A 43,381-nucleotide genomic window follows, 5' to 3' on the forward strand; every position below is an offset into this window, starting at 1 on the left:
GCGCCCCCCCGCCCGCCCCCGCCGCGCCCGCGCGCCCCCGCCGGGGGGGGGCGGGGGGGGCGCGGGGCGCGCGCGCCCCCCCGCCGGGCCCCCCCCCCCCCCCGGCCGGTGCGTAGCGCTTCGGCGGGGTTCTACGCTCGTGGGGTGAGCAGCGAGAGAACCACCCCGGCCGAGCAGGGCCCCGGGGCCGTGGCGGAGCCGTCCGCCGTGGCCGAACCGCTCCAGTACGACGAGGGTTACGGCCCGAAGATCGGCGTCGGGCCGCACCTGGAGCCGTGGCCGGAGGGCGACTGGTACGACCCGGAGTTGCTCTCCGGGGGCGACCGGCGCAACGTCGTCGACCGCTACCGCTACTGGACGCGGGAGGCGATCGTCGCGGACCTCGACACCCGGCGCCATGACTTCCATGTCGCCGTCGAGAACTGGGGCCACGACTTCAACATCGGCTCCGTGGTGCGGACCGCCAACGCCTTCCTGGCCAAGGAGGTCCACATCGTCGGGCAGCGGCGCTGGAACCGCCGCGGCGCGATGGTGACCGACCGCTACCAGCACGTCCGTCACCACCCGGGCACCGAGGAGCTGACCGCCTGGGCCGCCGCCGAGGGGCTGCCGATCATCGGGATCGACAACCTCCCGGGTGCGGTGCCCCTGGAGACCACCGCGCTGCCGCGCCGCTGCGTCCTGCTCTTCGGCCAGGAGGGCCCGGGGCTGACGGAGGAGGCACGGCGTCACGCCTCGGTGGTCTGCTCGATCGCACAGTTCGGCTCGACGCGGTCGATCAACGCGGGCGCCGCCGCGGCCATCGCCATGCATGCCTGGATCGGCCGTCACGCCGTCATCGAGCCGCCCGCCGCACCCTGACGGCGCCGCGGGCGCCCCGGCCGGAAGCGATCGGCGCCTCCGGCCGGGGCGTCGGCGCGCGGGCCACGGACGGGTGGCCCGGACCGGCGTGACGTTTCACGTGAAACGTCACCGACGGCCCGCCCCCGCCCGCCATGTTTCACGCCGGTCGCCGTACCTCCACCGTCCGGAAGCGGTTGGCGACGAACGCGCCGTCGCACAGGGCCGCGTTGGCGGACGGGTTGCCGCCGGAGCCGTGGAAGTCGGAGAACGCCGCGGTCTGGTTCACATAGACCCCACCGGTCAGATTGAGCGACAGCTGGGCGCACTCCTCCAGGCAGACGTCCTGCACCTGCTGCTCCACCTCGGGTGAGGTGGTGTACGCGCCGACCGTCATGGCGCCTTGCTCCCGGACCGTGGTCCGCAGCAGCGCCACCGCGTCGTCCGCCGAGTCGACGGCCACCGCGAACGAGACGGGGCCGAAGCACTCCGTCCGATAGACCGCCTCAGACTCCGGCTTCGCGCCGTCCAGCTTGATGATCGCCGGGGTGCGTACCGTCGCCCCGGGGAACTCCGGATGCGCCACCGACCGGGAGGCCAGCGCCACCTCGCCCAGCTCGGCGGCGCCGTCGAGACGTGCCTTGACCTGCGGGTTCACCAGCGCCCCGAGCAGGGCGTTGGCACGGGCGTCGTCCCCGAGCAGCCCGCTGACCGCGCCCGCCAGATCCGTGACCACCTCGTCGTACGACTTGGGCCCGGCGTCCGTGGTGATGCCGCCGCGGGGGATCAGGAGGTTCTGCGGGGTGGTGCACATCTGGCCGCTGTAGAGGGACAGGGAGAAGGCGAGGTTGCCGAGCATGCCCTTGTAGTCGTCGGTCGACTCGATGACGACGGTGTTGACCCCGGCCTTTTCGGTGTACACCTGCGCCTGGCGGGCGTTGGTCTCCAGCCAGTCGCCGAAGGCGGTCGAGCCGGTGTAGTCGATGATCCGGACTTCCGGCCGGACGGCCAGCGTCTTGGCCAGGCCCTCGCCGGGGCGGTCCACCGCCAGGCACACCAGGTCGGCGGGGAGCCCGGCCTCGCTGAGCACCTCGCGGGCCACCTGCACCGTCAGGGCCAGCGGGAGCACGGCCCGCGGGTGCGGCTTGACCAGTACCGGGTTGCCGGTCGCCAGGGAGGCGAAGAGGCCGGGGTAGCCGTTCCAGGTGGGGAAGGTGTTGCAGCCGATCACCAGGGCCACGCCGCGCGGCACGGCGGTGAACGACTTGGTCAGCTCCAGCGGGTCGCGCTTGCCCTGCGGCTTCGACCAGGGCGCCTGCTCCGGGACGCGCGCCTGCTCGGCGTACGCGTACGCCACCGCCTCCAGGCCGCGGTCCTGGGCGTGCGGCCCGCCGGCCTGGAACGCCATCATGAACGCCTGCCCGCTGGTGTGCATCACGGCCTGGGCGAACTCATGGGTGCGGGCGCTGATCCGGGACAGGATCTCCAGGCAGACGGCCGCCCGCGTCTCGGGACCCGCGTCCCGCCAGACCGGCAGCGCCGCGCGCATCGCGGGCAGCAGCACATCAGGGTCGGGGTGCGGGTACGTGATGCCCAACTCCGGCCCGTACGGGGAGACTTCCTCGCCGACCCAGTCGTCGGTCCCGGGCTGGTCGAGGGCGAAGCGGGTGCCGCGCAGCGCCTCGAAGGCGGCGAGGCCGTCCGGCGCCGCCGTCTCGCCGTACGCCTTGGGGTGCTCGGGGTGGGGCGACCAGTAGGCGCGGGTGCGGATCGTCTCCAGCGCCGTATCGAGCGTCGGGCGGTGCTTCTCGGTCAACTGCGCGGGGGTCATGTCGGCGGCCATCGAAGACCAACTCCTCGTCGAACCGGGCGAAGGGTGAACAGGAAAGCGGAGCGCAAAGGCTGGGCGGACGGGGTAACGGAGTTAGAGTAACCGAACGATCGGTCGGGGCAAGGGGATCCGGTGAGCCTGTGGAAAACTCGGCCGGGAAGTGCCGGGCGGTGTACGGCGCGCGGCGTCCGCCCGTACGGGGAAGTTGTCGGGCGGGCGGCCGGCGCTCGCCCACGTGGGGCCGGTCCGGGGCGCCCGGCGCAAATTCCGCGAGACCTCGGCCACCTGCGGAAACGGCCGGTCGGTGCCGTCCGGTTTCCGAGGTGCCGTGCGCGGGCGGCGGAAGGGGTGTTGTAATCATGACCATGGCCAAGCGCGACACCTACACGCCCGATTCGCTGCTCGCGGTCGCCGTCGAGGTGTTCATCGAGCGCGGGTACGACGGCACGTCCATGGAGCACCTCTCCCGGGCGGCGGGCATCTCCAAGTCCTCGATCTACCACCACGTACGCAGCAAGGAAGAGCTGCTGCGGCGGGCGATAAGCCGTGCGCTGGACGGCCTCTTCGGCGTCCTGGAGGAGCCGGGCGCGACCGGTGGCCGGGCGATCGAGCGCCTGGAGTACGTCACCCGCCGCGTGGCCGAGGTGCTGTTGGACGAGCTGCCCTATGTGACGCTGCTGCTGCGGGTGCGGGGCAACACCGACACCGAGCGGTGGGCCATGGAGCGTCGCCGCGAGTTCGACCACCGGGTCGCCGAGCTGCTGAAGGAGGCCGCCGCCGACGGTGATCTCCGCCCTGACGTCGACATCCCGCTGGCGACCCGGCTGCTCTTCGGCATGATCAACTCGATCGTCGAGTGGTACCGCCCCGGACGCGGCGCCGGCCGGGACGAGGTCGCCGAAGCCGTTGTCCGTACGGCCTTCGCGGGGCTGCGGACGTCCTGACGAGGGCGGGCCGCGGGACGTCCGCTCACTGGGGCTGCGGGCCCAGACCCGTCTCCTCGAAGACCAGCAGGGTGCGGGTGCTCAGCACCTCCGGCATCGCCTGGATACGGGTCAGCACCAGCTCCCGCAGCTCGCGGTTGTCCTTGGTGTGCACCAGCAGCAGCACATCGAAATCGCCGCTGACCAGCGCGATGTGCGAGGCGCCGGGCAGCGCGGTGAGCTGTTCGCGCACGGTGCGCCAGGAGTTCTGGACGATCTTCAGCGTGATGTAGGCGGACGCGCCCTGACCTGCCCGTTCCTGGTCGACGCGGGCGCTGAAGCCGCGTATCACGCCGTCGTCGATCAGCCGGTTGATGCGTGCGTACGCATTGGCGCGCGAGACATGGACGCGCTCGGCGACCGACCGTATCGAGGCGCGTCCGTCGGTCTGCAGCATGTGCAGGATCGACCGGTCGATGGTGTCCAGCGGGCGGGCCGGAGGCGCCGCCGGGGCGGGCGGACGGGGCGGTCCCGGCGCTCCCGACGGCGCTGCGCCGGGATGGGCCATCTGTTCGTCCGGCATATGGTCCCGCCTTCCCTTCATGGACGCCCTGCCTTCATCTGAAGCTGTGGAGAACCGTTTGTCCACAGGCTGGGCCCGCCTGTAGCCAAAATGCATCGGCGACCGAACAATCGGTAGGGAAGGACTGGGTGCCCCGACCCGTTTCATCCTGCCCATCCGGCGTCCGCCCCCATCCCACGAGGCGCTTCGCGCCACCCCTTCGATTCGAGGAGGTGCTCGTCATGACGGTCCTTGAGCAGCCCGGTAGCAGCAGGCGCAAGGGCGGCCTGCCCGGCCCGCCGCCCGCCTGGCACCCCCGCGTCGACCCGGCGCCACTCCTGCCCGATGCGGAACCCCACCGGGTGCTCGGCACGGACGCCGCCCGGCAGCTCGACGCCGCGCTCCTGAAGCGGCTCTACGTCCAGCTCGTCCGGGGCCGCCGGTACAACACCCAGGCCACCGCCCTCACCCGCCAGGGGCGCCTCGCGGTCTACCCGTCGTCCACCGGACAGGAGGCGTGCCAGGTGGCGGCGGCGCTCGCCCTCCAGGAACGGGACTGGCTCTTCCCCAGCTACCGCGACACCCTCGCCGCCGTCGCCCGCGGCCTGGATCCGGTCGAGGCGCTGACCCTGCTGCGCGGCGACTGGCACACGGGCTACGACCCCCGCGTCTGCCGCATCGCCCCCCTGTGCACCCCGCTCGCCACCCAGCTCCCGCACGCCGTCGGGCTGGCCCACGCCGCGCGCCTTCGCGGCGACGACGTGGTCGCGCTCGCCCTGGTGGGCGACGGCGGCACCAGCGAGGGCGATTTCCACGAGGCGCTGAACTTCGCCGCCGTTTGGCAGGCGCCGGTCGTCTTCCTGGTGCAGAACAACGGCTTCGCGATCTCCGTCCCGCTCGCCAAGCAGACCGCCGCGCCGTCGCTGGCCCACAAGGCCGTCGGATACGGCATGCCGGGCCGCCTGGTGGACGGCAACGACGCCCCGGCGGTGCACGGCGTGCTCACCGAGGCCGTGCGCCGGGCCCGGGAGGGCGGCGGCCCCACCCTCGTCGAGGCCGTCACCTACCGCGTCGACGCACACACCAACGCCGACGACGCCACCCGTTACCGCACCGCCGACGAGGTCGAGGCGTGGCGGGCGTACGACCCGATAGCCCTGATGGAGCGCGAGCTGACCGCCCGGGGCCTGCTCACCGACGACTTCACCGCCGCGACACGGGACGGCGCCGAGGAGATGGCGGCCGACCTGCGCGAGCGGATGCACCAGGACCCGGCGCTCGACCCGGACGACCTGTTCACCCACGTTTATGCCGAGCGGACCACCCAACTCCGGCAGCAGTCCGACCAGTTGCGCGCCGAACTGGCTGCCGAAGCCGCCACCGACGAGCCCGCCCAGGAGGCCCGGCCATGACCCCGACCGCCGCCACCGCGCGCAAGCCCGCCACCATGGCGCAGGCGCTCACCCGCGCGTTGCGCGACGCCCTGACCGAGGACCCGGCCGTCCACGTGATGGGCGAGGACGTCGGCGCCCTGGGCGGCGTCTTCCGCGTCACCGACGGACTGGCCGCCGAATTCGGCGACGACCGCTGTACGGACACACCGCTCGCCGAGGCGGGCATCCTCGGCACCGCGGTCGGCATGGCCATGTACGGCCTGCGGCCGGTCGTCGAGATGCAGTTCGACGCCTTCGCCTACCCGGCGTTCGAGCAGCTGGTGAGCCATGTCGCCAAGATGCGCAACCGCACCCGCGGCGCCCTCCCGATGCCGCTGACGATCCGTATCCCGTACGGCGGCGGCATCGGCGGCGTCGAGCACCACAGTGACGCCTCCGAGGCGTACTACCTGGCGACTCCGGGGCTCCAGGTGGTCACGCCCGCCACGGTCGAGGACGCGTACGGGCTGCTGCGCGCGGCCATCGCCTCCGACGACCCGGTCGTCTTCCTCGAACCGAAGCGCCTCTACTGGTCCAAGGCCGACTGGTCGCCCGAGGCGCCCGGTGAGGTGCCGCCCCTGGGGCGCGCCGCGGTGCGCCGCCGGGGCGCGGACGCCACGCTGATCACGTACGGGCCGTCGCTGCCGGTCTGCCTGGAGGCGGCGGAGGCGGCGCGCGCCGAGGGGTGGGATCTGGAGGTCGTCGATCTGCGGTCGCTGATGCCGTTCGACGACGAGACGGTCTGCGCGTCGGTGCGGCGCACCGGGCGGGCGGTCGTCGTCCATGAGTCGAGCGGTTTCGCCGGTCCGGGAGGGGAGATCGCGGCGCGGATCACGGAGCGCTGTTTCCACCATCTGGAGGCGCCGGTCCTGCGGGTGGCAGGATTCGACATTCCCTATCCGCCACCGATGCTGGAGAGGCATCATCTCCCTGGAGTGGACCGCATTCTCGACACCGTCGCCCGCCTCCAGTGGGAGTCGGACTGGACCGAAGGGAGGGGCGAGTGATGGCTGTGGTCCGTGAATTCACCCTGCCCGACCTGGGGGAGGGCCTCACCGAGGCCACCATCGTGCAGTGGATGGTCGAGATCGGCGAGGTGGTCTCGGTCGATCAGCCGGTCGTCGAGGTCGAGACGGCCAAGGCGATGGTCGAGGTGCCCTGCCCGTACGGCGGTGTGGTCACCGCGCGCTTCGGGGAGGAGGGCACCGATCTCCCGGTCGGGGCGCCGCTGATCACCGTTGCCGTCGGCGCATCCACGTCGGCGGAGGCGCCCGCGGACCTGTCTCCGGACACCGCTGCGGAGGCAGTGCCCGCGCCGTCGGAGGAGGCCGTTCCTGCGGAGTCCGGTGAGGGCTCGGGGAACGTCCTGGTCGGCTACGGCACGAGCGCCGCGGCGGCGCGTCGGCGGCGCGTCCGGCCTGGTGGCGGCGGTGGCGCCGCCGGGAACGGCGCGGCGGCGCACGGTCCCGGCGCCCGGCCGGATACCGCCGCACCCGAGGAATCCGGAGAGCCCGAGGAGCCCGGGGCGAGCCGTACGGTGGCGGTCATCTCCCCGCTGGTACGCCGGATGGCCCGGGAACACGGTCTGGATCTGGCCACGCTGCACGGCACCGGGCGGCACGGGCTCATCCTGCGGACGGACGTCGAACGCGCGGTCCGGGAGCGGCAGGCCACGGCCGCCGCGGCCACCGGTCCCGCCACCGGAGCGGTGACGGCCACCGGCCGGTCCCGGGCCGAGGGCGAGCGGATACCGCTGCGGGGGATGCGCGGGGCGGCGGCCGAGAAGTTCACCCGCAGCCGCCGGGAGATCCCGGACGCCACCTGCTGGGTCGACGCCGATGCCACCGAACTCCTCGCCGCCCGGCGGGCGATGAATGCCCCGGGTGCCCCCAAGGTGTCGCTGCTGGCGCTGCTCGCCCGTATCTGCACGGCGGCGCTCGCGCGCTTCCCGGAGCTGAACGCCACGATCGACACCGAGACCCAGGAGATCGTCCGGCTCCCCGAGGTCCATCTGGGCTTCGCCGCGCAGACCGACCGCGGCTTGGTGGTGCCGGTGGTGCGGGACGCCCACATCCGTACGGTCGAGGGCCTGTCCGCGGAGATCGCCCGGCTCACGGACAGCGCACGCTCCGGCGGACTGTCGCTCGCCGACCTGACACGCGGCACCTTCACCCTCAACAACTACGGCGTCTTCGGCGTGGACGGCTCCACCCCGATCATCAACCACCCCGAGGCCGCGATGCTCGGAGTGGGCCGGATAGCCCCCAAACCCTGGGTCCACAACGGCGAGTTGGCGGTACGCCAGGTCGTCCAGCTGTCCTTCACCTTCGACCACCGGGTGTGCGACGGCGGAACGTCCGGCGGCTTCCTGCGCTATGTCGCGGACTGTGTGGAGCAGCCGGCGGTGCTGTTGCGGGGGTTGTGAGACCGCGCTCCGGGGCCGGGTGGTGTGATCCGGCCCCGGGGTGGCGATCCGGGGGCGTCCTCCGGTGCCGGGCGGTGAGGCGGGGACGCCTGGTTCCGGGGTGCTGAGCTGGGCGGGGTGTATCCGGTCGTCTCAGGTGCGGCCTGTGGGTGGCGTGTTCCGGTGCATGCCCGGTGCGGCCGGTGGGCGGTGGGCGGTGTGAGCGTCGTCAACCCGGCGATACTCAGGGAGTGAGTGATACGCGACGGCCGCCCGGGGCCACCGGGGCACGCGAGGCCATCCCCGTCCATGACGCCCTCGTCCTGGCCGGGGGCGCGGCCCGTCGGCTCGGTGGGGCGGACAAGCCTGCGCTCTCCGTCGGCGGCCGCTCGCTGCTCGACCGGGTGCTCGCCGCCTGCCCCGACGCGGCGATGACCGTCGTCGTCGGCCCCACGCGCCCGACCGACCGCACGGTGGTGCACGCCCGGGAGGACCCACCGGGCGGCGGTCCGCTGGCCGCCCTGGACGCGGGCCTGCGGCACACCACCGCTCCGACGGTGCTGGTCCTCGCCGCCGATCTGCCCTTTCTGACCGCGTCGACGGTGCGCGCGCTGTTGGCGGCGGCGGCCGGTGCACCCGCCGACGGCGCCGCCCGTGTGGACGGCGCGGTCCTGCGGGACGCCGGGGGCCGCGATCAGCCGCTGGTGGCGGCGTACCGACGCGCCCCGCTGTACCGGGAGTTGACGGCGCTGCGCGCGGCGCACGGCACACTCTCCGGTCTGCCGCTGCGCGCGGTGACGGCCGCCCTGGCGCTGGAGCGCGTCGAGGACGTGACGGCCGCGGCGTCCTTCGACTGCGACAGCTGGGAGGACGTCGGCGCGGCCCGGGCCCGGATCAGGGAGCATGGAGGCGTGTTGGACGAATGGATCACCGCGGTCAAGGCCGAACTGGGCATCGAACTGGACGTCGACACCACGACGCTGTTGGACCTCGCCCGTGACGCGGCGCACGGGGTGGCCCGCCCGGCGGCGCCGTTGACGACGTTCCTGATCGGGTACGCGGCGGGCCGTCAGGAAGGCGGTGGCGACGTGGCGGAGGCGTCCCGAAGGATCGCCGCGCTGGCCGAGCGCTGGGTGGCGGAGAACGCTTCCGACGATGGCGCTTCCGGCGGTAGCGCCTCCGGCGACGCGGGGCGGCCCGAGCCGAAGTCCGCCCCATGACCGAGGGCGATTTTGACGACGCCTTCGCTGACGCCCTCGCGGTGGCCAACGGCGATCGGGACGCGTGGGCGGAGGAACCCGGCCCGGCCGGGGCGGCAGGCTCCGGTGAAGGCCCGGCGGTGACGGTGGCGTCGGCGGCGGGCGGGGACGAGCCGGTCGCGGCCCCGGCTCCGAAGCGGGCCCGGTCCATGGACACTTCCCGGGCTTCGAGGCAGGCCCGGGAGACGGACAGGTCCCTGACTCCTGGCTCTGACGCGGCCGGGCCCCCGAGCCCGAGCCCGGACCCGATCCTGCCGTCGGCCCCGGCCCCGGCCCCGGCCCCGGCCCCGGCCCCGGCACCCGCCGCGCCGGCGACTCAGGCCCCGGCCCCGGACCTGGATCTTCTCGCCCGGCTGGTGGGAGAACCCGGTGCGGTGCGGCGTGCTGCGGCGGAGCGGGAGACGGTCGGAGCGCATGGCTCCGGAGACCCCGTTCCGGCGGAATGCGGGGTCGCGGCTTCCCGCGCGGCCTCCAGGGCGACGGTCGCCGCGACCGCCGGTCCTGGCGGCGCCGGTCCCTTGGACTCCTGGGCGGCGGTCCTCGGCCCGATGGCGCTTGGCACGGTGGGGACCGGCCGGGCGGGGAGCGGGGGTTCCGGCGCGTCCGATTCTGGGGCGACGGGGCGCAGTGGCTTCGGTACGTCGCCTGACGGCGTGGCACCGGGCGGCGCCGCGTCCTCGGCGGCGGGAAGTGGCCTGGCCTCCAGTGGTGTGGGCCCCGGCGCCGGGACATCGGGCTCCGGTCCTGCCCGCGACGCGCGTACCGACCCCGACGACGGTCCCATGGGCCCCGCCGAGCACGCGCACCCCCGGACCGAGCGGCACAGGCACCCCTCCGGCCCCGCCGGGAACGTGTGCTCCGGGAACGCCGCCAGGGACGCGCGTCCGGAGGACCACACAGACGGTCCCACCCCTTGGCCGCTCGCCCGGAAGCGAGCCGCACGGGCGGCCGACGGCCCCCGGCCTCCGGAACCCTCCGAGCCGGGGGACGCGCTGGGGCGGACGTTGGCGGAGCCGCTCACCGCGCTGACCGATCTGCCCCCGTTCGACACCTCGGCCATGGACGGCTGGGCCGTCTCCGGTCCCGGCCCCTGGGACCTCGACCGCGCTACGGGAGACGACCGCGGGATCCTTGCCGGGCACGCCGCCACGACGCTGGCGGACGGGCATGCCGTCGCCATCGCCACCGGGGCGCGGGTACCGGACGGTGCCACCGCGGTGCTGCGCAGTGAGCACGGTGAGGTCCACGACCGGGGTGACGGTCGGGCCCGGCTCGCCGCGCCGCGTGCGGTGCGGCTCGGCCAGGACATCCGCCCCCGCGGCCAGGAATGCGGCCGCGGCGAACCGCTGCTGCCGACCGGTGTGCCGGTGACGCCCGCCGTTCTCGGGCTGGCCGCGGCCGCCGGGTACGACCGGCTGACGACCTACCCCCGGCCCCGCGTCGAGGTGCTGGTCCTGGGCGATGAACTGCTCCGGCACGGGCTGCCACGGGAAGGCCGCATCCGGGACGCTCTCGGGCCGATGCTCGGGCCCTGGCTGCGGGCGCTGGGCGCCGACGTCAGCGCGCCATGGCCGCTCGGTGACGACGCCGACGCCCTCCACACGGCGATCACCGGCTCCACTGCCGATGTCGTCCTCACCACCGGCGGTACCGCGTCGGGCCCCGTCGACCACGTCCACCCGGCCCTGCGCCGCATCGGCGCCGAGGTGCTGGTCGACGGCGTGGCGGTACGTCCGGGCCATCCCATGCTGCTGGCCAGGATCGCCCCGGACCGGTATCTCGTGGGGCTGCCCGGCAATCCGCTCGCCGCGGTCTCCGGTCTGCTGACCCTGGCCCAGCCGCTGCTGCGAACCCTCGCCGCCCGCCCGCCCGCGGCGCCCTCCCGCACCCCGCTGGGCGCGGCGGTGGACGGGCACCCGCACGACACCCGGCTCGTTCCGGTCGCCTACCGCGACGACCCGCGCCACGGCCGCACCGCGACGCCGCTGCCGTTCCACGGGCCGGCCATGCTGCGCGGTATCGCCGCCGCCGACGCGCTGGCCGTCGTCCCGCCGGGCGGCGCCGACCGCGGCGACCTGGTCGACGTGCTGGAGCTGCCCTGGTCCCCGGGCAGCGCGGCGCGTGACCCGGAGGGCGCCGGACCGCCATACGGACCCGGCGCACACCCCGGCGGCGGCCGTCCCGTACGCTCCACCTTTTCCGCACCCCCGACCGGAGGCGCCGCGTGAAGCTCCCCTCCTACGACGCCGCGGCGCGTGAGGTCCCCGAGGAGAACTCCCACCGGGTCCTGCTGCCACGCCGGACACCCGTGGAGCCGATACGACAGGTCGCCAGACGGCTCCTGATGGCACTGCTCGTTCTCATCGCGACGGTCTTCATCGTCTGGATAGACCGCGACGAGTACCACGACAGCGCCAACGGCACGGTCGACTTCCTCGACTGCGTCTACTACGCCACCGTCACGCTCTCCACCACCGGTTACGGCGACATCGTCCCGTACGGCGACAGCGCACGGCTGCTGAACATCGTGCTGATCACGCCGCTGCGGGTGCTCTTTCTGATCATCCTGGTCGGCACCACACTGGAGGTGCTGACGGAACGCACCCGTGAGCAGTGGCAACTGAAACGCTGGAGAAAAACCTTGCGTGACCACACCGTCGTCGTCGGATTCGGCACCAAGGGCCGGTCCGCCGTCCAGACCCTCTGCGCCACCGGCCTGACCCGTGAGCGCATCGTCATCGTCGACCCGAGCCCGAAGGTGATCGACTCCGCCGTCGCCGAGGGGTTCGTGGGCGTGGTCGGCGACGCCACCCGTAGCGATGTGTTGGTCCGTGCGGAGATCCAGCGCGCACTCCAGGTGGTCATCGCCACCCAGCGCGACGACACCGCCGTGCTGGTCGCGCTGACCGCGCGGCAACTGAACAAGAAGGCCAACATCGTCGCCGCGGTCCGGGAGGAGGAGAACGCCCCGTTGCTGCGGCAGTCCGGCGCCGACTCCGTGATCACCTCGGCCAGCGCCGCCGGCCGGCTGCTGGGCCTCTCCGTCCACAGTCCCAGCGCCGGAACGGTCATGGAGGACCTCATCCAGCAGGGCAGCGGCCTCGACCTGGTCGAGCGCCCGGTCGTGAAGTCCGAGGTCGGCAAGTCCGTGCGGGAGACCGATGACCTGGTCGTCTCCGTGCTGCGCGGCCATCGGCTCCTCGGATACGACGACCCGGCGGCCAGCCCGCTGCAGGCCGCCGACCGGCTGATCACGATCGTTCGCGCCGCTGCCGCCGAGGAAGGCGAGCTGCCGGGCAAGTCCCGCGCACCCATGCCGCCGCTGCCGGGCTCCGGTGTCTCCTCGATGCGCCGCGCCGACGACTGACCGCGCACCCTCCGGCCGCCCCCCCGGCCCGTGATCCGGCTCGTTTCACGTGAAACGAGCCGTTTCACGTGAAACACGGTGGGCCGGAGGGCTTGTCAACTCTCTTACCGCTCGGCCTGTTTCACGTGAAACAGGCCGAGCGGTTCGTCGTGCGGCACTCCTTCGGGGGGCCGTACGGGCGTCGGCGGCGCGCGCACCGTCGCTGCGGGCATCTCCGGCGAGTAGCCTCGCGGCCATGCGAGCGATCACCATTCCCGAACCCGGTGGCCCCGACGCCCTTGTCTGGGCCGAGGTGCCCGATCCGCAGCCCGCCGAGGGCGAGGTCCTGATCGACGTCGCGGCGAGCGCCGTCAACCGCGCCGATCTGTTGCAGCGACAGGGCTTCTACGACCCGCCGCCCGGCTCCTCGCCGTATCCCGGGCTGGAGTGCGCGGGCCGGATCACGGCTCTCGGCCCGGGGGTGCACGGCTGGGCGGTCGGCGACGAGGTGTGCGCGCTGCTGGCCGGTGGCGGTTACGCGGAGAAGGTGGCGGTCCCGGCCGGTCAGGTGCTGCCGCTGCCGGACGGCCTCGATCTGGTGACGGCCGCCGCACTGCCCGAGGTCGCCTGCACCGTGTGGTCGAACGTCTTCATGATCGCCCACCTGCGTCCCGGCGAGACGCTGCTGGTGCACGGCGGATCCAGCGGGATCGGCACCATGGCGATCCAACTCGCCAAGGCGGTCGGCGCCCGCGTCGCGGTCACCGCGGGCAGCGCCGAAAAGCTGGCGCGCTGTGCGGAGTTGGGGGCCGATGTGCTCATCGACTACCACCAGCAGGACTTCGTGGCGGAGGTGCGCGAGGCCACCGACGGCAAGGGCGCCGATGTCATCCTCGACATCGTCGGCGCGAAGTATCTGGAGCGGAACGTGAAGGCGCTGGCCGTCAATGGCCGCCTCGCCATCATCGGTATGCAGGGCGGGGTGAAGGCGGAGCTGAACATCGGCGCCCTGCTGGCCAAGCGCGCCGCGATCACCGCTGCGGGACTGCGTGCCCGCCCGTTGCAGGAGAAGGCCGCGATCGTGGCGGCGGTACGCGAACACGTCTGGCCGCTGATCGGCAACGGTCAGGTCCGCCCGGTCGTCGACCGCACCCTCCCGATGGCGGATGCTGCCGAGGCCCACCGTGTGGTCGACGCGAGCAGCCACGTCGGCAAGGTCATCCTGACGGTCTGAGGGCTACGGAGACGGGCGGCGGCGAGGCCGGCGCCGCGCCGAGGCCCCGGCGCGGATGTCGAAGCCGGGCGCCGGGCGCCGGGTGGCCGGATGCCAGGGCGAGCGCCCCGCCCGCCCTCCGGCCGCCGCGATCTGGCCACCGCCCGGCCGCCAATCTGCTGCCGCCCCGCGCGCCCTCCGGCCGCCACCTGACCGCCGCCCGCTCGTTCTCCGGCCGCCGCTCCCCCCGCCCCTCGGCCGCGGCCACCCGGCTGCCACCACCCGGCCCACCCCCTCGCCGCTCACCTCCCCCGCATAGCCCGCCCGAGATGCCGGAATGGTGGCGCCATGTGACGCTGAGTAGGTCACATGGCGGCTCGGCACGGGAGGGGCACATCCGTGGCTCGGTTCCCTACGCGTATCCCCACCGGCCTGCTGCTGGTCACGGTGGCGCTGCCCTTCTCCCTGGCGCTCGGCACGGCGACGGCCCATGCGGCCGCACCCGCACCCCTGGGGCAGGGAGCGCTTCGTACGGCCCGGGCTCTCGCGCCCGAGGCGTCCGACATCCGGGACCCGCGGCTCTCCGACCACCGGCACCGTTGGGGCGAGGGTTCCGGCCCGCTCGGCCTCACCGGCGCCTTCGGGATCGCCGGTATCGGGGACCTCGCATCGGACTTCGCCGATCTGCCGGGCAGCAACATGCTGCCCGGCGGGGGGCTCCGGCCACACCATCCCGCCAGGAGCACGGTCGGCCCGCCACGGCCGCATGTACCGCCGCGTAAGCCGCACCGGCCATCCGCCCCCGTCGCGCCCACCCCGCCCCCGCCCGCCCCCGCGCCGGCCGCCGCCCCCCACCCCCCGGTCCCGCACGCCTCTCATGCGGCCGCACCGCACCGCGCCCCGGAAGTCCGTCCGGCCAAGGCCGCCGCCCCGTCCCGCGAGGCCGCACCGTCACACCGCCACACCGCGCACCGGCACCCCGCCGCCTCGCCGCACCGCCCGAAGCGGGTGCCCGCCGCCGTACCGCAGGTGGTCCCGGCGGAGGAGACGCTCGCGCCGGGGAACCGGACGGCCCGGGAGGCGGACGACCAGCAGGCGCCGGACCCCCAGGCCGAATCGCCGGCCAACGACAGCTCGTACCCCTTCGCCGGGACGGGCACCCACGCCGAGCGGGTGCTCCCGATGGGCGCGGGCATGACGCTCACCGGTCTGGGGCTGGCCTTCCTCGCCCTCCGGCTGCGGCGCGGCTGACCCGGCGGCCCGGCCCGTACGCCGTTTCACGTGAAACGCCATCGGCGGCCCGCCTCCGGCCACCGGCCCGCCTCCGAAGGAGCCACCGGGCCCAGCCGCCAGCCCGCCCGCGCCCCGTCGCAGCCCGATGGGGTCACCGCCTCCGGCGTACCCGTGTACGAGAGAATGGCGGTATGGATATGCCGATGAACGAACGGTCGCAGGAGAACCAGCACGTCCTGGTAGTCGGCCCGGACGGCATGGCGCTGGGCAGCGCCGCCTCCGGCGGCGGGGGCGACGGGGAGTCCCGGGAGACGCCGGTGACGGACATGGTCGAGCAGCCCGCCAAGGTCATGCGGATCGGCAGCATGATCAAGCAGCTGCTGGAAGAGGTGAAGGCCGCGCCGCTCGACGAGGCCAGCCGGGTCCGCCTCAAGGAGATCCACGCCAGCTCGGTGAAGGAGCTGGAGGACGGGCTCGCACCCGAGCTGGTCGAGGAGCTGGAGCGGCTGTCCCTGCCGTTCACCGACGAGTCGGTGCCCACCGAAGCGGAACTCCGCATCGCACAGGCCCAGTTGGTCGGCTGGCTGGAAGGGCTGTTCCACGGCATCCAGACCGCGCTGTTCGCCCAGCAGATGTCCGCCCGCGCCCAGCTGGAGACGATGCGGCGCGCGCTGCCGCCCGGCGCCTCCGCCGAGGAGGGCGATGAGCCCGGCCACGGCGGCGCACGCTCCGGCCCCTACCTCTGAGCGGCCCCTACCTCTGAGCGGCGGCGCCGCAGGGGCCGAGGAACCACGAAGGGCCGGGCACACACTCCGTGTGCCCGGCCCTCGGCGTCTGTGCAGCCGGTGGATCAGTCGCTGCGGCCCGTCGAGACCGTGATCTCCAGCGGCTGACCGCCGTCCGGGTCCCAGGAGCTGAAGCCGCTCGGCTCCTGCTTGGTGACGGTGTTCTTCCCCCAGAGAACCTCGTTCACCTCCTTGACGGTGTACTTCCAGCCCGCCGCGTCCATGCACTCCTTCACCGAGCCCAGGTTCCGGAACAGGAAGGAGGGGACGTAGATCTTTTGCTTCTCGCCGTAGGGGTGCGAGGGGTTGGTGCACAGGCTGGACAGGACCGTCGCGGACTTGTCCTCGGGCCGGGTGCTGACCTTCGGCGACGTGGGCTCGGGGGCGGAGTACGCAGACGTCGAATCGTCGCTCGTGGAGCCCTTGCTGTTGCTGTTGTCGTTGCCGGCGCTCAGACCGATGGCGATCGCGATGGCGGTCACCACCACCACACCCATGATCGTCGCGACGACGACCACCGGGGTGTTGTTCTTGCGCGGCGGCGGTCCGCCGTTCGCCGGGGGCATCGTCGGTGCCACCGGCGGCGGAGTGAACGGTGCCGGGGCAGGCGCCGGGGTCGGGTACCCGCCCGCGTTGTACGGCGCGGGGCCGGGTGCCGGGGCCGGGAAGGCGTTGTTCACCGGCGGCGGCGTCGCCGGGCCGTACCCGGCGTTCTGCGTCGGCTGGTACGGCTGCTGCACATGCGGCGGCGCGGGGGTGTGCGGGGTGCCGGTCGCGGACGGGAAGACCGCGGAGGAGACGGACGAGCCGCTGGTGCGCGCCCGGGGGCCCTCGCTGATGATCAGCGGCGAACCGCCGGACTGCGCGGACCCGGCGATCCGCAGACACTCGTCCTGCATCGCTTCGGCGGTCGGGAACCGCTCATTGGGGTTCTTCTTCAGCGCCCGGGCGACCAGCGCGTCGACCGCCGGGGGCACCGACCGGTTGATGCTCGACGGGAGCGGCGGCTCCTCCTGCACATGCGCGTACGCGATGGCGAGCGGGGAGTCCGCGTCGAACGGCAGCTGCCCGGTGAGCAGCTCGAAGAGCATGATGCCGACGGAGTAGAGGTCGGAGCGGGCGTCCACGCTGCGGCCCAGCGCCTGCTCCGGCGAGAGGTACTGCGGGGTGCCGACGACCATGCCGGTCTGTGTCATCGATGTCACACCGGACTGCATGGCGCGGGCGATGCCGAAGTCCATGACCTTGACGACGTTGCGCTTGGTCAGCATGACGTTGCCCGGCTTGATGTCCCGGTGGACCAGACCCATCTCATGGCTCACCTCCAGCGCGGCGAGCACATCGGCTGTGATCTTCAGCGCCTTCTGGGTCGGCATCGCGCCATGCTGGGCCATGTCGTCGTCCAGCTCCGAGCGGAGCGGCTGACCGGAGACGTACTCCATGACGATGTACGGCACCATGGCGCCGTCGAGCTCGTCCTCACCGGAGTCGAAGACCGAGACGATGTTGGTGTGCGCCAGCTTCGCGACGGACTGCGCCTCGCGCCGGAAGCGTTCGCGAAATGCCTGCTCACGGCCGAGTTCGCTGTGCAGGGTCTTGATCGCGACCTCGCGGTCGAGGACGCTGTCGTAGGCGAGGTGGACGGCCGCCATGCCGCCCTCGCCGAGAAGGTCACGAAGCTGGTAACGTCCCCCGCCGACCGCACGGCCCTCGTATGGGCCCTGAGCGCCGTCCTGGCTCATCGTTCCGCTTCCCCCTCGGCACAGTGCCCGCACGTATGGCGATCAAATCTGGTGATTCGCAGCCAAGTCTGCCCCAGGGCAGTGACACGTCAAGCTGTGTGCCCGTTCCGTGACGGTTGTGCCCGATGCCACACGGGCGGCCTGATGTGGTCCGCCGATGGTCAACTTGCGACGCGGGGCGGCCGGAAGGTTTGATGACCGGTCCGCTCGGACCGGCGGACGTTCCCGAGCCTGTAGCGTGCTCCGGAGGGGCGGTGCGATCAGCGCGTCCGTCCCGGCGAGGACCGAGACCTTACCGCTCAGGCGGATCGATTTCGACGGCGAGGACCGATGGCACCGACGCAGGGCCCCCAGGGCCCGTCCGACCCTGACGCCACCGGCTCCCACGCCTCCGACGCACCGGAGATGTGGGGCAACGGCGGACTGGTCGGCGACGGCCGCTACCGCCTCACCCACCGCCTGGGCCGCGGCGGCATGGCGGAGGTGTTCGCCGCCGAGGACGTACGGCTGGGCCGCACCGTCGCCGTGAAGCTGCTCCGCGCCGACCTCGCCGAGGACCCGGTGTCCAAGGCCCGCTTCACCCGCGAGGCACAGTCCGTCGCCGGGCTGAACCACCACGCCGTCGTCGCCGTGTACGACTCCGGCGAGGATTACGTCGGCGGCAGCACCGTGCCGTACATCGTGATGGAGCTGGTCGAGGGCCGCACCATCCGTGACCTGCTGCTGAACGCCGACGCACCGCCGCCGGACCAGGGGCTGATCATCGTCTCGGGCGTGCTGGAGGCGCTGGCCTACAGCCATCAGCACGGCATCGTGCACCGCGACATCAAGCCCGCGAACGTGATCATCACCCACAGCGGCGCCGTCAAGGTCATGGACTTCGGCATCGCCCGCGCGCTGCACGGTGCCCAGTCGACGATGACCCAGACCGGCATGGTCATGGGCACCCCGCAGTACCTCTCCCCGGAGCAGGCGCTCGGCAAGACCGTCGACACCCGCTCCGACCTCTACGCCACCGGCTGCCTGCTCTACGAACTGCTGGCGCTGCGGCCGCCGTTCACCGGTGAGACGCCGCTGTCGGTGGTCTACCAGCACGTCCAGGACATGCCGGTGCCGCCGTCGCAGGTCGCCGATGTGCCGCCGGAGCTGGACGGCCTCGTCATGCGCTCCCTGGCCAAGGACCCGGACGACCGGTTCCAGAGCGCCGAGGAGATGCGCGGTCTGGTCCAGTACTCGCTGCAGATGCTGCACGAGCAGGGCGGCCACACCGGCACCTGGAGCACCGGCCCGGTCGCCGCGCACGAGGGCGGTGGCACGCCCGCGATGGGCGTCGCCGCGACCACCGCGATGCCGTACGCGGGCGGCGGGCAGACCACGGCGAACCCGATCCTGCCGCCCGGTATGCACGCCGACGACGGTGCGTTCGAGGGCGGTCACCGGCCCGCGCGGCGCAGCCGCGGCAAGGTCTGGCTGATCGCCGCGCTCGCGCTGATCGCCATCGCGGTGGGCGTGGCCTTCGCGGTGCAGAGCAGCGGTGGCGGCGGCGGTTCCTCGCCCGAGCCCACCAAGTCGCCCACGTCCTCCTCCTCGACCAAGGACGAGCAAACCCAAGAGCCCAGCGACGAGCCGACGGACGGGACCACCGAGCCCGGCGGCATCGGCGGCTACACCCCGCCGACCCAGGACGCCGCGCCGCCGTCCCAGGCGCCCACCACGCCGGAGTCCCCGGCCGCCCCGACCCGGACCCCGCAGACGCCGCCGCCGAGCTCGACGACCGGCGGCAGCAACAGCAACGGCGGCGCCGCCAACGGCGGTACGGGCACGGGCGGCACGGACACCGGCGGTACCGACACCGGGGGCACCGACACGGGCGGTACGGGCACGGGCGGCACGGACACCAGCGGTGGTTCGGACACCGGCGGCACGGACGCGGGCACGGCGGCCGGCGCCACCCCCTGACCGCACCGGAGGCCCGTACCTCCCCGCACGGCTGCACGGCCCCGGACGGCGACTGCCCGTCCGGGGCCGTCGTTCATCCCGTGAACGCGTCCCGGACCGCCTGGTACTCGCGGGTCCACCACACCGCCAGCGCGGACGCGGCGGGGAACTGCGGGTCGGTGCGCCGGTCGCCGAGGCGGTAGCGCCAGGTCAGCATCCAGAAGTCGTTCAGCCGCTCCCACCACACCCGGTGGACGGCCGCGGCCAGCTCCCCGGCGTCCGCGCCGCGGGCGCCGCGGTAGGCGCCCGCGTACGCCGCCACCTTCGCCAGGTCCAGCGTGCCGCAGGGCCGGACGAAGAAGATCGCGGCGGCGCGGACCGCCTCCTCCGCACGCGGCTGGACGCCCAGCCGGTCCCAGTCGACGATCGCGGCGGGCGCGGCGCCCCGGTAGAGGACGTTGAGCGGGTGGAAGTCGCCGTGCACCCAGCCGACGGCCGCGGCGCCGGGGTCGGCGGGGCGGCGGTGGGCGTGGCGTTCCAGGAGCGCCCGGCGCTCCCGCAGCCGGTGCTCGGCCAGCTCGTCGAAGCTGGTGCGCGGGTGGGTCACCCGGGCCAGCGCCAGCAACTCGTCGATGACGTCGAAGGTCTGCGCGGGCTCGGCGCTGGGCTGGGCGTGCGGGGCGGGGCCCGGCCGCCGCTGGGCGGGCATGACCCGTTCCAGCGCGGTGTGGACGAGGCCGAGCAGCGCGCCGAGGCGGCGGGACTGGGCGAGGGTGAGCGCGGTGCCGCCGAGGTGTTCGCCGTCGACCCAGGGGTGCAGGGCGTAGCAGCGGCCGTCGAGCACGGTGACGGTGCGGCCGTCGGCGCGGGCGAGGGGCGGGGCGAGCGGCAGGCCGAGCGCGGCGAGCCGGAGGGTGGCGCGGTGCTGGCGGGAGATGGAGCCGCGGTCCCCGTCGAGATGGTGCTTGAGGAAGTATCTGCCGTCGGTGGTGACCAGCGTGTATCCGCGGTTGAGCAGGCCCTCGGCGACCGGCACGCAGGAGAGCGGCTCCCCGGCGTCGGCGTAGTGGGCGAGTAAGGAGCCGAGCGTGCGGCCGTCAGGGGCGGCCGCCGTCCGGACTACAGATGAGCGCAGCACGCGCCAGATGTTAGATCACTGGCCAGGGGCCCAGGGGGCGGTTCTGAATTCCGGTACATCGGTCAGGTGGTGCAAGGCGATGAATTCCGGCTCAATCCGCAGGAAAACCGGGTCGAACGGAACACCGTCGGCCAGCCGTGGCGTACGCCCGAAACGCTGCCGTTCGGCGTCGGTCGGCTCGGCGAGCCGCGCGGTTCCGGTCAGATGCACCGACCAGGCGTCGGCGGCCCCACTGTGCAGGGTGTCCGCCTCGTACGCGACGACCGCACCGTCCATGGCGCGGTGGTATCCGTAGCCGCTGTGCAGGCGCACGATCAGCCGGTGGCCGGTGACCAGATGCCGGGAGATTGCGGTGAAGGGCAGCGCACGCAGGCTCGACGACACCCGCCCGTAGGGGGTGCGGTCGAGCAGTTCCGTCGCGCGGGGATCGTCGCAGGGCATGGCTCCCAGCCTGCCGCCGGGCGGGCCGCCGCCGACAGGGGCAGCGGCCCTCAGCCCGCCGGGACGTTGGTCCCGCCGGGCCGGTGCGGCGGTGGCCGTCAGCGGCGTTCGGCCTGGCGCCGGGCGACATACGCGGCGGCCTGGGAGCGGCGTTCCATGCCGAGCTTGGACAGCAGGCTGGAGACGTAGTTCTTGATGGTCTTCTCGGCGAGGTGGAGGCGTTCGCCGATGGCGCGGTTGGTCAGTCCCTCGCCGATCAGGTCGAGGATCCGGCGCTCCTGGTCGGTGAGGGAGGCCAGCTTGTCGTCGTTTTTGGTGCCGCCGCCCCGCAGCCGCTCCAGGACCCGCGCGGTGGCCACCGGGTCGAGGAGGGATTTCCCGGCGGCGACGTCGCGTACGGCGGCGAGGAGTTCGTTGCCCCGGATGGCCTTGAGGACATAACCGGCCGCACCGGCCATGATCGCATCGAAAAGGGCCTCGTCGTCCGCGAACGACGTCAGCATCAGGCAGTTGGTCCCCTCGTTCTGCGAACGGATCTCGCGGCAGACCTCGACGCCGCTGCCGTCCGGTAGCCGGACATCGAGCACCGCGACGTCCGGTCGGGTGGCCGGGATCCTGACCAGGGCGTCTGCGGCGGTGCCGGCCTCGCCGATGACCTCGATGTCCGGTTCACCTGCCAGCATTTCGTGGACGCCGCGCCGCACCACTTCATGATCATCGAGCAGGAATACCGTGATTTTTCCATCCTCGTGCACGGCCTCAGTCTCACACACCGACCCTTCCCGTGCTCCAGGTCACCGATATAACGTGCCGGTGTCCCGGCGGCCTGCAACGCTGTGACCAGGAGTTGTTCCCAGTTTTCGCGATTTACTTGGAAACCCAAGCAAAATCGCAGGTCAGGGCTGTTTCCGCTTAGGCTTTGACAATGGGTAACGTGCGATGAGCAGGCCACCTTCCGGGACGCTTTGTTCCACCCGGATCCGGCCGCGTTCGCACCCACCCCGTGCGCCGTATCGGATACCGGGTGAGCCGCAATACGGCCACCGGCGGACCCCGGGGGCCGGACAGACGGAGGAGCAGCACGTGACCGTGGAAGGCACTGCCCAGCGGAAAAACACCCGCAGCGGCAGCAAGCGCACCACCGCCAAAAAGGCGTCACCGGCCAAGAACAAGGCCACGCGCCCGGCGGAGCAGGACGAGCTCGTACAACTGCTGACCCCCGAGGGGAAGCGGGTCGAGCACCCGGAGTACGCGATCGACCTGTCGCCCGAGGAACTGCGCGGTCTCTACCGCGACATGGTGCTGACGCGGAAGTTCGACGCCGAGGCCACCACGCTGCAGCGCCAGGGCGAACTGGGCCTGTGGGCCTCGCTGCTCGGCCAGGAGGCGGCCCAGATCGGCTCCGGACGGGCCCTGCGTGATGACGACTACGTCTTCCCGACCTACCGCGAGCACGGCGTCGCCTGGTGCCGCGGGGTCGATCCGACGAATCTGCTGGGCATGTTCCGCGGCGTGAATCACGGCGGCTGGGACCCGAACAGCAACAACTTCCACCTCTACACCATCGTCATCGGTTCGCAGACGCTGCACGCGACCGGATATGCGATGGGGGTGCAGAAGGACGGCGCGGATTCCGCGGTTCTCGCCTATTTCGGTGACGGCGCCTCCAGCCAGGGAGACGTCGCCGAGTCGTTCACCTTCTCCGCGGTCTACAACGCCCCGGTGGTCTTCTTCTGCCAGAACAACCAATGGGCGATTTCCGAGCCGACGGAGCGGCAGACCCGCGTTCCGCTCTATCAGCGTGCCCGCGGCTTCGGATTCCCCGGCGTCCGCGTCGACGGCAACGACGTGCTGGCCTGTCTGGCCGTGACCCGGGCGGCGCTGGAGCGGGCGCGCACCGGCCAGGGCCCGATGCTGGTCGAGGCGTTCACCTACCGGATGGGCGCGCACACCACCTCCGACGACCCGACGAAGTACCGCGCCGACGAGGAGACCCGCGCCTGGGAGGCGAAGGACCCGATCCTGCGGCTGCGCCGGTATCTGGAGGCAGAGGGGTTCGTCGACGACGCCTACCTCGCCGCCATCGAGGAGGAGAGCGAGGCGCTGGGCAAGCGGGTGCGGGACGTCGTCCGGGCGATGCCCGACCCCGACACCATGGCGATCTTCGAGAACGTCTATGCGGACGGGCATGCGCTCGTCGACGAGGAGCGCGCGCAGTTCGCCGCGTACCAGGCGTCGTTCGCCGACGCCGATGTTGCCGCGGAGGAGAACTGACCATGGCCGTCCACGAGAAGATCACCATCGCCAAGGCGATCAACGCGTCACTGCGTGCCTCCATGGAGGCCGACCCCAAGGTCCTCGTCATGGGCGAGGACGTCGGCAAGCTCGGCGGCGTCTTCCGCGTCACCGACGGGCTGCAGAAGGACTTCGGCGAGGACCGGGTGATCGACACCCCGCTCGCCGAGTCCGGCATCGTCGGCACCGCGATCGGCCTGGCGCTGCGCGGCTACCGCCCGGTCGTGGAGATCCAGTTCGACGGGTTCGTCTTCCCCGCCTACGACCAGATCGTCACCCAGCTCGCGAAGATGCACGCCCGGGCGCTGGGCAAGGTCAAGGTGCCCGTCGTCATCCGCATCCCGTACGCGGGGGGCATCGGCGCGGTCGAGCACCACTCGGAGTCCCCGGAGGCGCTGTTCGCGCACGTCGCGGGCCTGAAGTGCGTGACGCCGTCGAACGCCTCGGACGCCTACTGGATGCTCCAGCAGGCCATCTCCGGGGACGACCCGGTCATCTACTTCGAGCCCAAGCGCCGCTACCACGACAAGTCGCGTCTGGACACCGAGGCGATCCCGGACCCGCTGCACACCGCCCGGATCGCCCGCAGCGGTTCGGACCTCACGCTCGCGGCGTACGGCCCGATGGTGAAGGTCTGCCAGGACGTCGCCAACGTCGCGGCGGAGGAGGGCAAGTCGATCGAGGTCGTCGACCTGCGGTCGCTCTCCCCCATCGACTTCGACACCGTCCAGGCGTCGGTGGAGCGGACCGGCAGACTGGTCCTGGTGCACGAGGCGCCGGTCTTCCTCGGCGTGGGCGCCGAGATCGCCGCCCGGATCACCGAGCGCTGCTTCTACCACCTGGAGGCTCCGGTGCTGCGGGTCGGCGGTTTCCACGCGCCGTACCCGCCGTCCCGGCTGGAGGACGAATATCTGCCGGGCCTGGACCGGGTGCTGGACACCGTCGACCGCGCGCTGGCGTACTGAGGGGGAGAGGAGAGCCGTGACCATGACTGCAACCGCCGCCTCGGCGCAGCGTTTCCGCGAGTTCAAGATGCCCGACGTGGGCGAGGGCCTCACCGAGGCCGAGATCCTCAAGTGGTACGTCCGGCCCGGTGACACCGTCACCGACGGTCAGGTCGTCTGTGAGGTCGAGACCGCCAAGGCGGCGGTCGAACTGCCCATCCCCTACGACGGGGTGGTGCATACGCTCAACTTCGACGAGGGCACCACCGTCGACGTCGGCACCGTCATCATCTCCGTGGACACCGACCCGGGAGCCGGTCCCGCGGCGTCGGCCGAGGCCGCGCCGGCCGCCGAGCCGGAGCCCGCCGAGGCCGAGGAGCCGCAGGGCCGCCAGGCGGTGCTCGTCGGCTACGGCGCCGCCCCGGCGTCGACGAAGCGGCGGCCGCGCAAGGCGCAGGCCCGGCCCGCGGCGCAGCCGGTGACCGCGGGGCTCCAGGCGGAGCTGAACGGGCGGGCCGCGGTGCCCGCACCGGCCGTCGCCCCTGCTCCGGCTGCCCCCGCGCCCGCCGTGCCCGCACCGGTCGCTCCGGGCGCGCCCCGGCCACTGGCCAAGCCGCCGGTGCGCAAGCTCGCCAAGGACCTCGGCGTCGACCTGGCCACCGTGGTGCCGACCGGCGCCGACGGGGTCGTCACCCGCGAGGACGTGCACGCCGCCGCGACGCCTGTTTCACGTGAAACGACGACGGTGTCGGCCGCCCTGCCGGAGGCGGTCGCCGTGCCGTCGGCCGGGGAGACCCGGATCCCGGTCAAGGGTGTCCGCAAGGCCACCGCGCAGGCGATGGTGGCCTCGGCCTTCACCGCGCCGCACGTCACGGAGTTCATCACCGTCGATGTGACCCGCACGATGAAGCTCGTCCAGGAGCTGAAACAGGACCCGGACATGGCGGGGCTGCGCGTCAACCCGCTGCTGTTCGTCGCGAAGGCGTTCCTGGTCGCCCTCAAGCGGCACCCGGAGGTCAACGCGTCCTGGGACGAGGCGAACCAGGAGATCGTGCAGAAGCACGAGGTGAACCTCGGGATCGCCGCGGCCACCCCGCGCGGGCTGATGGTGCCGAACATCAAGGACGCGGGCGCCAGGACGCTGCCGCAGCTCGCCGAGGCGCTGGGCGAGCTGGTGGCGACCGCACGCGAGGGCAAGACCTCCCCGGCGGCCATGTCCGGCGGGACCGTCACGATCACCAACGTCGGCGTCTTCGGTGTCGACACCGGGACGCCGATCCTCAACCCGGGGGAGTCGGCGATCCTCGCCTTCGGCGCGGTCAAGCTTCAGCCGTGGGTCCACAAGGGCAAGGTCAAGCCCCGTCAGGTCACCACGCTGGCGCTCTCGTTCGACCACCGGCTGATCGACGGCGAGCTGGGCTCGAAGCTCCTCGCCGACATCGCGGGCGTCCTGGAGAAGCCGAAGCGGCTGATCACCTGGGGCTGACCCGGTAGCGCACGGAGAACGGCCGACCCTCGCATCCGCGGCGGTCGGCCGTTGTGCTGTGCGCCGTGACGCGTCGGTCGTCCGGCGGCGCGTATCAGCTGCGGATGAGGTCGACGACGTTCCGGAGGTGGGCGACCGGGCCGGTAGGCGCGGAGGTGTCCGCGTGCGAGGCGTTGCGGACCACCGTGGTGCCGGCCCAGACGGCGGCGGCGATCAGCACGACCACGGCGGTGGTCCGGGCACGGCGGGTGGCGTTCGTCTTGGTCTGCATGGCTTCTCCCCCTCGGGTGCCGGAACCTTCCCGGCGTCGTGCCTCCATTCACCCATGGATTTCCGGCCCGCCCGTACGCGCCAGGTACGGATTCGGCTACGACTTGAGGGGGAGCCCGTACCGCACTTCCGGCGGACCGGCGGGGGACGGGCGCCCCGGGGAGCGGTGCGCCGACCGGTTCGGGGCGGGCCCGGTGCGGCCACCTGTCACGGCGGGCGCGGGCCCGGCGCGCGGGCCCGTGCGGACCGGGGCGGAAAGGACTTGCCGCAGGCCAGGGCGGTGTTTAGCTTCGGTGCCATGAGCAGCAGCGACTTGATCATCCGGCGCTACCGGGGAACCGACGAGGACATCGTCGTCGGCCTGTGGTCCCGCGCCGTCCGCCAGGCACACCCCTTCCTCCCCGAGGAGGGCGGCGGCGAGCGGGCCCGCAAGCTCCGGGAGGTGTATCTCGTCCGGGCGGACAACTGGGTCGCCGAGCGGGACGGCGCCGTCGTCGGGCTGCTGGGGCTCATGGGCGCGGAGGTCGGCGGGCTGTTCGTCGACCCCGAGGCGCAGGGAGGCGGCACCGGCCGGGCGCTGATCGAGCACGCCGCATCGCTGCACGGCGCGCTGACGCTGGAGGTCTACGAGCGCAACGACCGCGCCCGCCGCTTCTACGACCGCCTCGGCTTCGCCGAGCGCTCCCGCCGGGCCGAGGAGGAGACGGGCGAGACGCTGATCGCCCTGGACCGCGTCGCGCCGCTGCGGTCGGTGTCCTGGCTGCATGTGCGCGAGGGGCGGCTGCTCAGCGTGCGGACGCGCGGCAACGGCACGTTCTATCTGCCCGGCGGCAAGTACGAGGACGGGGAGACCGCGCCGGAGGCGCTGTCGCGTGAGCTGGCGGAGGAGTTGGGCCTGACGGTTCCGGCGGCGGAGCTGACCGAGGCGTTCGTCATCCATGACGTGGCCCACGGGCAGGGCGGCCGCCGGCTGCACATGACCTGCTTCACGGGCGGCCCGCAGGACATCGCGCCGCGCCCCGGCCGGGAGATCGCCGAGTACGCCTGGTTCGGCCGCGCGGAGGCGCGCGAGCGCTGCGCCCCGGCCCACGGCCAGGTCGTCGACCGATTGGTGGCACAGGGGTTGATGGAGGGCTGACGGGCCGGGGCGGGGCCCGGCGCGCGGCTCTGACCTGCGTCTTCGGGCCCGGCTCGCGCCTTCGGTTCCGGCCGCGCGCCCGGGCGGCCCCTGTCCGCATCCTGGAAGTCGCCGACGCATACATACGTGTTGTATCTATCCTGTGTGCATGCCATCCGCCTCCGCACCCGCCGCTCCCGGCCGGCAGTCCGCCGGGACCCCGCAGGCCAAGCAGCCACCCGCCGCCGAACGCGTCTACACCCACGTCAAGGACGCCGTGCTCCAGCGCCGCTACGAAGGCGGCATGCTGCTCACCGAGGGCGAGCTGGCCGAGGCGGTCGGGGTGTCGCGGACGCCGGTGCGCGAGGCGCTGCTCCGTCTGGAGGTCGAGGGGCTGATCAAGCTCTACCCGAAGAAGGGCGCGCTGGTGCTGCCGGTCTCCGCGCAGGAGATCGCCGATGTCGTCGAGACCCGGCTGCTGGTGGAGGAGTACGCCGCGGCCAAGGCCGTCCCGGCGCCCGAGGCGCTGCTGGCCGAGCTGGCCGAGCATCTGCGGACCATGCGGGAACGATCCGCGGCGGGCGACCTGGCGGCGGTCTCCGTCGCCGACCGCTGCTTCCACGCGGCCCTGGTGCGCAACACCGGCAACCAGATCCTCAACCGCCTCTACGAGCAGCTGCGCGACCGTCAACTGCGCATGGGCGTCGCGGTGATGCACGCCCACCCGGACCGCATCGCCAAGAACGTCACCGAGCACGCCGAGATCCTCGAAGCGCTGCGCACCGGTGACGCCGAGGCGGCCACCGCCGCCGTGCACCGCCACGTCAGCTGGGTCCGCAACCTCGCGCAGGGAGACGCCCGATGAGCGGTTCCGGCACCACCGCGGCGCGGTCCCTGCCCGGCGACCCACCCGGCGGCGCCCGTGCCGTGGCTGTTTGGGGCATCGGCGTCGCCGTCTACTTCGTCGCCGTCACCTACCGCACCAGCCTCGGCGTCGCCGGTCTGGACGCCGCCGACCGCTTCCACATCAACGCCTCCGCGCTGTCGACCTTCTCGATCCTCCAACTGCTGGTCTACGCGGGCATGCAGATACCCGTCGGCCTGCTCGTGGACCGGCTCGGTGCCAAGAAGGTGCTGGCCATCGGCGTCGTCCTCTACACCGTCGGCCAGTTCGGCTTCGCGTTCTCCGATTCGTACGCCATGGCGCTCGGCTCGCGGGCGATGCTCGGCTGCGGTGACGCGATGACCTTCATCAGCGTGCTGCGGCTGGGGGCCCGCTGGTTCCCGGCCCGGCGCGGGCCGCTGGTCGCGCAGTTCGCCGCGCTCGTCGGCATGGCGGGCAACCTCATCTCCACACTGGTGCTCGCCCGGCTGCTGCACTCCCTGGGCTGGACGATGACCTTCGCCGGGAGCGCGGCGGGCGGCGTCGTCGTCCTCGTCCTGCTGCTGCTCTTCCTCAAGGACCACCCGGAGGGCTTCGCCCCGGTGCCCGCACCCGCCACGCACACCGGCGCCGCCTTCATCCGGCGGCAGATCGCGGACGCCTGGCGCGAGCCCGGCACCCGTCTGGGCATGTGGATCCACTTCACCACGCAGTTCCCCGCGATGTTCTTCCTGCTGCTGTGGGGGCTGCCGTTCCTCGTCGAGGCGCAGGGGCTGTCCCGGGCCACCGCGGGCACCCTGCTGACCCTGATCGTCCTCGCCAACATGGCGGTCGGCCTGGTCTACGGCCAGATCATCGCCCGCCACCACGCGGCCCGGCTGCCGCTGGCGCTCTGCACCGTCGGCGTCACCGCCGCGCTCTGGGCCGCCACCCTCTTCTGGCCCGGCCCGCACGCGCCGATGGCGCTGCTCGTGGTGCTGTGCCTGGTGCTCGGGGCCTGCGGTCCCGCCTCGATGATCGGCTTCGACTTCGCCCGCCCGGCCAACCCGCCGGAGCGTCAGGGCACCGCCTCCGGCATCGTCAACATGGGCGGCTTCATGGCCTCGATGACGACGTTGCTCGCCGTCGGGGTGCTGCTGGACGCGACCGGCGACGACTACAGCGTCGCGTTCTCCTCGGTCTTCGTGCTGGAGGCGCTCGGTTTCTCGCAGATCCTGCGGCTGCGCCGCCGTGCGGTGCACCGCGAGCGGGAGCGACAGGCCGTCAGCCGTGTCGAGGCGGTCCACGTCCCCGCCTGACGTCCGGGGCGCCCCGCCGCCGGTCCGGTCCCGCCGACCGTCGGCTCCGTAACGTCCGTACGAAGACGGCCGGTTGACCGCGGGCCGGCGGCGCGCGTTTCACGTGAAACACCGCCGCGCCGGGCCCGCCGAACGGCCCTACGGCGTGATGGCGAAGTGCTCCAGGATCGTCGCGGCCAGCTTCTGGTCACCGTCGATCTTGACCTTGTCCGCCACCGCCTGCGGACGGGACCGGCCGCAGGCCAGCCGGGCGAAGACGTCCCAGTCCAGCACGAAGGTCACGGTCGGCCCGAGCGACACGCTGGCGTCGACGGTGCCGTGGCCCGCGGCGTCCACCCGGACCGTCCGCATGAACTCCACTGGACCGGTGACATCGAAGACCACCGCCGAACCGGCGGGCGCCTGCGCCCGCTTGGCGACGACGATCGGCAGCGTCTTCACCAGGATGTCCCGGGCCACCTGCGCGCCGGGGGAGTCGAGATTGCCCGGTGCGCCCAGCGCCCGCCGCAGGTCCTGCTCGTGCACCCAGACGTCGAACGCCCGCAGCTGGAGCACGAAGTCCAGCGTGCGGTCCTCGTCGAACGGGCTGCGCACCAGGGCGTCCGGCTGCCGGGTCTCGTTGCGCAGCTGACGCGAGCGCCGGATGACGGTGTACTCCAGCTCGGAGACCATCTCCAGGGCGGTGTGGTGACGGCGGACGTCGACCTGCACCTCCATGCGGCGGGCCGACTCGCTCTGCACGTGGTAGAGATCGCGCGGCAGCGAGTGGATCGGCCGCGGGTCGCCGAGCATCTCGCACTCCAGGCCGATGACGTGCGACACCACATCGCGGACCGACCATCCCGGCAGGTCCGTCGCCCTGCTCCACTCACCCTCGGCGAGCGGTGTCACCAGCTCGGTTATCGCTTCTATGGAGTGAGTCCAGGCATCGATGGAGGACTGAAGGCTGGGATGGACGGTCACGTGACCCCTCGGACGATTCGTACGCGGGCTGCTGTCTGGCAGTTAAGTTACGCTGCGCACGGGCACCCCGGCAGTGCTTTCGGGTGACCATCGTAGGCACTTTTCCGCTGGCAGCCAGGTCTTCACGCCCCTGCGGTGGTACTGTGCCCCGCCCTCGTCCCCGCCCCTCGCCTCCCCGGCCGTCAGTCGTCGTCCCGCTCCCGCTCCGCCATGCGGATCACGCAGACCGCCACCCCGATCAGCAGCGTCGGATCGGCGTCCGCGCGGACGATCTTGAGGCCGTAGGAGTCACGCAGCGTCAGCCAGCGCCGGGAGATCTCGGCGAGCAACTCGCCCTCGTACTCGACGGCGAACTCGCGGTCCAGGATCTTGCCGCTGACGTCGAGTTCGGTGCCGTCGACCAGTTCCACGCGGTAGTGGTTGCGCAGCAGCGACAGGCGCTTGCGGCGGATGGTGGCGAGCGGCCGGTCGTCCCGCTCGATGGTCATCGCGTCGCGCAGGCTGAGCATCTTCTTGCGCAGGGTGATCAGCACCCGGCCGTCGGTGTCCTTCAGCTCGAAGGTCTCCCGCAGCCGCAGTGCCTTGCCGTCGACGAGGAACGCGTGGTGGCCGTGTTCGTCGTTGATCCAGTAGTCGTCGCCGATGCCGAAGATCCGGTCGTGGACGAGGTAGGTGCGGGTGGACGGGGCGTGGCCCCCGGGGAATCGCTGCATTGCTGACGTGTTCCCCACCGCCCCGGCGGAATGCGTGGTCAGGTGGGTGACGTTGAATGGAGGCATGGCTTCACGTGCGCGCGTCAGGGCCCCCGAGCTGATCGGCGAGGGCGGCTGGCTGAACACAGGCGACAGGGATCTGACCCTCGCCGATCTGCGGGGACGCATCGTCGTCCTCGACTTCTGGACCTTCTGCTGTGTGAACTGTCTGCATGTCCTCGACGAGCTGCGGGAGCTGGAGGAGCGGCACCGCGACACCGTAGTGATCGTCGGCGTGCACTCCCCCAAGTTCGTGCACGAGGCCGACCACCAGGCGGTCGTCGACGCCGTCGAGCGGCACGGCGTCGAGCACCCGGTCCTGGACGACCCGCAGCTGGCCACCTGGAAGCAGTACGCGGTCCGCGCCTGGCCGACGCTCGTCGTCATCGACCCTGAGGGGTACGTCGTCGCCCAGCACGCCGGTGAGGGCCATGCCCACGCCCTCGCGACGCTGGTCGAGGAGCTGATCGCGGAACACGCCGCCAAGGGCACGCTGCGCCGCGGCGACGGCCCGTACGTCCCGCCGGAGCCGGTCGCCACCGATCTGCGCTTCCCCGGCAAGGCGGTGGCGCTGCCGTCCGGGAACCTCCTCGTGTCGGACACCACCCGCCATCAGCTCGTGGAGCTGGCGCCGGACGGCGAGCGGGTGGTCCGCCGGATCGGCAGCGGCGAGCGCGGCTTCGGCGCCGACGCCTTCAACGAACCGCAGGGCCTGGCGCTGCTGCCGGACGGTACGGTCGCCGTCGCCGACACCGTCAACCACGCCCTGCGCGTCTTCGACCCGGAGAGCGGCACGGTCGAGACGGTCGCCGGTACCGGCCGCCAGTGGTGGCAGGGCTCGCCGGTCGCCGGCCCGGCCCGCGAGATCGATCTGTCCTCGCCGTGGGATATCGCCTGGTGGCAGGAGCGCCTCTGGATCGCGATGGCCGGTGTCCACCAGCTGTGGACGTACGACCCGGCGACCGGCACCGTCGAAGCCGTCGCGGGCACCACCAACGAGGGGCTGGTCGACGGTCCCGCCGCCGAGGCGTGGTTCGCGCAGCCGTCCGGGCTCGCGGCCGGTGGCGACCGGCTGTGGATCGCCGACTCGGAGACGAGCGCGGTGCGCTGGGTGGAGCGCGCCGACGACGGCGGGTACGTGGTGCGGACGGCTGTCGGCACCGGGCTGTTCGACTTCGGGCACCGCGACGGCGCGGCGGAGCAGGCGCTGCTCCAGCATCCGCTGGGCGTCACCGCGCTGCCGGACGGTTCGGTCGCCGTCGCCGACACGTACAACCACGCGCTGCGCCGCTTCGACCCGGAGAGCGGTGAGGTGACGACGCTCGCGACGGATCTGCGGGAGCCGTCCGGCGCGGTGCTCGTCGACGACGACATCGTGGTGGTGGAGTCCGCGCGGCACCGGCTGACCCGGCTGCGGCTGCCCGAGGAGGCGGTCCGGGTCGCGGCGGTGGCGCACCGCACACAGCGCGCGGCGACGGAGGTGGCGCCCGGCGCGCTCCGCCTCGACATCGTCTTCCAGGCGCCTGCCGGGCAGAAGCTGGACACCCGCTACGGCCCGTCGACCCGGCTGCTGGTCAGCGCCACCCCGCCGGAGCTGCTGGCCGACGGTGCGGGCGCGGGCACCGATCTGGCCCGGGAGCTGACGCTCGCCGACGGCGTCACCGAGGGCGTGCTGCACGTCTCGGCGATGGCCGCGTCCTGCGACGACGACCCGGCGATCGAGTACCCGGCCTGTCATGTGCACCAGCAGGACTGGGGCGTGCCGGTGCGGGTCACCGACGGCGGGCGGGCGCGGCTGGGCCTGGTGCTCGCGGGGCTGGACGCGGCGGGCTGACGGCGGGCCGGTGACCGGGGTGCGAGCTCGTACGGTCACCGGCCGCGGCTCACCGGGAGACGCCCGCCTTGATCCGCGCCTCGGGGAGGCTGGAGTACCAGTTGCCGACCTTCGCCTGCTGGGTGGCGTAACGCGGCTGGTACTGCGAGAAGGAGAGGTACGCCCCGCCGCCCCGCTTCATGCCGCGGTTGTCCGTGAAGGTGACCGTCAGCTTGTTGAGCGGTTTGGTGCCCTTCGTGGCGGGCTCGGTGGTGGGGATCAGCGCGTACGCGTCCGAGCGCGCCTGCACGGTGACCTGGCGGCCGAGGAACGAGTCGCCGGGGTTGCCCTCCAGGAAGCCCAGCGGGGTCGGGGAGCCGTTCACGGCCACCTGCGGGGCGCCGTGCAGGATGCACGGGCGGCCGAGCGGGTTGTGGTAGGTGAGGACCAGCACGGACGGGTCCGTCTCGGACGTCGCCTTGAGCTTGGTGGGCCCCGCCGAGCACTGCGTGGGGCGGGCGCGGTGGGCCGCCGTGCCCGCGCCGACGCCCGCCGCGCCCGCCCCGGCGCCGATGAACCGGTGCTTCTTCTTGTCCTTCTTCTTGTTCTTGTGGATCGAGGAGGAAGAGGAGGAAGAAGAGGACGAGGAGTGCTTCCGCGACTTCGAGGACTTCGTGTGGGTGCAGCCCGTCAACGCGAGCGTGCCGCAGAGCGCTGCGGCCAGCGTCGCGCAGGCGACGGAACGGCGACGGGAGCGGCGTGCGGTCATGGTGGGTTCCCCCAGTGGTTCGCTGCGTTCAGCGAGCTGTGTGTGTCATGGCACCGCCACGATATCGATGCGGGCCCACCGCGCCAGGGCTGGTGGGCACGGAGCCGGATCAGTGGTGGCACACCGGTAGATCGATGTTCTGGAGCTGTTCGGGACGGATGCGGATGCCCGGCATCCACGCCTGGCCGTCACCGTGGTCGACGCGCAGCCAGATGCTGCTGTGCCCGCCCGCCTCGTCGGTGACGGAGACCCCGTCGGCGATCCGGCACCGGGCGTGCAGGGGGTCGTCGTGCCAGACACGGCCGGTGACGTTGGCGCGGCGGTAGAACTCGTACGGGTCCCGGGCCAGCGCGAGCGCGCAGTCCGGCCCGCGGTCGCCGCGGCAGCCGCGCTCGACGTTGAACACGTTGACGGTGGCGCCCGCACCGGGCCCCGTACCCGCACCGGGCCCCGTACCCGCACCGGGCCCCGTACCCGCACCGGGCCCCGTCCCCGTCCCGGGACTCGTCCCGTTCCCCGCCTCCGTGCCGGAGTCCTTGCCGGTGCCGGTGAGCGCGAGGACGGTGAGCGCGGCGGCGACGGCGACGGCGGCGCCGAGCCCGATGAGCAGGGAGCGCGGCCCTCTCGGGCGGGGGGCGACGGCGGTCACCTCGGCTCCTTCGCCGCCTTCGCCGCCTTCCGCCTCCTCCGCGCCACCCGCCGACTCCTGTGCCGCGCAGGCCGCGTGCAGCAGGGCGATGAGGGCGGGCAGCCGGTCCTCCCCGGTGAAGGAGAGCTTGCACCACTCCACCAGCAGCCGTTCGTCCGGCAGGCTCTGGCCCCGCAGATACCGGGAGAGCGAGGAGCGGCTGGCCGGCAGCCGGGACTCCATCTCCTTGAGGCTGTGGCCCAGTTCGCCGTGCATCCGCCGGAGTGCCGTGACGAAGTCCCGTACGGGTCCGGTGAGTTCGGCGGGCAGCGGCGCGAGCGGCTTGCGGCGGACGTTCGCGGCGCGGTTCTGGTGGCCAGGCACGCCCTGCATTCCAGCACAGCGGCCATACGCGCGCGAGGGGCACTCCCGCTCCCCAGTGGCGGAAGTGCCCCTCGTGACACGGTTCGGACCGGAACCTGACCGGCCCCCGTGCAGCATGCGCGCCCGTGCGCCCCGTACGGGCGCGCATGCTGCCTCAGTCGCCGAAGGCCACCGGGCGGTAGGGCTTGAACTCGGAGTCACCGCTCAGCCCGTACGTCAGGCTCCGGTGATCGGTGCCGTGGCCGCCGCGCTGCTCGTACGCGGTGTACGAGCTGTGCGCGTCGTTGTTCCACTTCTCGAAGATCACGACATGGCGGGTGTCGCTGGTGCCGTCCGCGTCGATCAGCAGGTCACCGGGGGTCAGTTCGCCGAGCGAGATCGGGCGGGTGAGCGAGCGGTCGTTCGCCAGCCCGACGGTGTTGGTCCCCGGCGTCGGCAGGCCGAGTGTCATCGACACATAGCCCGAGCAGTCCTGCCGGTAGCCGTCCTTCCAGTACGAGGTCTGGCTGTAAGGAACCTGCGCACCGTCGTTCGCGGTGAGCCAGGTCGTCGCGCGGCGCAGCATCTCCTCGCGGGAGGCGCTCGGCTCCTGTGGCGCCGGGCCGTCCTTGACCGGCACGCCCGGCAGCCGGTCCTCGGGTATGGCCACCGCGACGACGCTGAGGAAGCCCTCGACCGGGCCGGTCACATGCGCCATGTACGGGGAGCAGGCGTCGCCCTCGCAGACCTTGCGGCCGGTGTCGACCTGGTAGTCGGCGCTGATCCGGTCCTGCCCCGCGGCGGTCTTGTTGATCATTCCCACGGCGGGCGAACCGGCGTCGGCGGAGGCGTGCACCACCCATCGGGTGCCCCAGGTCGGGAAGGACGCCTCGGCCGCCTGCACGGCGGCCGGGCCCTGCGCGGAGACGGTCTGACCGTGGGCCGCACCCGCGAAACCGGTGATGCCGAGACCGGCCGCCGCGAGCGCGGGCAGCACCCGCCGCAGCATCCGCCGTCCGGTCCGCCGGGTGTCCGTTGCCGTGCCGCCATCCGCCGCCGGGCCCTCGCCGGTGCCCGCGAGGGTGGTGCCGTACGTCGTATCCGTGGTGCTCTGGCCGCGCATCCGATGTTCCCCTTCTGTGCCGTCCGTTGCCGTGTGCGTCGCCGCTGCGGGCGCCCGGCCCGTCGGGGCGGGCCGCTCGGACCGCGGCGGCGGAGCCATCGTGGGGCACCACGGCGGCCGGACGGGGCTGCGTATGTCCCACGGGACGTCCGTTAGCTGTCCCGCGCCGGTGACCTGCGCGAATGCCCGCCGCGGCGGGGTGGAACGGGACATGGGGCGGGGCGCGTGGGACATGACGGGACGGCGGGAGCGGCCGTGGCCCGTACGCGGGAGGCGGCCCCGGACACGGGACAGGGCGCCCGCTGGGGGATGCGGGCGCCCTGGTTCTGGGGGGCGGATGCCCCGGGGTGGCCTACCAGTTGGCGGCCGTGGCCGCGTCCGACTGCCAGTACGTGACCCAGGCGCTGTCGTCGAGGTACGTGGAGCCGCCGGGCAGCGCGACCGGCACCGAACCCCCGCCGCCCTGGCCGTCGCGGTCGGCCAGGCTGACGCTCAGCGAGGTCCGCTTGTGGCCGTTGGTCCCGCTGCCGTCGGCGGACGAGGTCATGACGCCGGCGTAGCCGGAGGCGCCGGGGGCGAGGGTGACGACCGCCTGCGGCTTGCTGTCCTCCAGCGGGGCGAGCGGCGACTGCGCCGCGTCGAACTGGAGGAACGGGTAGGAGTACAGGTCGCAGGCGGTGCCGGAGGTGTTCTTCGCCTCCAGGAGAAGGTGGTTGGCGCGCTGGGGCAGCGGCGTGGCGACGATGCTGATGTTCGCCGGGGCGCAGGCGGTGGACTCGCCGGTGCCATCCGCCGGGGGCGGCGTCGCGCCGTCCGTGGCGGGGGCGTTGCCGACGTGGCCGGAGCCCGCCTGCGCGCCGCCGGAGCCACCCTTGCCGGTCGTATCGGCCGGGGTGTCCTTTCCGGACGCGCCGCCGTTGCCGCTCGCGTGACCACCGTCCGCATGGACCCCGCCGTTCTTGCCGGCCGCGCCGGTGTCAAGGCGGTCCTGCGGCGCCGCGTCGAAGGGCCGCCCGTCGCTGGTCTTGAGCGCGTTCTCCGACTGGCCGCACGCGGTGAGGCCGAACCCGGCGACGACGACGAGGCCCGCCGCCGCGAGGCGCATTCCGGTCCGCCGGGAGCCGGTACGGGAGGCGGCGGCCGCACCGTCGGTACGCCGGGCGCGCTGCACCGACTGCGGCTGCGACATACGTGACATGGCGGTCTCCCCCGGTGGGCAGTGGCTGATGGCCTCTTTCGAGCTGTTCACCACTTTGCCGACCGCGGTTGGCGCGCTGCTAACGGACGCCTAACGCGACGGGGTTGGCGGGCCGTGGCGCGGGCCGTGGCCTCGCCGGGGCCGGGGGCGGCTGGCCGGACACGCCTGGCCGGGGCTGCCGTCGGGGCCGGGCGGGTACGCGTCGGGGAGCGGCCACCGGGCGCCCGCCGGGGCCGGGCCGTGAGCCTCGTGAAGTGGCCGCCGGGCAGCCGCCGGACCGGGCGCCACCGAGCACCGGCCGGGCGGGCACCCGTTGGTCCCCGCCCGGACCCCCGCGGGCTCAGGCCCCGCCCGCCGCTCAGGCGCCGGAGCCGTCCCCCTCCCCCCGCTCATCCCGCGCGAACAGCTGGGTGAGCGTGCTGATCGTGTAGACGTCGGTGGACTCCTCGTCCACCAGATGCATCTCCGCGAGCCGGTCCAGCGCGTCCTGGGTGCGCTCCTGGTCGTACCCGGCGAGGGCCGCCGCCACCGACGAGTTCAGGTGTCCGTCGGCGTTGGTGGCCAGCGCGCTGAGCAGCCGGGCGTCGTCGGCCGACAGCCGGGCCACGGACATCCGCAGCGCGGCCGCGATGCCGGTGTCCTCGGCGGACAGCAGTGCCAGCCGCCGCCGCTCGTCGCGCAGCGCCGCGGCCAGCCGGGCCAGCCGCCACCGCGGCCGGGCCGTCAGCTGCGCGGCGGCGGCCCGCAGCGCCAGCGGCAGCCCGTCGCACAGCGCGACCAGCTCCTGCGCCGCCGCCGGATCCTCGGCGACCCGCTCGGCGCCGAGCATCGCCCCCAGCAGCGCCGCACCCTCCTCGTAGCCCATCGCCTGCAGGCCGACGGGCCGGGCCCAGTCGGTGGCGACCAGCCCGTCGAGGCGACTGCGGCTGGTGACGACGGTGGCGCAGTGCGGGCCGCCGGGCAGCAGCGGCCGCACCTGCGCCGAACCGCGCGCGTTGTCGAGGACGACCAGCAGCCGCCGCTCCGCCACCAGCGACCGGAACAGCGCGGACGCGGCCTCGGCGGAGGTCGGCACCCGCTCCGGCGGGGTGCCGAGCGCCAACAGGAAGTCGCGGAGGATCTCGGCGGGCGCCGCCTCGTCGCCCTCCCCGAAGCCCCGCAGATCGGCGAAGAGCTGACCGTCCGGGAACGCCGCGGCGTGCTGATGCGCCCACTGCACGGCGCACGCCGTCTTGCCGACTCCGGCCGGACCGGCGACGACCGCGAGCGGACTCTCCTGCGGCGTACGGTCCGTCAGGATCGCGGTGAGCGCCGCGAGCTGACGCTCCCGACCCAGGAAACGGGCCGGAGGCCGGGGCAGCAGCCGCGGTGCTGCGGTGCCCCGCCCGGAACCGTCCGCGCCGCCGGACGCCGGACCGCCCTGCGCGGGCACCTGGGCGCCGGGCTGTGCACCGGCCGCCCCGGCGCCTGTTTCACGTGAAACAGCGGCCGGTTTCGCGGTCGGCCGGGCCTCCTCCGCCCGCAGGATCTCCTCGTACGCCCCGCGCAGCCGCTCGCCCGGGTCGACGCCCAGCTCCTCGTTGAGCAGCCGACGGGTGCGGTGGAACCACTCCAGCGCGTCGGACTGACGGCCCGTACGGAACAGCGCCCGCATCAGACCGGCGATCAGGCCCTCGCGCAGCGGATGGTTGACGGCCGCGTTGTACAGCACCGCAGCGGCCTGTTCGTGGGCGCCGAGCGCGCCGTGGGCGCGGCCCAGCGCCTCGACGGCGGTCAGCCGCCGCTCCTCCAGCGCATGCGCGGCGGCGGCGAACGGCGGGCTGGTGACCGTGCCGGTCAGCGCCGGACCGCGCCACAGCCCCAGTGCCTCCCGCAGCAGCGGCACCGCGTCGCCCGGTGCCTCCTCGGGCCGGGCCAACGCGACGAGTTCACCGAAGCGGTGGGCGTCGATCAGCTCCTCGGGCAGCCTCAGCAGATAGGCCGAGCCATGGGTGGTCAGCTCGATGCCGTACGCGTCGGCGCCGCCCTGGGCGAGCGTCGCGCGCAGCCGCGAGACATGGCCCTGGACGACCGTACGGGCGTGTTCGGGTGGCTCGTCCTCCCAGAGCGAGTCGATCAACTGCTCCAGGGGGACGGTGGTGTTGGGCTGCAGCAGCAGCAACGCCAGCACACTGCGCCGTTTCGCCGGCCCGAGCGACAGCTCCCCGGAGCCGGTGGTGACGGCGATCGGGCCCAGCAGTGAGAATTCCAACTCAGCCCTCCAGGAAGGCCGTCAGGGCGTTCGCGAGCAGGTACGGGTCCTCGGCGCCGCACAGCTCACGTGCCGAGTGCATGGAGAGGATGGCGACACCGACATCGATGGTGGTGATGCCGTGCCGGGCGGCGGTGATCGGTCCGATCGTGGTGCCGCACGGCATCGCGTTGTTCGAGACGAACGACTGCCAGGGCACTTCGGCGCGCTCACAGGCGGCGGCGAAGACCGCGCGTCCGTCGCCGTCCGTGGCATACCGCTGGTTGACGTTCACCTTCAGGATCGGTCCGCCGTTCGGCACCGGGTGGTGCCCGGGCTCGTGCCGCTCACTGTAGTTGGGGTGGACGGCGTGGCCGGTGTCGGAGGAGAGGCAGAGGGTCCCGGCGAAGGCGCGGGCGCGGTCCTCGTACGTGCCGCCGCGGGCGAAGACCGAGCGCTCCAGGGCCGAGCCGAGCAGCGGGCCGTCGGCGCCGGTGTCGGACTGGCTGCCGTTCTCCTCATGGTCGAAGGCGGCCAGCACCGGGATCGTGGTCAGTTCGCCGCTCCCGGCGGCGGCGATCAGGGCGGCGGTGGCGGCGTGCACGGACAGCAGGTTGTCCATCCGCGGCCCGGCGAGCAGTTCGCGGTCACGGCCCAGGTAGGCGGGCGGCTCGATGCTGTGGACCATCAGGTCCCAGCCCCGGATCTCACCGGCGGGCAGCTGCGCCTCCTGCTCGACGAAGGCGATCAGATCGCCCTCGGAGACCTCGCCCAGGCCCCAGATCGGCGTCATGTGGCGCTGCTTGTCCAGCTTCAGGCCGTCGGTGTTGACCGACCGGTCGAGGTGGATGGCGAGTTGCGGCACCCGCAGCAGCGCGCGGTCGACGTGGACCAGGCGGTGGCTGCCGTCCCGCAGCGTGACCCGGCCGGAGAGCCCGAGGTCCCGGTCGAGCCAGGTGTTGAGCAGCGCGCCGCCGTAGATCTCGACGGCGACCTGCCGCCAGCCGTGCGCGCCGGTGTCCGGCAGCGGCTTGACCCGGAGGTTGGGGGAGTCGGTGTGCGCGCCCAGGATGCGGAACGGCGTGGCGGGCTCGGCGCCCTCGGGCACGTACCAGGCGATGAGCGCTCCGCCCCGCAGGACGTACGTGCCGCCGTGCGTACCGTCCCAGGGGTCGGTCTCCGTGACCTGCCGGAAACCCGCCTCGTCCAGCCGCGCCGCCGCGTTCGCCACTGCGTGGTACGGCGACGGACTCGCGGCGAGGAAGGACATCAGGTCGTCGGTGTGGCCGCGGTCGAAGCGGGCGGAGTTGGTCATGGCTCCAGCATAAGGAGGAGGACTCCCGGTGGCCCGCGCCGATGCGGGCGGACCGCGTACCTTTCCGTCCTCTTCCGGCCAGGATGCGGGCGTTCGCCGGGGTTGCGCCGCGGGGCGCGCAGGCGCTGGGTACGGCGGGGGCCCCCCGCCCCCGGGGGGGGGGGGGGCGGCCCCCGCCGGGGGGGGGGGGGGGGGGGGGGGGGCGCCCCCCCCCGCCGCGGGCTCAGAACGCGGACTCGTCCAGCTCCATCAGGGACTGGTCGATGCCCTCGGCCAGGGAGCGCTGCACGGAGACGGCCGGCAGGACGTTGTGCGCGAAGAACTTCGCCGCGGCGATCTTGCCGGTGTAGAACGGCTTGTCCTTGGTGGAGGCGCCGTCCAGCTTCCCGGCGGCGACGGCCGCCCCCTTGAGCAGCAGGTAGCCGATGACGACGTCACCGGAGGCCAGCAGCAGCCGGGTGGTGTTGAGGCCGACCTTGTAGATGGACTTGACGTCCTTCTCGGTGGCGGCGAGGTCGGTCAGCATCGCGCCGACGATCGCCTCCAGGTCGGCGGCGGCCTTGGCCAGCTCACCGCGGGCGGCCTCCAGTTCGGCGCCGCCGGTGTTCTCGGAGAGGAACGCCTTGATCTCGCCGGACAGCGCGGTCAGCGCCTGGCCCTGGTCACGGACGATCTTCCGGAAGAAGAAGTCCTGGCCCTGGATGGCGGTGGTGCCCTCGTAGAGGGTGTCGATCTTGGCGTCCCGGATGTACTGCTCGATCGGGTACTCCTGGAGGTACCCGGAGCCGCCGAAGGTCTGCAGCGACTGCGCCAGCTGCTCGTAGGACTTCTCCGAGCCGTAGCCCTTGACGATCGGCAGGAGCAGGTCGTTGAGGCGGGTGGCGGCGCTCGCGTCCTCGCCCGCGGCCTCCTTGACGAGGATCTCGTCCTGGACCGTCGCGGTGTAGAGCACCAGGGCGCGCATGCCCTCGGCGTACGCCTTCTGCGTCATCAGGGAGCGGCGCACGTCGGGGTGGTGGGTGATGGTGACGCGCGGGGCGGCCTTGTCGGTGAAGGCCGCGAGGTCCGGGCCCTGCACGCGCTCCTTGGCGTACTCCAGCGCGCTGAGGTAGCCGGTGGAGAGGGTGGCGATGGCCTTCGTGCCGACCATCATCCGCGCGAACTCGATGATCTTGAACATCTGGCGGATGCCGTCGTGCTTCTCGCCGAGCAGCCAGCCCTTGGCCGGGTGGTTGGCGCCGAACGTCATCTCGCAGGTGTTGGACGCCTTGAGGCCCATCTTGTGCTCGACGTTGGTGGCGTAGGCGCCGTTGCGCTCGCCCAGCTCGCCGGTCTCCCAGTCGAAGTCGTACTTCGGGACGATGAAGAGCGACAGACCCTTGGTGCCCGGACCGGCACCCTCGGGGCGGGCGAGGACGAAGTGCACGATGTTCTCGGACATGTCGTGCTCACCGGAGGTGATGAAGCGCTTCACGCCCTCGATGTGCCAGGTGCCGTCCTCCTGCTGGACGGCCTTGGTGCGCCCGGCGCCGACGTCCGAACCGGCGTCCGGCTCGGTCAGCACCATGGTGGAGCCCCACTGCTTGTCCACCATCAGCTGCGCGATGCGGTGCTGCTCCTCGGTGCCCTCGTCGTGGAGCACACCCGCGAAGGCGGGGCCGGAGGCGTACATCCAGACCGCCGGGTTGGCGCCCAGGATCGTCTCGGCGAAGGCCCACAGCAGCGAGCGCGGCGCGGTGGTGCCGCCGATCTCCTCCGGGATGCCCAGCCGCCACCACTCGGCGTCCATGTACGCCTGGTAGCTCTTCTTGAAGGTGTCCGGGACCGGCGCGGTGTTGGTCTCCGGGTCGAAGACCGGCGGGTTGCGGTCGGCGTCGGTGAAGGAATCGGCCAGCTCGTTCTCCGAGAGCCGGGCGATCTCCGACAGCACGCTCTTGGCGGTGTCGACATCCATCTCCGCGAACGGACCGGTGCCGTAGACGCTGTCACGGCCGAGCACCTCGAAGAGGTTGAACTCGATGTCGCGGAGATTCGACTTGTAGTGCCCCATGGGTACGGCTCCGTATCAGTTCAGCAAGAGAGTGGCGCGTGGCGCCTCGTCGCGAGATCCCGTGCGGCGCGAGGGCCCCGTCACGCAATTACCAGCAGGTAGCTCCGATAATGCTACCCATCGGTAATAAGAAGCAACCCCTATCCGGCCATCTGTGACGAGCGTCCCCTCCCGACTCAGTACGCTGTGCCGCATGTACGGCTACGACCAGAACGCGGGTGCAGGGCAGCAGTACGGTGCGCCGCCCCCGCCGCAGCAACCTCCCTCCGGGGGCTACGGCGAGCAGCCGCTGTATCCGGAGCCGTCCCCGCCCTCGCTCGCGGACGCGGTGCGCGCCTTCACCACCGGCTCGATGTCCGCCGAGGACTTCCAGGGGATCTTCTCCACCTCGAAGATCTACTGCCCGCGTGGCGACAACCCCGGTTTCCTGGCGCTGCACAACACCCAGCAGCCGGTGATCCCGATGTTCACCTCGCTCAAGGAGCTGCGGCGGTACGCGGGCAAGGAGTCCAAGTACTTCGTCATCACCGGCGCCGAGGTGCTCGACCTGCTGCCCACCGGGTACGGCTTCGTCCTCGACATGGAGGGCGACCACCGGATGGTTTTCGACGCGAAGGCCGTGGAGCAGATGGTCGACTTCGCGATGCGCCAGATGTACGGCTGACCCGCCTCCCCTGACCCGGGGGGGGGGGGGGGGGGGGCCCGCCGCGCGGCCCGCGCCGGGCGGCCGGGGGGGGGGGGTGGGAAACGCCACCCGCCCAGCGGGTCGAGCGGAGGGCGCTGAGTCGGAGGGAGT

Annotated in this window: 36 protein-coding genes; 20 read left to right on the forward strand and 16 right to left on the reverse strand. The window is 72.9% G+C overall.

Annotation, left to right across the window (positions count from 1 at the left end):
* Window positions 1-144: 144 nt before the first annotated feature.
* Complete coding sequence (locus ACFWWQ_RS08255) at window positions 145-861, forward strand: TrmH family RNA methyltransferase (RefSeq protein WP_384592051.1); 717 nt, start codon at window positions 145-147, stop codon at window positions 859-861.
* Window positions 862-1,000: 139 nt separating this feature from the next.
* Here the strand turns inward: ACFWWQ_RS08255 and paaN are convergent, their stop codons facing one another.
* Window positions 1,001-2,683 carry a phenylacetic acid degradation protein PaaN gene (gene paaN, locus ACFWWQ_RS08260; protein ID WP_384592054.1) on the reverse strand — a complete coding sequence of 561 codons (1,683 nt, stop codon included), beginning with the start codon at window positions 2,681-2,683 and terminating at the stop codon, window positions 1,001-1,003.
* Window positions 2,684-3,030: 347 nt separating this feature from the next.
* Here paaN and ACFWWQ_RS08265 point away from each other — a divergent pair, with 347 nt between their 5' ends.
* Entirely contained in the window at window positions 3,031-3,615 is a 585-nt protein-coding gene (locus tag ACFWWQ_RS08265) for a TetR/AcrR family transcriptional regulator (RefSeq protein WP_345089156.1), read from the forward strand.
* Between the two features lie 25 nt (window positions 3,616-3,640).
* On the opposite strand, the gene ACFWWQ_RS08270 is transcribed toward ACFWWQ_RS08265, so the two are convergent.
* On the reverse strand, window positions 3,641-4,177 hold the full coding sequence (locus ACFWWQ_RS08270; protein ID WP_384592057.1) for an Lrp/AsnC family transcriptional regulator: 537 nt from the start codon (window positions 4,175-4,177) through the stop codon (window positions 3,641-3,643).
* A 221-nt stretch (window positions 4,178-4,398) separates the two neighbouring features.
* On the opposite strand from ACFWWQ_RS08270, the gene pdhA (ACFWWQ_RS08275) reads away from it, so the two are divergent.
* From pdhA (ACFWWQ_RS08275) to ACFWWQ_RS08315, 9 genes are all read left to right on the forward strand, one after another.
* Window positions 4,399-5,568 carry a pyruvate dehydrogenase (acetyl-transferring) E1 component subunit alpha gene (pdhA, locus tag ACFWWQ_RS08275; RefSeq protein WP_384592060.1) on the forward strand — a complete coding sequence of 390 codons (1,170 nt, stop codon included), beginning with the start codon at window positions 4,399-4,401 and terminating at the stop codon, window positions 5,566-5,568.
* Window positions 5,565-6,596 (forward strand): alpha-ketoacid dehydrogenase subunit beta, encoded by a 1,032-nt coding sequence (locus tag ACFWWQ_RS08280; RefSeq protein WP_384592064.1) that lies wholly within the window; start codon window positions 5,565-5,567, stop codon window positions 6,594-6,596. The genes pdhA (ACFWWQ_RS08275) and ACFWWQ_RS08280 overlap by 4 nt, the downstream gene beginning before the upstream one ends.
* Window positions 6,596-8,014, forward strand: coding sequence for a dihydrolipoamide acetyltransferase family protein (locus ACFWWQ_RS08285; RefSeq protein WP_384592067.1), 1,419 nt, complete (start codon window positions 6,596-6,598; stop codon window positions 8,012-8,014). The genes ACFWWQ_RS08280 and ACFWWQ_RS08285 overlap by 1 nt, the downstream gene beginning before the upstream one ends.
* A gap of 230 nt (window positions 8,015-8,244) precedes the next feature.
* On the forward strand, window positions 8,245-9,213 hold the full coding sequence (locus tag ACFWWQ_RS08290) for an NTP transferase domain-containing protein (RefSeq protein WP_384592070.1): 969 nt from the start codon (window positions 8,245-8,247) through the stop codon (window positions 9,211-9,213).
* A 1,043-nt stretch (window positions 9,214-10,256) separates the two neighbouring features.
* The gene (locus ACFWWQ_RS08295; RefSeq protein ID WP_384592073.1) at window positions 10,257-11,480 is read left to right on the forward strand and encodes a molybdopterin molybdotransferase MoeA; all 1,224 of its coding nucleotides are present in this window, start codon (window positions 10,257-10,259) and stop codon (window positions 11,478-11,480) included.
* Complete coding sequence (locus ACFWWQ_RS08300; RefSeq protein WP_384592076.1) at window positions 11,477-12,619, forward strand: potassium channel family protein; 1,143 nt, start codon at window positions 11,477-11,479, stop codon at window positions 12,617-12,619. The genes ACFWWQ_RS08295 and ACFWWQ_RS08300 overlap by 4 nt, the downstream gene beginning before the upstream one ends.
* A gap of 235 nt (window positions 12,620-12,854) precedes the next feature.
* On the forward strand, window positions 12,855-13,832 hold the full coding sequence (locus ACFWWQ_RS08305) for an NAD(P)H-quinone oxidoreductase (RefSeq protein WP_143941110.1): 978 nt from the start codon (window positions 12,855-12,857) through the stop codon (window positions 13,830-13,832).
* A 378-nt stretch (window positions 13,833-14,210) separates the two neighbouring features.
* Complete coding sequence (locus ACFWWQ_RS08310; protein WP_384592080.1) at window positions 14,211-15,062, forward strand: hypothetical protein; 852 nt, start codon at window positions 14,211-14,213, stop codon at window positions 15,060-15,062.
* Window positions 15,063-15,235: 173 nt separating this feature from the next.
* A complete protein-coding gene (locus ACFWWQ_RS08315) occupies window positions 15,236-15,790 on the forward strand; it encodes a bacterial proteasome activator family protein (RefSeq protein WP_384592083.1) in 555 nt (184 codons plus the stop codon).
* 104 nt (window positions 15,791-15,894) lie between these two features.
* Here the strand turns inward: ACFWWQ_RS08315 and ACFWWQ_RS08320 are convergent, their stop codons facing one another.
* Window positions 15,895-17,571, reverse strand: a complete 1,677-nt coding sequence (locus ACFWWQ_RS08320) for a protein kinase (RefSeq protein ID WP_384592086.1) — start codon at window positions 17,569-17,571, stop codon at window positions 15,895-15,897.
* Between the two features lie 330 nt (window positions 17,572-17,901).
* Between ACFWWQ_RS08320 and ACFWWQ_RS08325 the strand changes: the two genes are divergently transcribed.
* Window positions 17,902-19,530, forward strand: coding sequence for a protein kinase (locus ACFWWQ_RS08325; RefSeq protein ID WP_384592089.1), 1,629 nt, complete (start codon window positions 17,902-17,904; stop codon window positions 19,528-19,530).
* 73 nt (window positions 19,531-19,603) lie between these two features.
* Here ACFWWQ_RS08325 and ACFWWQ_RS08330 read toward each other — a convergent pair whose 3' ends face one another.
* From ACFWWQ_RS08330 to ACFWWQ_RS08340, 3 genes are all read right to left on the reverse strand, one after another.
* Window positions 19,604-20,647, reverse strand: a complete 1,044-nt coding sequence (locus tag ACFWWQ_RS08330; RefSeq protein ID WP_384592092.1) for a phosphotransferase — start codon at window positions 20,645-20,647, stop codon at window positions 19,604-19,606.
* A 15-nt stretch (window positions 20,648-20,662) separates the two neighbouring features.
* Window positions 20,663-21,088: a pyridoxamine 5'-phosphate oxidase family protein gene (locus ACFWWQ_RS08335; RefSeq protein ID WP_384592095.1), complete on the reverse strand. Its 426-nt coding sequence runs from the start codon at window positions 21,086-21,088 to the stop codon at window positions 20,663-20,665.
* A 98-nt stretch (window positions 21,089-21,186) separates the two neighbouring features.
* Window positions 21,187-21,843: a response regulator gene (locus ACFWWQ_RS08340; RefSeq protein ID WP_384592218.1), complete on the reverse strand. Its 657-nt coding sequence runs from the start codon at window positions 21,841-21,843 to the stop codon at window positions 21,187-21,189.
* Between the two features lie 328 nt (window positions 21,844-22,171).
* Between ACFWWQ_RS08340 and pdhA (ACFWWQ_RS08345) the strand changes: the two genes are divergently transcribed.
* The 3 genes from pdhA (ACFWWQ_RS08345) to ACFWWQ_RS08355 are packed head-to-tail and all read left to right on the forward strand — an operon-like array spanning window position 22,172 to window position 25,813.
* Window positions 22,172-23,362 (forward strand): pyruvate dehydrogenase (acetyl-transferring) E1 component subunit alpha, encoded by a 1,191-nt coding sequence (pdhA, locus tag ACFWWQ_RS08345; protein ID WP_384592098.1) that lies wholly within the window; start codon window positions 22,172-22,174, stop codon window positions 23,360-23,362.
* A 2-nt stretch (window positions 23,363-23,364) separates the two neighbouring features.
* Window positions 23,365-24,348 carry an alpha-ketoacid dehydrogenase subunit beta gene (locus ACFWWQ_RS08350; protein WP_384592101.1) on the forward strand — a complete coding sequence of 328 codons (984 nt, stop codon included), beginning with the start codon at window positions 23,365-23,367 and terminating at the stop codon, window positions 24,346-24,348.
* A gap of 22 nt (window positions 24,349-24,370) precedes the next feature.
* Window positions 24,371-25,813: a dihydrolipoamide acetyltransferase family protein gene (locus ACFWWQ_RS08355; protein WP_384592221.1), complete on the forward strand. Its 1,443-nt coding sequence runs from the start codon at window positions 24,371-24,373 to the stop codon at window positions 25,811-25,813.
* A 94-nt stretch (window positions 25,814-25,907) separates the two neighbouring features.
* On the opposite strand, the gene ACFWWQ_RS08360 is transcribed toward ACFWWQ_RS08355, so the two are convergent.
* Window positions 25,908-26,084: a hypothetical protein gene (locus ACFWWQ_RS08360; protein WP_384592104.1), complete on the reverse strand. Its 177-nt coding sequence runs from the start codon at window positions 26,082-26,084 to the stop codon at window positions 25,908-25,910.
* A gap of 297 nt (window positions 26,085-26,381) precedes the next feature.
* Between ACFWWQ_RS08360 and ACFWWQ_RS08365 the strand changes: the two genes are divergently transcribed.
* The 3 genes from ACFWWQ_RS08365 to ACFWWQ_RS08375 all read left to right on the forward strand — a co-directional run bounded on the left by ACFWWQ_RS08365 (window position 26,382) and on the right by ACFWWQ_RS08375 (window position 29,381).
* Window positions 26,382-27,221 (forward strand): GNAT family N-acetyltransferase, encoded by an 840-nt coding sequence (locus ACFWWQ_RS08365; protein WP_384592107.1) that lies wholly within the window; start codon window positions 26,382-26,384, stop codon window positions 27,219-27,221.
* Window positions 27,222-27,369: 148 nt separating this feature from the next.
* Window positions 27,370-28,065 carry a GntR family transcriptional regulator gene (locus ACFWWQ_RS08370; RefSeq protein WP_384592110.1) on the forward strand — a complete coding sequence of 232 codons (696 nt, stop codon included), beginning with the start codon at window positions 27,370-27,372 and terminating at the stop codon, window positions 28,063-28,065.
* Window positions 28,062-29,381 carry a nitrate/nitrite transporter gene (locus ACFWWQ_RS08375; protein ID WP_384592113.1) on the forward strand — a complete coding sequence of 440 codons (1,320 nt, stop codon included), beginning with the start codon at window positions 28,062-28,064 and terminating at the stop codon, window positions 29,379-29,381. The genes ACFWWQ_RS08370 and ACFWWQ_RS08375 overlap by 4 nt, the downstream gene beginning before the upstream one ends.
* Window positions 29,382-29,519: 138 nt before the next feature.
* Here ACFWWQ_RS08375 and ACFWWQ_RS08380 read toward each other — a convergent pair whose 3' ends face one another.
* Together ACFWWQ_RS08380 and ACFWWQ_RS08385 are read right to left on the reverse strand one after the other, a co-directional pair.
* Window positions 29,520-30,344, reverse strand: a complete 825-nt coding sequence (locus ACFWWQ_RS08380) for a maleylpyruvate isomerase family mycothiol-dependent enzyme (RefSeq protein WP_384592116.1) — start codon at window positions 30,342-30,344, stop codon at window positions 29,520-29,522.
* A 182-nt stretch (window positions 30,345-30,526) separates the two neighbouring features.
* Window positions 30,527-31,057 carry an LURP-one-related/scramblase family protein gene (locus ACFWWQ_RS08385; protein WP_384592119.1) on the reverse strand — a complete coding sequence of 177 codons (531 nt, stop codon included), beginning with the start codon at window positions 31,055-31,057 and terminating at the stop codon, window positions 30,527-30,529.
* A gap of 64 nt (window positions 31,058-31,121) precedes the next feature.
* On the opposite strand from ACFWWQ_RS08385, the gene ACFWWQ_RS08390 reads away from it, so the two are divergent.
* Window positions 31,122-32,930, forward strand: coding sequence for an NHL domain-containing thioredoxin family protein (locus ACFWWQ_RS08390; RefSeq protein WP_384592122.1), 1,809 nt, complete (start codon window positions 31,122-31,124; stop codon window positions 32,928-32,930).
* A gap of 49 nt (window positions 32,931-32,979) precedes the next feature.
* On the opposite strand, the gene ACFWWQ_RS08395 is transcribed toward ACFWWQ_RS08390, so the two are convergent.
* The 7 genes from ACFWWQ_RS08395 to ACFWWQ_RS08425 all read right to left on the reverse strand — a co-directional run bounded on the left by ACFWWQ_RS08395 (window position 32,980) and on the right by ACFWWQ_RS08425 (window position 42,585).
* Window positions 32,980-33,678 carry a hypothetical protein gene (locus ACFWWQ_RS08395; protein WP_384592125.1) on the reverse strand — a complete coding sequence of 233 codons (699 nt, stop codon included), beginning with the start codon at window positions 33,676-33,678 and terminating at the stop codon, window positions 32,980-32,982.
* 109 nt (window positions 33,679-33,787) lie between these two features.
* On the reverse strand, window positions 33,788-34,690 hold the full coding sequence (locus ACFWWQ_RS08400; protein WP_384592128.1) for a helix-turn-helix domain-containing protein: 903 nt from the start codon (window positions 34,688-34,690) through the stop codon (window positions 33,788-33,790).
* Between the two features lie 154 nt (window positions 34,691-34,844).
* The gene (locus tag ACFWWQ_RS08405) at window positions 34,845-35,792 is read right to left on the reverse strand and encodes a hypothetical protein (RefSeq protein WP_384592131.1); all 948 of its coding nucleotides are present in this window, start codon (window positions 35,790-35,792) and stop codon (window positions 34,845-34,847) included.
* A gap of 352 nt (window positions 35,793-36,144) precedes the next feature.
* Entirely contained in the window at window positions 36,145-36,990 is an 846-nt protein-coding gene (locus tag ACFWWQ_RS08410; protein ID WP_384592134.1) for a DUF4232 domain-containing protein, read from the reverse strand.
* 358 nt (window positions 36,991-37,348) lie between these two features.
* On the reverse strand, window positions 37,349-39,241 hold the full coding sequence (locus tag ACFWWQ_RS08415; RefSeq protein ID WP_384592136.1) for a BTAD domain-containing putative transcriptional regulator: 1,893 nt from the start codon (window positions 39,239-39,241) through the stop codon (window positions 37,349-37,351).
* Between the two features lies 1 nt (window position 39,242).
* Window positions 39,243-40,535: a M18 family aminopeptidase gene (locus ACFWWQ_RS08420; RefSeq protein WP_384592139.1), complete on the reverse strand. Its 1,293-nt coding sequence runs from the start codon at window positions 40,533-40,535 to the stop codon at window positions 39,243-39,245.
* A 223-nt stretch (window positions 40,536-40,758) separates the two neighbouring features.
* Window positions 40,759-42,585, reverse strand: a complete 1,827-nt coding sequence (locus tag ACFWWQ_RS08425) for an acyl-CoA dehydrogenase (protein WP_384592142.1) — start codon at window positions 42,583-42,585, stop codon at window positions 40,759-40,761.
* A 193-nt stretch (window positions 42,586-42,778) separates the two neighbouring features.
* Here ACFWWQ_RS08425 and ACFWWQ_RS08430 point away from each other — a divergent pair, with 193 nt between their 5' ends.
* The gene (locus ACFWWQ_RS08430) at window positions 42,779-43,249 is read left to right on the forward strand and encodes an SseB family protein (protein WP_384592145.1); all 471 of its coding nucleotides are present in this window, start codon (window positions 42,779-42,781) and stop codon (window positions 43,247-43,249) included.
* The last annotated feature ends 132 nt before the right edge of the window (window positions 43,250-43,381 follow it).

It is taken from the genome of Streptomyces sp. NPDC059080, assembly GCF_042739975.1.
GTDB lineage: Bacteria > Actinomycetota > Actinomycetes > Streptomycetales > Streptomycetaceae > Streptomyces > Streptomyces benahoarensis.

Excerpts from the sequence above, each read along its gene's own strand:
- pdhA (WP_384592060.1), top strand. The coding sequence starts at position 4,399 with ATGACGGTCCTTGAGCAGCCCGGTAGCAGCAGGCGCAAGGGCGGCCTG.
- ACFWWQ_RS08390 (WP_384592122.1), top strand. The coding sequence starts at position 31,122 with ATGGCTTCACGTGCGCGCGTCAGGGCCCCCGAGCTGATCGGCGAGGGC.
- ACFWWQ_RS08265 (WP_345089156.1), top strand. The coding sequence starts at position 3,031 with ATGACCATGGCCAAGCGCGACACCTACACGCCCGATTCGCTGCTCGCG.
- ACFWWQ_RS08315 (WP_384592083.1), top strand. The coding sequence starts at position 15,236 with ATGGATATGCCGATGAACGAACGGTCGCAGGAGAACCAGCACGTCCTG.
- ACFWWQ_RS08325 (WP_384592089.1), top strand. The coding sequence starts at position 17,902 with ATGGCACCGACGCAGGGCCCCCAGGGCCCGTCCGACCCTGACGCCACC.
- ACFWWQ_RS08385 (WP_384592119.1), bottom strand. The coding sequence starts at position 31,057 with ATGCAGCGATTCCCCGGGGGCCACGCCCCGTCCACCCGCACCTACCTC.
- ACFWWQ_RS08395 (WP_384592125.1), bottom strand. The coding sequence starts at position 33,678 with ATGACCGCACGCCGCTCCCGTCGCCGTTCCGTCGCCTGCGCGACGCTG.
- ACFWWQ_RS08270 (WP_384592057.1), bottom strand. The coding sequence starts at position 4,177 with ATGCCGGACGAACAGATGGCCCATCCCGGCGCAGCGCCGTCGGGAGCG.
- ACFWWQ_RS08410 (WP_384592134.1), bottom strand. The coding sequence starts at position 36,990 with ATGTCACGTATGTCGCAGCCGCAGTCGGTGCAGCGCGCCCGGCGTACC.
- ACFWWQ_RS08335 (WP_384592095.1), bottom strand. The coding sequence starts at position 21,088 with ATGCCCTGCGACGATCCCCGCGCGACGGAACTGCTCGACCGCACCCCC.
- ACFWWQ_RS08375 (WP_384592113.1), top strand. The coding sequence starts at position 28,062 with ATGAGCGGTTCCGGCACCACCGCGGCGCGGTCCCTGCCCGGCGACCCA.
- ACFWWQ_RS08425 (WP_384592142.1), bottom strand. The coding sequence starts at position 42,585 with ATGGGGCACTACAAGTCGAATCTCCGCGACATCGAGTTCAACCTCTTC.
- ACFWWQ_RS08285 (WP_384592067.1), top strand. The coding sequence starts at position 6,596 with ATGGCTGTGGTCCGTGAATTCACCCTGCCCGACCTGGGGGAGGGCCTC.
- ACFWWQ_RS08320 (WP_384592086.1), bottom strand. The coding sequence starts at position 17,571 with ATGAGCCAGGACGGCGCTCAGGGCCCATACGAGGGCCGTGCGGTCGGC.
- ACFWWQ_RS08360 (WP_384592104.1), bottom strand. The coding sequence starts at position 26,084 with ATGCAGACCAAGACGAACGCCACCCGCCGTGCCCGGACCACCGCCGTG.
- ACFWWQ_RS08430 (WP_384592145.1), top strand. The coding sequence starts at position 42,779 with ATGTACGGCTACGACCAGAACGCGGGTGCAGGGCAGCAGTACGGTGCG.
- ACFWWQ_RS08370 (WP_384592110.1), top strand. The coding sequence starts at position 27,370 with ATGCCATCCGCCTCCGCACCCGCCGCTCCCGGCCGGCAGTCCGCCGGG.
- ACFWWQ_RS08280 (WP_384592064.1), top strand. The coding sequence starts at position 5,565 with ATGACCCCGACCGCCGCCACCGCGCGCAAGCCCGCCACCATGGCGCAG.
- ACFWWQ_RS08355 (WP_384592221.1), top strand. The coding sequence starts at position 24,371 with ATGACTGCAACCGCCGCCTCGGCGCAGCGTTTCCGCGAGTTCAAGATG.
- ACFWWQ_RS08305 (WP_143941110.1), top strand. The coding sequence starts at position 12,855 with ATGCGAGCGATCACCATTCCCGAACCCGGTGGCCCCGACGCCCTTGTC.
- paaN (WP_384592054.1), bottom strand. The coding sequence starts at position 2,683 with ATGGCCGCCGACATGACCCCCGCGCAGTTGACCGAGAAGCACCGCCCG.
- ACFWWQ_RS08350 (WP_384592101.1), top strand. The coding sequence starts at position 23,365 with ATGGCCGTCCACGAGAAGATCACCATCGCCAAGGCGATCAACGCGTCA.
- ACFWWQ_RS08405 (WP_384592131.1), bottom strand. The coding sequence starts at position 35,792 with ATGCGCGGCCAGAGCACCACGGATACGACGTACGGCACCACCCTCGCG.
- ACFWWQ_RS08365 (WP_384592107.1), top strand. The coding sequence starts at position 26,382 with ATGAGCAGCAGCGACTTGATCATCCGGCGCTACCGGGGAACCGACGAG.
- ACFWWQ_RS08420 (WP_384592139.1), bottom strand. The coding sequence starts at position 40,535 with ATGACCAACTCCGCCCGCTTCGACCGCGGCCACACCGACGACCTGATG.